General features: G+C 71.3%; 44 protein-coding genes, 3 pseudogenes and 1 CRISPR repeat array (1 of these 48 running past the window's edge). Of the genes and pseudogenes, 22 read left to right on the top strand and 25 right to left on the bottom strand.

The features are described from left to right. Positions 1-122, top strand: the 3' portion of a protein-coding gene (locus ACIBK8_RS00235; RefSeq protein WP_399039252.1) for a hypothetical protein. 109 nt of this gene lie to the left of the window's left edge; the window shows 122 of its 231 coding nt (coding positions 110-231); its start codon lies off the left edge, out of view; the stop codon is at positions 120-122. A 160-nt stretch (positions 123-282) separates the two neighbouring features. Here the strand turns inward: ACIBK8_RS00235 and ACIBK8_RS00230 are convergent, their stop codons facing one another. Then, on the bottom strand, positions 283-2,892 hold the full coding sequence (locus ACIBK8_RS00230) for a P-loop NTPase fold protein (RefSeq protein WP_399039251.1): 2,610 nt from the start codon (positions 2,890-2,892) through the stop codon (positions 283-285). 204 nt (positions 2,893-3,096) lie between these two features. Between ACIBK8_RS00230 and ACIBK8_RS00225 the strand changes: the two genes are divergently transcribed. Then, on the top strand, positions 3,097-4,305 hold the full coding sequence (locus ACIBK8_RS00225) for a pyridoxal phosphate-dependent aminotransferase (protein WP_399039250.1): 1,209 nt from the start codon (positions 3,097-3,099) through the stop codon (positions 4,303-4,305). A gap of 118 nt (positions 4,306-4,423) precedes the next feature. Next, a CRISPR array of direct repeats spans positions 4,424-4,756; the repeat unit is 28 nt; unit sequence GTGGGCCCCGCGGGTGCGGGGGTGGTCC. 429 nt (positions 4,757-5,185) lie between these two features. Here ACIBK8_RS00225 and cas2e read toward each other — a convergent pair. The 3 genes and pseudogenes from cas2e to cas6e form a co-directional block, all read right to left on the bottom strand. Next, on the bottom strand, positions 5,186-5,464 hold the full coding sequence (cas2e, locus tag ACIBK8_RS00220) for a type I-E CRISPR-associated endoribonuclease Cas2e (protein ID WP_399039249.1): 279 nt from the start codon (positions 5,462-5,464) through the stop codon (positions 5,186-5,188). Then, positions 5,461-6,555 (bottom strand): type I-E CRISPR-associated endonuclease Cas1e, encoded by a 1,095-nt coding sequence (gene cas1e, locus ACIBK8_RS00215; RefSeq protein WP_399039248.1) that lies wholly within the window; start codon positions 6,553-6,555, stop codon positions 5,461-5,463. Before cas1e ends, cas2e begins: the two co-directional genes overlap by 4 nt. 3 nt (positions 6,556-6,558) lie before the next feature. Further along, positions 6,559-7,230, bottom strand: a pseudogene (gene cas6e / locus ACIBK8_RS00210) (type I-E CRISPR-associated protein Cas6/Cse3/CasE); the annotation flags it as partial. A 563-nt stretch (positions 7,231-7,793) separates the two neighbouring features. Here cas6e and ACIBK8_RS00205 point away from each other — a divergent pair. Beyond that, complete coding sequence (locus ACIBK8_RS00205; RefSeq protein ID WP_399039247.1) at positions 7,794-8,240, top strand: hypothetical protein; 447 nt, start codon at positions 7,794-7,796, stop codon at positions 8,238-8,240. 117 nt (positions 8,241-8,357) lie between these two features. On the opposite strand, the gene ACIBK8_RS00200 is transcribed toward ACIBK8_RS00205, so the two are convergent. Next, positions 8,358-10,178: a phosphoenolpyruvate carboxykinase (GTP) gene (locus ACIBK8_RS00200; protein ID WP_399039246.1), complete on the bottom strand. Its 1,821-nt coding sequence runs from the start codon at positions 10,176-10,178 to the stop codon at positions 8,358-8,360. 240 nt (positions 10,179-10,418) lie between these two features. On the opposite strand from ACIBK8_RS00200, the gene ACIBK8_RS00195 reads away from it, so the two are divergent. Both ACIBK8_RS00195 and ACIBK8_RS00190 read left to right on the top strand, forming a co-directional pair. Then, positions 10,419-11,141 carry a hemolysin III family protein gene (locus ACIBK8_RS00195; RefSeq protein WP_399039245.1) on the top strand — a complete coding sequence of 241 codons (723 nt, stop codon included), beginning with the start codon at positions 10,419-10,421 and terminating at the stop codon, positions 11,139-11,141. Between the two features lie 723 nt (positions 11,142-11,864). After that, positions 11,865-12,539, top strand: a complete 675-nt coding sequence (locus tag ACIBK8_RS00190) for a TetR/AcrR family transcriptional regulator (RefSeq protein ID WP_399039243.1) — start codon at positions 11,865-11,867, stop codon at positions 12,537-12,539. Between the two features lie 188 nt (positions 12,540-12,727). On the opposite strand, the gene ACIBK8_RS00185 is transcribed toward ACIBK8_RS00190, so the two are convergent. The 4 genes from ACIBK8_RS00185 to ACIBK8_RS00170 all read right to left on the bottom strand — a co-directional run bounded on the left by ACIBK8_RS00185 (position 12,728) and on the right by ACIBK8_RS00170 (position 17,881). Continuing rightward, on the bottom strand, positions 12,728-13,126 hold the full coding sequence (locus ACIBK8_RS00185; protein WP_393682962.1) for a MerR family transcriptional regulator: 399 nt from the start codon (positions 13,124-13,126) through the stop codon (positions 12,728-12,730). Between the two features lies 1 nt (position 13,127). Then, on the bottom strand, positions 13,128-14,504 hold the full coding sequence (locus ACIBK8_RS00180) for an amidase (RefSeq protein WP_399039242.1): 1,377 nt from the start codon (positions 14,502-14,504) through the stop codon (positions 13,128-13,130). 165 nt (positions 14,505-14,669) lie between these two features. Next, entirely contained in the window at positions 14,670-15,674 is a 1,005-nt protein-coding gene (locus tag ACIBK8_RS00175) for a zinc-binding dehydrogenase (RefSeq protein ID WP_399039241.1), read from the bottom strand. A 161-nt stretch (positions 15,675-15,835) separates the two neighbouring features. Beyond that, complete coding sequence (locus tag ACIBK8_RS00170; RefSeq protein WP_399039240.1) at positions 15,836-17,881, bottom strand: thioredoxin domain-containing protein; 2,046 nt, start codon at positions 17,879-17,881, stop codon at positions 15,836-15,838. Positions 17,882-18,139: 258 nt separating this feature from the next. On the opposite strand from ACIBK8_RS00170, the pseudogene ACIBK8_RS00165 reads away from it, so the two are divergent. Further along, a pseudogene (locus ACIBK8_RS00165) lies at positions 18,140-18,458 on the top strand (Uma2 family endonuclease); the annotation flags it as partial. 744 nt (positions 18,459-19,202) lie between these two features. Here ACIBK8_RS00165 and ACIBK8_RS00160 read toward each other — a convergent pair. Then, a complete protein-coding gene (locus ACIBK8_RS00160; protein ID WP_399039239.1) occupies positions 19,203-23,285 on the bottom strand; it encodes a hypothetical protein in 4,083 nt (1,360 codons plus the stop codon). 224 nt (positions 23,286-23,509) lie between these two features. Between ACIBK8_RS00160 and ACIBK8_RS00155 the strand changes: the two genes are divergently transcribed. The 6 genes from ACIBK8_RS00155 (at position 23,510) to ACIBK8_RS00130 (ending at position 29,704) form a co-directional block, all read left to right on the top strand. Continuing rightward, the gene (locus ACIBK8_RS00155) at positions 23,510-23,686 is read left to right on the top strand and encodes a hypothetical protein (protein ID WP_399039238.1); all 177 of its coding nucleotides are present in this window, start codon (positions 23,510-23,512) and stop codon (positions 23,684-23,686) included. Between the two features lie 807 nt (positions 23,687-24,493). Further along, positions 24,494-26,101, top strand: coding sequence for a type I-E CRISPR-associated protein Cse1/CasA (locus ACIBK8_RS00150; RefSeq protein WP_399039237.1), 1,608 nt, complete (start codon positions 24,494-24,496; stop codon positions 26,099-26,101). After that, positions 26,094-26,654 carry a type I-E CRISPR-associated protein Cse2/CasB gene (gene casB / locus ACIBK8_RS00145; RefSeq protein WP_399039236.1) on the top strand — a complete coding sequence of 187 codons (561 nt, stop codon included), beginning with the start codon at positions 26,094-26,096 and terminating at the stop codon, positions 26,652-26,654. Before ACIBK8_RS00150 ends, casB begins: the two co-directional genes overlap by 8 nt. A 55-nt stretch (positions 26,655-26,709) precedes the next feature. After that, complete coding sequence (locus ACIBK8_RS00140; RefSeq protein WP_399039235.1) at positions 26,710-28,065, top strand: type I-E CRISPR-associated protein Cas7/Cse4/CasC; 1,356 nt, start codon at positions 26,710-26,712, stop codon at positions 28,063-28,065. Further along, entirely contained in the window at positions 28,062-28,958 is an 897-nt protein-coding gene (gene cas5e, locus ACIBK8_RS00135; RefSeq protein WP_399039234.1) for a type I-E CRISPR-associated protein Cas5/CasD, read from the top strand. The genes ACIBK8_RS00140 and cas5e overlap by 4 nt, the downstream gene beginning before the upstream one ends. Next, positions 28,955-29,704 carry a type I-E CRISPR-associated protein Cas6/Cse3/CasE gene (locus tag ACIBK8_RS00130; RefSeq protein ID WP_399039233.1) on the top strand — a complete coding sequence of 250 codons (750 nt, stop codon included), beginning with the start codon at positions 28,955-28,957 and terminating at the stop codon, positions 29,702-29,704. Before cas5e ends, ACIBK8_RS00130 begins: the two co-directional genes overlap by 4 nt. 619 nt (positions 29,705-30,323) lie before the next feature. On the opposite strand, the pseudogene ACIBK8_RS00125 reads toward ACIBK8_RS00130, so the two are convergent. Continuing rightward, positions 30,324-30,482 (bottom strand): annotated as a pseudogene (locus ACIBK8_RS00125) (DUF255 domain-containing protein); the annotation flags it as partial. Between the two features lie 233 nt (positions 30,483-30,715). Here ACIBK8_RS00125 and ACIBK8_RS00120 point away from each other — a divergent pair. Continuing rightward, on the top strand, positions 30,716-33,985 hold the full coding sequence (locus ACIBK8_RS00120) for a tetratricopeptide repeat protein (RefSeq protein ID WP_399039232.1): 3,270 nt from the start codon (positions 30,716-30,718) through the stop codon (positions 33,983-33,985). A gap of 48 nt (positions 33,986-34,033) precedes the next feature. On the opposite strand, the gene ACIBK8_RS00115 is transcribed toward ACIBK8_RS00120, so the two are convergent. Further along, positions 34,034-34,294 (bottom strand): hypothetical protein, encoded by a 261-nt coding sequence (locus tag ACIBK8_RS00115; RefSeq protein ID WP_393682968.1) that lies wholly within the window; start codon positions 34,292-34,294, stop codon positions 34,034-34,036. A 4-nt stretch (positions 34,295-34,298) separates the two neighbouring features. After that, positions 34,299-35,171 (bottom strand): mycothiol conjugate amidase Mca, encoded by an 873-nt coding sequence (mca, locus tag ACIBK8_RS00110; RefSeq protein WP_399039231.1) that lies wholly within the window; start codon positions 35,169-35,171, stop codon positions 34,299-34,301. A 130-nt stretch (positions 35,172-35,301) separates the two neighbouring features. Here mca and ACIBK8_RS00105 point away from each other — a divergent pair, with 130 nt between their 5' ends. Then, positions 35,302-35,712 carry a DUF4307 domain-containing protein gene (locus tag ACIBK8_RS00105; RefSeq protein ID WP_399039229.1) on the top strand — a complete coding sequence of 137 codons (411 nt, stop codon included), beginning with the start codon at positions 35,302-35,304 and terminating at the stop codon, positions 35,710-35,712. Between the two features lie 235 nt (positions 35,713-35,947). Further along, the gene (gene greA / locus ACIBK8_RS00100; protein ID WP_393682974.1) at positions 35,948-36,445 is read left to right on the top strand and encodes a transcription elongation factor GreA; all 498 of its coding nucleotides are present in this window, start codon (positions 35,948-35,950) and stop codon (positions 36,443-36,445) included. Between the two features lie 94 nt (positions 36,446-36,539). On the opposite strand, the gene ACIBK8_RS00095 is transcribed toward greA, so the two are convergent. The 3 genes from ACIBK8_RS00095 to ilvA all read right to left on the bottom strand — a co-directional run bounded on the left by ACIBK8_RS00095 (position 36,540) and on the right by ilvA (position 39,964). Next, on the bottom strand, positions 36,540-37,409 hold the full coding sequence (locus ACIBK8_RS00095) for an ABC transporter permease (RefSeq protein ID WP_399039228.1): 870 nt from the start codon (positions 37,407-37,409) through the stop codon (positions 36,540-36,542). Further along, a complete protein-coding gene (locus tag ACIBK8_RS00090; protein WP_399039227.1) occupies positions 37,406-38,488 on the bottom strand; it encodes an ATP-binding cassette domain-containing protein in 1,083 nt (360 codons plus the stop codon). The genes ACIBK8_RS00095 and ACIBK8_RS00090 overlap by 4 nt, the downstream gene beginning before the upstream one ends. 207 nt (positions 38,489-38,695) lie before the next feature. Continuing rightward, entirely contained in the window at positions 38,696-39,964 is a 1,269-nt protein-coding gene (gene ilvA, locus ACIBK8_RS00085) for a threonine ammonia-lyase (RefSeq protein ID WP_399039226.1), read from the bottom strand. A gap of 317 nt (positions 39,965-40,281) precedes the next feature. Here ilvA and ACIBK8_RS00080 point away from each other — a divergent pair, with 317 nt between their 5' ends. Beyond that, entirely contained in the window at positions 40,282-40,782 is a 501-nt protein-coding gene (locus ACIBK8_RS00080; protein WP_393682980.1) for a MarR family winged helix-turn-helix transcriptional regulator, read from the top strand. A gap of 111 nt (positions 40,783-40,893) precedes the next feature. On the opposite strand, the gene ACIBK8_RS00075 is transcribed toward ACIBK8_RS00080, so the two are convergent. After that, a complete protein-coding gene (locus tag ACIBK8_RS00075; protein ID WP_393682982.1) occupies positions 40,894-42,054 on the bottom strand; it encodes a cystathionine gamma-synthase in 1,161 nt (386 codons plus the stop codon). Between the two features lie 124 nt (positions 42,055-42,178). On the opposite strand from ACIBK8_RS00075, the gene ACIBK8_RS00070 reads away from it, so the two are divergent. The 5 genes from ACIBK8_RS00070 to ACIBK8_RS00050 all read left to right on the top strand — a co-directional run bounded on the left by ACIBK8_RS00070 (position 42,179) and on the right by ACIBK8_RS00050 (position 47,384). Next, on the top strand, positions 42,179-43,348 hold the full coding sequence (locus ACIBK8_RS00070; RefSeq protein WP_399039225.1) for a hypothetical protein: 1,170 nt from the start codon (positions 42,179-42,181) through the stop codon (positions 43,346-43,348). Positions 43,349-43,486: 138 nt separating this feature from the next. Next, entirely contained in the window at positions 43,487-44,152 is a 666-nt protein-coding gene (msrA, locus tag ACIBK8_RS00065; RefSeq protein WP_399039224.1) for a peptide-methionine (S)-S-oxide reductase MsrA, read from the top strand. A 149-nt stretch (positions 44,153-44,301) separates the two neighbouring features. Beyond that, a complete protein-coding gene (locus ACIBK8_RS00060; protein ID WP_399039223.1) occupies positions 44,302-45,735 on the top strand; it encodes an amino acid permease in 1,434 nt (477 codons plus the stop codon). Between the two features lie 235 nt (positions 45,736-45,970). Then, the gene (locus tag ACIBK8_RS00055) at positions 45,971-46,678 is read left to right on the top strand and encodes a DUF4232 domain-containing protein (RefSeq protein WP_399039222.1); all 708 of its coding nucleotides are present in this window, start codon (positions 45,971-45,973) and stop codon (positions 46,676-46,678) included. Positions 46,679-46,847: 169 nt separating this feature from the next. After that, complete coding sequence (locus tag ACIBK8_RS00050; RefSeq protein ID WP_399039219.1) at positions 46,848-47,384, top strand: GNAT family N-acetyltransferase; 537 nt, start codon at positions 46,848-46,850, stop codon at positions 47,382-47,384. Positions 47,385-47,448: 64 nt separating this feature from the next. On the opposite strand, the gene ACIBK8_RS00045 is transcribed toward ACIBK8_RS00050, so the two are convergent. The 4 genes from ACIBK8_RS00045 to ACIBK8_RS00030 all read right to left on the bottom strand — a co-directional run bounded on the left by ACIBK8_RS00045 (position 47,449) and on the right by ACIBK8_RS00030 (position 51,742). After that, positions 47,449-48,657: a DUF2786 domain-containing protein gene (locus tag ACIBK8_RS00045; protein ID WP_399039773.1), complete on the bottom strand. Its 1,209-nt coding sequence runs from the start codon at positions 48,655-48,657 to the stop codon at positions 47,449-47,451. Between the two features lie 112 nt (positions 48,658-48,769). Next, positions 48,770-49,783: a GNAT family N-acetyltransferase gene (locus ACIBK8_RS00040; protein ID WP_399039218.1), complete on the bottom strand. Its 1,014-nt coding sequence runs from the start codon at positions 49,781-49,783 to the stop codon at positions 48,770-48,772. A 109-nt stretch (positions 49,784-49,892) separates the two neighbouring features. Further along, positions 49,893-51,155 carry an Ig-like domain-containing protein gene (locus ACIBK8_RS00035; RefSeq protein WP_399039217.1) on the bottom strand — a complete coding sequence of 421 codons (1,263 nt, stop codon included), beginning with the start codon at positions 51,153-51,155 and terminating at the stop codon, positions 49,893-49,895. A 242-nt stretch (positions 51,156-51,397) separates the two neighbouring features. Beyond that, a complete protein-coding gene (locus tag ACIBK8_RS00030) occupies positions 51,398-51,742 on the bottom strand; it encodes a hypothetical protein (RefSeq protein ID WP_393682995.1) in 345 nt (114 codons plus the stop codon). Positions 51,743-51,851: 109 nt separating this feature from the next. Between ACIBK8_RS00030 and ACIBK8_RS00025 the strand changes: the two genes are divergently transcribed. Continuing rightward, positions 51,852-52,217, top strand: coding sequence for a hypothetical protein (locus ACIBK8_RS00025; protein WP_399039216.1), 366 nt, complete (start codon positions 51,852-51,854; stop codon positions 52,215-52,217). A gap of 108 nt (positions 52,218-52,325) precedes the next feature. On the opposite strand, the gene hutH is transcribed toward ACIBK8_RS00025, so the two are convergent. The 4 genes from hutH to ACIBK8_RS00005 all read right to left on the bottom strand — a co-directional run bounded on the left by hutH (position 52,326) and on the right by ACIBK8_RS00005 (position 57,418). Further along, entirely contained in the window at positions 52,326-53,870 is a 1,545-nt protein-coding gene (hutH, locus tag ACIBK8_RS00020; RefSeq protein WP_399039215.1) for a histidine ammonia-lyase, read from the bottom strand. Between the two features lie 138 nt (positions 53,871-54,008). Further along, a complete protein-coding gene (locus ACIBK8_RS00015; RefSeq protein WP_399039771.1) occupies positions 54,009-55,106 on the bottom strand; it encodes a diguanylate cyclase domain-containing protein in 1,098 nt (365 codons plus the stop codon). Positions 55,107-55,308: 202 nt separating this feature from the next. After that, positions 55,309-56,097, bottom strand: a complete 789-nt coding sequence (locus ACIBK8_RS00010) for an enoyl-CoA hydratase/isomerase family protein (protein ID WP_399039213.1) — start codon at positions 56,095-56,097, stop codon at positions 55,309-55,311. Between the two features lie 163 nt (positions 56,098-56,260). Further along, positions 56,261-57,418, bottom strand: a complete 1,158-nt coding sequence (locus tag ACIBK8_RS00005; RefSeq protein WP_399039212.1) for an adenylate/guanylate cyclase domain-containing protein — start codon at positions 57,416-57,418, stop codon at positions 56,261-56,263. Positions 57,419-57,671: the final 253 nt, after the last annotated feature.

Below are 57,671 nucleotides of genomic sequence, written 5' to 3'. Positions count from 1 at the left end.
TCGGCATCGACCTGCCGGCCTTCGCAGGCAGTTACACACTCCCCCTCATCGCCCTCGGCAACTGCAACACCGCCACCGCCCGCAGGCTCGCCGCCGTACTCCACAAGGCCGCCGGGCAGTGACGAAATCCCACCGGGACCGGCCCCCGAAGAAGCACGGTGACGCCCCGGAACAGGATCGGCGCGAGGAGTTGGCGGAGAGCGTCAGAAGGCTCAACAAGTGGTCGTCCGGTGGGGGTGGGCGACGCTGAGGCTCATGGAAACCTGGCACCGGTGGGCTCCTCTACGGCCGGTCCAGCACGAAACGTGCGGCCCATTCCGTGACCTCGACCAGCTGATTGGTGATGCCGAGCGCCCCCACCTCCCGTGCCTGGCGCTCTCGTTCGGGGGTGACCGACAAGGTGAGGAAGGCCAGCGGGCCGAGGTACCTGCGTTCCTCCCGCAGTCGCCTGGCCAGCGCGAACCCGGCGTCCTCGTCACCATTCCGGGTGACATCGGAGAGCAGCAGATCCACGGAGTGGGCGGCGAGCAGATCGAGTGCGGTCGCGTCGTCCTGGGCCAGATGCACCCGCGCGCCCCGGGAGCGCAGCTCGCCCACCAGCCAGTGTTCACGGGTGACTTCGTCATCCACCCAGAGGACGGTCAGGTCGAGGTCCTGTATCCGGGGCGGCGGGTCGAGGCTGACCCGCCGGTGCGGCACGGCTGCCGAAACCGGCGGCGGTAACGGGCCCTGGACCTGCTGCGGCACCGGGGACGGATCGGGGGCCGGGGAGCGGCCCTGCGCCTGGAGGATGTCCAGCACCAGTTCCCGCAGCCGGTCCTCCTGATTGGTGATCGCCGCCCCCAACCGGGCGGCCCGGTCCTCCCGTTCGGGACTCTGCCGGATCGTGTAGAAGATCACCGGGCCGTCGTACAGCCCCTCCTCCTGGAACCGCTGGATCATCGCGAACCCGGCGGCATGGTTGCGCCGCCTGCTGATGTCCGAGATCAGCAGGCCCGGTGTACGGAGACGCAGTTCGGCGGAGGCGTCGGCACTCGTGCTCACATGCCGCACCCGCACCCCCAGACTCCGCAGCACCGCCCGCACCTCCGCCTTACGGTCCGGCTGGTCGTCGACCCACAGGACGTCGAGCGTCGGCAGGGCGTAGCCACCGGGCGACCGGTACGTGGGCGGCCGGTTCTGCCGGGACCACGGCGGCGGCCCCGGGACCGGGGCCTGAGGCGTGGGCTGCGGTTGCCCGTACCCGGGTGAACTACCTTGCAGCGGCGCTCCGTTGCGGAACTCCTCGGGAAGATCCGCATACGGGGCCGCACCGGTCCCGCCCGGCTGTCCGCCGTAGGGGGCATTCGAGGTCGGGGCGGGCTGCTGCACCGACGGCTCCGGCCGGCCCTGCTCCCCGGAATCGATCACCCTGACCGACCCCGCCTCAACTCCCAGGCGATGCTCCTCCCCGGGCGCGCCGTTGATCACCTGCCACAGCGGCCCCCACTCCCGCCCCCTCCCCTCCGGCCCGTCCGGGTTGCCCTGGTCACCCGCCCCCTCACCGGAGATCCGGGGCCCCTCCCGCAGCCGCAGCAGCAGGCGGGCGGCGTCATCGCGGGCGGTGAGTTCGTCGACGAGCGAGGTGAACGCCGGGTTCGTCACCAAGTCGGGGAACTCGTTCGGCAGTTGCCGCTCCAGCGCCGCCAGCACCTCCGCGCCGGACGCCTCGGGCGTGCCCGGCACCAGCAGGTCGTAGCGCGCCACGAACTCCCGGGCCACCGTCAGTTCCGTATCGGCGACGGCACCGGGCGCCGCCAGCAGCGTCCGCCGCACCGTCCGGTACGTCCGGAACTCGGCCACCACATCGCCGTCCACCGTCCCGGAAGGGCCCGTCATCATCCGGTAGAAGTCCGGGTAGAAGTACTGGAGCAGCAGCGTCCGGATGACCGCCTCCGGGCCGAAGTCCCGCCACACCGGATTGAGCGTCGCCTCCAGGACGAAGCCGTTCACCAGGCGCTTGATACGCCGCGGATTCCGACCGGTGCGCTGCACCAGCAACTCCACCAGCGCGTCGTCCAACAGCGGTTCCACCCCTGCGGTCCGCGCGCACCAGCGGATGTACTCCTCGACGCCCTGCCCGTCGGGAGCCGGAATCCGGTAACTCGTCTGGAAGATCTTCTCCATGAACGCCGAACCGGCGGGCGACAGATCGCGCAGCAGCCCGTTCGGCCCCATGGCGGAGCGGTCGCAGCCGACGACGAAGGCCAGACCGGGCACGTCCAGATAGACCTTCACCGCCTCACAGACCGCGAGCACCGTCTCCTCCGAGCAGCGGTCGAGGTCGTCGATGAAGACCACCAGGAGGCGGCGCGGCTGATGCCCGTCCGTCTGCGCCCACTCCTGCATCAGATCGCCGATGGCGGCCCGCATCTCGTTACGCGCCTGGGAGTTGACCGACAGGTTCTTCCACAGCTCGTCGACGAGACCGGAGACGCCCAGCGGCCCGGCGGCGACCGTCGTCACGGCGCGCACCACCCGCAGCAGCGCCCGCTGGTCGGTGGCCCGCTGGAGGCCGCGCCGCAGCACCCGCCGGTCGAACCGCATCAGAACGGACTTGATCAGCCCCTCCAGTGCGTCCGCCCCGGTCGACGTCCAGGCGTTGTACCAAACGGTGTGCACCTCGGGCAGCGCCGCCAACTCCGCGTCGACCAGCCGCATCAGGCTGCTCTTGCCCATGCCCCAGCCCGCGTCGATGGCGAGGGTGAAGGGCGTCGAAGGCCGGGAGGAGACCAGCAGCCCGGCGAGCCGGCGCGCGGCACTGCCGCTGCCGAGCAGATCGGCGGCGGCCTCCGCCACCGGCTCGTCATTGAGCAGCGAAAAGGGCGTGTACCCGGCCGCTGTGCTCGCCATCCTGGCCCCCGTGTCAGGTCGTCGGCGTGATCCGGACCCGCCGCACGCCCGACCGCCCGCACGCCCGGCCGTCGGCTGCAACGAAATCCAAGGACAACCCTACCCACGACCAGTGACAGCACGTGACGAGTCGCACACCACCAGCTGATCAAGGTGGGCAAAAACACCCGGCGATCGCGCCGACCCGGTCGTAAAGTGGCGGGCATGCAGGTGATCCAGTCAACCAAGCTCGCCAATGTCTGCTACGAGATCCGTGGCCCCGTGCTGGAGGAGGCCATGCGGCTTGAGGCGGCGGGTCACCGCATCCTCAAGCTCAACACCGGAAATCCCGCGGCGTTCGGCTTCGAGTGCCCGCCCGAGATCCTGGAGGACATCCTCCGCTCGGTCGGCACGGCGCACGGCTACGGCGACGCCAAGGGCCTGCTCTCCGCCCGCCGCGCGGTGATGCAGCACTACCAGACCAAGGGCGTCGAGGTCTCCGTCGACGACATCTACCTCGGCAACGGCGTCTCCGAACTGATCCAGATGTCGATGCAGGCACTGCTCGACGACGGCGACGAGGTCCTGGTACCGGCCCCGGACTACCCGCTGTGGACGGCGTCCGTCTCCCTCTCCGGCGGCACCGCCGTCCACTACCGCTGCGACGAGCAGGCGGACTGGATGCCGGACCTCGCCGACATCGAGCGCAAGATCACCGACCGCACCAAAGCCATCGTCGTCATCAACCCCAACAACCCCACGGGCGCGGTCTACGACGACGCGCTCCTGGAGGGCATCGCCGAGATCGCCCGCCGCCACCACCTCATCGTCTGCGCCGACGAGATCTACGACAAGATCCTCTACGACGGCGCCACCCACACCCCCTTCGCCTCCCTCGCCCCCGACCTGCTGACACTGACCTTCAACGGCCTGTCCAAGTCGTACCGAGTGGCGGGCTACCGCAGCGGCTGGCTGGCGGTCTGCGGCCCCAAGGCGCACGCCTCGTCCTACATCGAGGGCCTGACGATCCTCGCCAACATGCGCCTGTGCGCCAACATGCCGGCCCAGCACGCCGTCGCCACCGCACTCGGCGGCCGGCAGTCGATCAACGACCTGGTACTCCCCGGCGGCCGTCTGCTGGAACAGCGCGACACGGCCTACGACCTGCTGACCCAGATCCCCGGCGTCACCTGCGTCAAACCGAAGGGCGCCCTCTACGCCTTCCCGCGCCTCGACCCCAAGGTCTACAAGATCAAGGACGACCGCGAGATGGTCCTCGACCTCCTCCGCGCCGAAAAAATCATGATCGTCCACGGCACCGGCTTCAACTGGCCGGAACCGGACCACTTCCGGCTGGTCACCCTGCCGAACAAGGACGATCTGACGGATGCGGTGACGCGGATCGGGTCGTTTTTGGAGGGGTACGGGCAGTAGTGAGAGGAGCGGGGGCGGGGGCGGGGCTGTGGTCGTCGGACACTAGCGATCTTGTGGTCTCGCAGTGCAACTAAATGAAAACGGGGCGGGTCGCGAGTAAGTTCGCAGGTCAGGAAGGGTGGGCCCCGCGGGTGCGGGGGTGGTCCGGACGTGACCCCCCTGCCCCTGCCCGTTCCCCAGTGGGCCCCGCGGGTGCGGGGGTGATCCGGGCAGCATGGCCTTGGGCACCCTGTTCGTCGCGTGGGCCCCGCGGGTGCGGGGGTGGTCCCCGGGCGGTACCCGTACGCCTTGCAGTTGGCGAGTGGGCCCCGCGGGTGCGGGGGTGGTCCCTCGATCAGGGCGTCGCAGAGCTGGTATTCGGCGTCGGCCCTGCAGGCGCGGGGGTGGTCCGCGACCGTGGTCATTGGTGTGCGTGATGAGCCCGTCGGCCCCGCAGATGCAGGGCCGGGCCTCAGGGCAAGACTGCTGCCGACGCTGGTCTCGGGCCACAGCCCAAAAGCCGCCGCATGTACGGCGCAAACCAGCGGGTACGAGACCCGGCCGGTGGCACAAGGACGGCGATGAAGCCCGTGGGGCGGAAATGGAGGCTGCCCTCTGGAGGACCAAGGCGTGGCGGGCTGTTCCTACTCACGGCAGTCGGGCATGGAGCGGCTGTCGCCTAAATCGCCCGATAGCCGCCCCCCTCTGCGCGCGCCGCAGATCCCGTAGCCAAATGCGGTGAACAAGGTCACGCAGCAAGGGACTTCAGCGCTCGGCGACCGGCCGTCGCCGGTCGGTACGCCCGCGTTCCGGGGGACGGGTTCCGATCACCGGGCGGCGGCAGCGGAGGCCGTGCCGCATCACCACACGTCAGGCGCGGATAGCCGAGCCCCCACACCCCTCACCGCCTCTCCCGAGCCGAAAGAATCACCCCCTCGAAATCGACCGGTCGCCAACGCTCTCTCCCCGCCGTGCGGATTGCCCAGCCCTGTTCGTTGGAGGCGGGTTCGGCCAGGACGGCCTGGCCGTCGCCGATGCGGGTGGCGAGGAGTTCCCAGAGGCGGTCGCGGATGCGGCGGTTGGGGGTGCCGACGAAGACTCCGGCGTGGACTTCGACCATCCAGCGGGTGAGGTGGCCGCGGAGGCCGTCGGGGGCGGCGATCAGGACGATGACGGTCATGTGGGCTGCTCCGGGGGCCGGGTGGGCTCATGGGGAGGCTGGGGTGGAGTGTCCGGTTCCGGGCCGATGATGGCGATGTGCTGGTCGCCCATGCCCGTGGGGGTGAGGGGTGGGTGCTCGGGCGTGGTGTCGGGGGTGGGGTGGCCCGGTGGTGCCGGTGGCCCGTCGGGGGTCGACCAGTTGACGCCCGCGGAGACCGTGCCGAGGCGTTCGTCCCAGAGTTCGCTGGTTTCCGGGGTGTCGAAGTCGGTGCCGGGCGGGTTCAGCAACCTCTTGACGTCGGTGACGATGCGGGCGAGGAGTTGCGTCTCGGTGATGCGGTCGCGCAGGCCGATGCGGGCGTCGCGTTCCTCGGGGAGGCCCTGGGCGGTGAGATCGAAGGCCAGGGGGAGGGTGTATTCGGCCTTGTAGAGGTCGGCGATGTCGAGGACGAAGGAGAGCGCGGAGCCGGTGTGCACGAAGCCGAGTCCTGGGCTTGCGCCGAGGCCGACGATGACCGCGTGGCAGATGCCGTAGAGGGCGGCGTTGGCGGCCGAGAGCAGGCGGTTGATGTCGTCGCCCGCGGCGAACGCGTCGCCTGCCTTGTAGACGCGGCCGTTCCACGGCACGCCGGTGCGGCGGGAGTGCTCCTGGTAGAGGCGGCGGAAGCGGGTGCCCTCGCGGCCACGGAGCTGCTGCATGGTGGCGCGTGAGACGTCCTCGCCGGGGAAGCGCATGCCGTACATGGCGCGGGCGACGCCGAGCCGTTCCTTGGGGCGGGTGACCAGCCACGCCTGCCGGTGGAGGAGACCGGAGCTCCGGCTGGGGCCGAGCCCCGTCGCGTACATCCGCACGCCCTGTTCGCCCACCCAGCAGACGGCGGTGCCGGAGTCGGCGAGCAGGCGGATCGCGCCGTGGGTGACGCGGGTGCCGGGGCCCAGCAGCAGGACGGCGATCATGGCGGCGGGGACGCGGACGGTCTCCCGTCTGTTGACGACCACGACGGCGTTCTCGTCGCGGTCGAGGTGGCTGCGCTCCACGTAGACGCTGGAGACGCGGTCGACGATCCGGTGCAGATCGTGCGGGTCCGCCTTCCACCAGATGTCGGCCATGGTTCAGTCCTTCCGGCCGGCGAGGGGCGCGAGGGTGAGCAGGCCGCAGCCGTACGCCTTGGAGGGGCCGATTCCGTCGAGGAGGCGGGCGGTGAAGGCCGACGGGTCGGTGATGCGCAGGCGGCCTTCGAAGGTGGCGGTGTGGAAGACGACGTGGGGTCCGCTGCCGTTCTTCTTGAAGGAGTGCCGGTTTCGGGACGTGATGCGGACCTCGCGCCCGGGGTGGGGATCCCAGGATGGACGGTCGGGTTGCCGGGCACGGTCGTTGCCGGCCGGGGGTGCTGCGAGGCCCGGGGCGGCGGGATCGGTGCGGGAGGCGGGGACGTCGAACCCCCAGCGACCGGTACGGGTGAGGAACCAGTCGAGTTGGGCGGCGGCGGTGCGGTGGCCCAGCCGGAAGCCGCGGCGCTTGCCGTCGGTGTCGGCGGCGATGTGCGCGGCCTGTGCCGGGGTGGGTTTCCGCGGCGACGGGGTGTTCTGGACAGGGCTGGCCGTGAGGCGGAACGCGAACTCGCGGCCGGTGGCGATCCGTTCGAGGAGCGGGGTGTAGTCGCGGATCGCGGCGTGCTCGCCCTCGGCGCCGGGCCAGCCGGCCTGCTCGATGATGTGGGTCCAGTCGGGGCGGGACCGGGTGAGGACGAAGAGGTGTGGGCGGTGAGGGTCGTCCGCGTCCAGAGGGAGGCGAAGTGGAATGAACGTTGCGAGTGTTAGGCAGCTTCAGCGCTCGCCCTCGGAGCAATTTCGGCGGGGTGAAATTTCTTTGGTCGTGGAGGAGTGGCCCGAGATGCAACCAAACGGAAATGGGGTGGCGCGCGAGTAGAGTCGCAGGCCAGGAAGGGTCGGCCCCGCGGGAGCGGGGGTGGTCCACGGAGCATGGCGAGGTACTGCTCGGCCTGCTCGTCGGCCCCGCGTGTGCGGGGGTGGTCCCGGCAGCCGTACTTCCGTGTCCCGCGCAACAGTGTCGGCCCCGCGTGTGCGGGGGTGGTCCGGGCGGCTGGCGGGCGACGGCGATCACTACGCGGTCGACCCCGCGGGAGCGGGGTGACCCATCGAGGACGTCCAACTCGACACGGGCCCGAGTCCGCCCTCACACCAACCACCCCACACCGCCAGCCCCAGCAAGCACCACCCACCCCACCGCCATTTCCGGACCTTACCCACAGCCCGCCATACTCCGCACAACTTTAGACTCCGTCTAAGGTAAGATGGTCTCCTAGACGTTTTCAGGAGGCCATCCCATGTACGAACCGATCCGCACCAAGTCGGTCCACACCATGGCCGCGGCCCCGGAGATCCCGCATCGCTCCCGTGAGGAGGAGCTGGACATCCGGCTCGCAGGACATCTGACCGCGCTGCTGACCGTCACCGACGAGCTGCACGCACTGGCATCACAGAGCGCGGCGCACGGGCGGGGCGCCGACGCACTGGCCGTGGCCGCCGACGAGATAGCCGAGCAGGTCGCCCGTCTCAATGGCGGCCACTACCCGCTGCGCGCCGAGCCGACCGGCGGCGATCCGTCCCGTCGGCAGGCACTGGAGCAGCGGGCGCGCACCCTCGCGGGCAACGCCCTGGTGATCGCCACGTCCCGTGAGGACACCGCGGCGATAGCCCTGGCCGTGGAGCGCCTGGAGGCTCACGGCGACGGCGCCACCGTCGCCGGCCTGCCGGATCTCGCGACGGCGTAATGGTCCGCCCGGCACCGGGCGCCCACTTTCCCTTATCCGGCCAGAAAGCCGAGCGGGGCCCCGCACCAAGTACGGGGCCCCACAAGCACGGTGGCACGGTGAGCCGCGCCGCGGGCATCAGCCCAGGCGTTGTACCAGTGCGCGGTACTCGTCCCACAGTTCCTTCGGCGCGTGGTCACCGAAGGTGTTGAGGTGCTCGGGAATCAGCGCCGCCTCCTCGCGCCAGACGTCCTTGTCGACGGTGAGCAGGAAGTCGAGGTCGGCGTCGGACAGGTCGAGGCCCTCGGTGTCCAGCGCCCCCTTGGCCGGCAGCACGCCGATGGGGGTCTCGACACCCTCGGCCGTGCCCTCAAGGCGCTCGACGATCCACTTCAGCACCCGGCTGTTCTCGCCGAAGCCCGGCCACACGAAGCGGCCCTTGTCGTCCTTGCGGAACCAGTTGACGTAGTAGATCTTCGGCAGCTTGGCCTGGTCCTTGTCGGCGCCGACCTTGACCCAATGCCCCATGTAGTCGCCCATGTTGTAGCCGCAGAACGGCAGCATGGCGAACGGGTCGCGGCGCAGCTCGCCGACCTTGCCCTCAGCCGCGGCGGTCTTCTCGGAGGCGACGTTCGCACCGAGGAAGACGCCGTGCTGCCAGGTCAGCGACTCGGTCACGAGCGGTACGGCGCTGGCGCGGCGGCCACCGAAGAGGATCGCCGAGATCGGCACGCCCTTGGGGTCCTCCCACTCCGGCGCGATGATCGGGCACTGGCCCGCGGGGACCGTGAAGCGGGCGTTGGGGTGGGCCGCCGGGGTCTCGGACGCCGGGGTCCAGTCGTTGCCCTTCCAGTCCGTGAGGTGCGCGGGCAGTTCCTCGGTCATGCCCTCCCACCACACGTCGCCGTCGTCGGTGAGCGCGACGTTGGTGAAGACGGAGTTGCCCCACATCGTCTTCATGGCGTTGGCGTTGGTGTGCTCGCCGGTGCCGGGCGCGACGCCGAAGAAGCCGGCCTCGGGGTTGATCGCGTGGAGGCGGCCGTCCTCGCCGAAGCGCATCCAGGCGATGTCGTCGCCGATGGTCTCGACCGTCCAGCCCGGGATGGTCGGCTCCAGCATCGCGAGGTTGGTCTTGCCGCAGGCGCTCGGGAAGGCGGCGGCGACGTACTTGGCCTCGCCCTGCGGCGGGGTGAGTTTGAGGATCAGCATGTGCTCGGCGAGCCAGCCCTCGTCACGTGCCATGACGGAGGCGATGCGCAGCGCGTAGCACTTCTTGCCGAGCAGGGCGTTGCCGCCGTAGCCGGAGCCGTAGGACCAGATCTCGCGGTCCTCGGGGAAGTGCGAGATGTACTTGGTGGTGTTGCACGGCCACGGCACGTCCTTCTCGCCCTCGGCGAGCGGGGCACCGAGGGTGTGCACCGCCTTGACGAAGAAGCCGTCCTCGCCCAGCTCGTCGAGCACCGCCTGCCCCATGCGGGTCATGGTGCGCATCGAGACGGCGACGTATGCCGAGTCGGTGATCTCCACGCCGATCGCGGAGAGCGGCGAGCCGAGCGGCCCCATGCAGAACGGGACGACGTACATCGTCCGGCCGCGCATCGCACCGCGGAAGATGCCGTCGGAGCCCGCGAAGATCTCCCGCATCTCGGCGGGGTCCTTCCAGTGGTTGGTCGGCCCCGCGTCCTCCTCCTTGCGGGAGCAGATGAAGGTACGGTCCTCGACCCGCGCGACGTCCCGTGGGTCGGACGCGGCGTAGTACGAGTTGGGCCGCTTGACGGGGTCGAGCTTGGTGAAGGTGCCCTTGTCGACCAGTTCCTCACACAGCCGCTCGTACTCCGCCTCCGAGCCGTCACACCAGACGACCCGGTCGGGCTGGGTGATCGCTGCGATCTCGTCGACCCAGGTGGTGAGGCCCTGGTGACGGGTCGGGGTGGTGGGAGCCGCGTTGTCGCGCGCCACGATCGCTCCTAGATGAGGGTGTGGACGGACCGACGTCCGGTTCACCCGGACAGATCCGCTTCTTTGACTGTCTGCCCCTTGGGGGCTGCGACCCGGATGCTTCGTGACCGCTCATCCGGTGCCGACCGCACTCATTTGATCATCCGACCCTGGCGGACATCTGTCCAGAGGGCGCCTTCGTGACCGTCACCACTTCGGCACTGATCGGTAACTTACGGTGGCGTAGGTAGCATGACGGCCATGACTTCCCCGCACGATGCCGTAGCGAGCCACCCTCCCCCCGTGCCCGCAACAGATGCGGTCTCGTCGATCGCCGCGGCGGCGGCACCGCTCAAGCCCAAGCTGCGCGGCTGGCTGCACGCCGGCATGTTCCCCGCCGCCCTGCTCTCCGGCGTCGTCCTCACCGCGCTCGCCGACAGCACCCGCGGCCGGATCGCCTGCGCGATCTACACCCTCAGCGCCTGCCTGCTGTTCGGCGTCAGCGCGCTCTACCACCGCGGCAACTGGGGCCCACGCGCCGACGGAGTGCTGCGCCGCCTCGATCACGCCAACATCTTCCTGATCATCGCGGGCACCTACACGCCACTGACCATGCTGCTCGTGCCGGGCAGCCGCGGACAGGCACTGCTGTGGGCGGTGTGGGCCGCCGCCCTGGCCGGCATCGCGTTCCGGGTCTTCTGGGTCGGCGCGCCCCGCTGGCTCTACACCCCCTGCTACATAGCGATGGGCTGGGCCGCCGTCTTCTTCCTCCCCGACTTCCTGCACACCGGCGGCGTCGCCGTCCTCGTCCTGGTGATCGTCGGCGGCCTCCTCTACAGCGCGGGCGGCGTGATCTACGGCATCAAGCGCCCCAACCCCTCACCCCGGTGGTTCGGCTTCCACGAGGTCTTCCACTCCTTCACCCTCGCGGCGTTCGTGGTGCATTACGTGGGCATCTCCTTGGTGGCTTATTCGCACGTCTGAGGCGTGTGCGGATGTGGAGTATGTACGCGGCAGGCGTGCGGAGTTGGTCCGCGGAGCCCGGGCACGTGACGTGAGACGTACGTGCCTGGGCGCTGCGGGGGCGCGGGCGTACACCGGCCCCGCGCTGCCTGGATGCGTCGCTCGGCATGGGACTGGAGACGCAGGGGCCCGTTCGCCCGTGGATACGGGGTGAACTGCACCTCGTAGACCCCGCGGACGCGGGAATGGTCCCTACCTCAGCGCTCCGGTCGGCACCGCGATGCCATCGCCGCGCCGGGAGGAGCAATCTGTGCGGCTCCAGACCGAGCACCCCGGCGAGACAACTATCGGCCAGCTCGGCCCAACTAAATGAAAACGGGCCAGGACGCGGATAAACTCGCAGGTCACGAAGCGTCGGCCCCGCGGGTGCGGGGGTGGTCCCATATGCGCTTCTTGCCCTGTGGCAGCACGGTGGTCGGCCCCGCGGGTGCGGGGGTGGTCCCGTGTTGGCGGCGCCCTTGGCCAGCTCGGCGGTGTCGGCCCCGCGGGTTCGGGGGTGGTTCGTCGTAGTCCACGCCGATTTCGGCGAACGCGGGGTCGGCCCCGCGACCGCGGGGATATCCCAACCAGCAACCGCGCCAAGACCGATGCGCCGCCCCGCCCCTCAAGGGCAAGCCACGCCGGCACCCTCCGTCATGACGCGCCCATGGCCCCCAGCACACCCCATGGCCGAGAATGATGTGCATGGTCTCTGCACGTACCTCCGCCGCAGCGTCGGCCGGCAGGCCGGTGATCGGGCTGCGGGAGCGGAAGAAGATTCAGACTCGGCAGGCGATCCGGCGGGCCGCCTACCGGCTCTTCGACGAGCAGGGGTACGACGCCACGCCCGTCGACCAGATCGCCGAGGCCGCCGATGTCTCGCCCAGCACCGTCTTCCGCTACTTCCCCACCAAGGAAGACATCGTGCTCAGGGACGCCTACGGCACCGTGCTGGAGGCCGCGATCCGGAGCCGCCCGGTCGGCGAACCGGTGGCCGAGACCCTGCGGCAGGTGACCCTCGCGGCGTTGCGCGCCCTGGGCGCCGGGGACCGCGGTGAGCTGGTGCGGCGTGCGCGGCTGATCCGCGACGTTCCCGCGGTGCGCGGTCGTACGGCGGAAACCCTCGCGCGGGACACGGAGTTGATCAGCACGGTCCTGGCCGAGCGGGCCGGGCGTCCGGCCGGTGACCTGGAGGTGCGGGTGATCAGCACGGCGATTCTGGCGGCCCTCCAGGAGACCCTGTTGCGCTGGGCGGAGGAATGCGGGACACCGGGGTCGGCGGGGAGCCGGGCGACGGACGGCGGGCCCGCCGAGCTGGAGGCGATGGTTCACCGCACGATGGACCTGCTGACGCGGGGGCTGACGCTTTCATCGGGCTGAGCGGCGCCCAGATGCCCGGATGCCCGGCCGCCCGGATGCCCGGATGCCCGGATGCCCGGATGCCCGCGGGCAGCACTTCCCGGAGCAGTAGCGCCGTCCCCCTCAGCGGTGGCACCGTCCCCTGGAACGCCCGGTTCCTGCGCGGACGGTTCGGGGAGACGGGGGTCTTGGACGGCCGGTTCTTGCGCTCACGCCTCGCCGAGGCGGGCCGCGAGGCGGGCCCGGAGTTGGGAGAGCCGCGCTATCCGGTCGTCGAGGTCGGCCAGCCTGCGCCGGGCCACCGTCTCCGCCGCGCCACACCGCTGTGCACCGGGATCCCGGGGTATCAGCTCCGGCAGCCCGCTCGGCGGCAGGGTGTGCAGCAGGTGCGCGAACGCCCGCACGTCACCGACCGTCAGCCCCGCCTCCCGGAGATCGCGCACCGCCCGCAGGCGGCGGACGTCCTCGGCGTCGTACTCGCGGTGCCCGGCCGGCGTCCGCCGGGCCGTCAGCAGCCCCTGCTGCTCGTAGTAGCGCAGCGCACGGGGCGTCATCCCGGCAGCCGCCGCCGCGTCCCCGATCCGCATCCGCCCCTCTTCGGTACGCATGTCAGCAGGCGGCTTCCCGGCCGAAGTCGGCGTCACCCAGGGCGCGTTCGATGCCTGCCGCGCAGTGCAGGACGTACGGATCCGCGCCGAACGGGCCGACGATCTGGAGCCCGAGCGGCAGTCCGCCCGCGGAGCGGCCCGCGGGGAGGGCGACCGATGGCAGTCCCGCGTTGCTCCACGGCAAGCACATGATCGACGAGCCGGTGGTGCCGAGGCCGAGCGGCGCCGCGCCGGTGGCGGCCGGGGCGATCCACAGGTCGATGCCGACTTCCGTGCCCGCCGCGGCGAGCCGGTCGCGGAACGCGGCGCGCCGCACCCGGGCCGCTTCGTAGTCGGAGTCCCCGATCGAGCGGCCCTCCCTGATCGCCTCGGCGGTCTGCTCCCGGTAGAGATCACCGAAGCGTTCGAACCAGTCGGCGTGCGCGCGGGCCACCTCGTAGCGGTTCATGGTGAACAACTGCGTGGCGACGTCGGCGAAGTCGTCCATCAGCGGCACCTCGCGGACGGTGTAGCCGGCCGCCCTGAGCAGCGCCCGCTGGTCGTTGAGTGCGGCCAGCGCCTCGTCGTCGGCGCGCCGCAGGTACGGGCCGACGGGCACGCCCAGCACCGGGAGCCGCGCCTCGGTACCCGTCCCGTCCTGCGGGGCCACGGGCCAGCCGTCGCAGAGCACCGACGCGGCGAGCGTGACACCCGCGACGTCCGACGCGAAGCACCCCAGGGTGTCGAAGCTGACGGCGTTGGGGATCACCCCGGCGATGGGGATCCGGCCGAGGGTCGGTTTGAAGCCGACCACCCCGCAGTACGCGGCGGGCCTGATCATCGAGCCGACCGTCTGCGTCCCGATCGCCAGCGGCACCATTCCGGCGGCGATGGCCGCGGCCGATCCGCTGCTCGAACCGCCCGGTGTGTGGGCCACGTTGTGCGGATTGCGGGTCGGCCCCGGCGCGGTGACGGCGAACTCCGCCGTCACCGTCTTCCCGGCGATCACCGCCCCGGCGGCGCACAGCCGGTCGACGACCGCAGCCTGCGTCCCGGCGAGCACTCCCGGTGGCAGCGCCGACCCCGCGCGCGTCGGCAGCCCGTCCACCCGCACGATGTCCTTGACGCCGACCGGCACGCCGTACAGCGCGGGCTTGGCGGGCCGGTTGCCCAGGTCCGGCGCGCCGACCGTCGCGCTGTCCCACGCCTCGGCCGTGCGGCGCGCCGCCTCCAGGAGCCGGGTGCGCCGCTCCGGTTCGGGGACGAAGGCCCGTACGTGCGGGTCGACGGCGTCGATCCGGTCGCAGGCGCGGCGGGCAGCGTCCACGGGATCGTCCGCACCGGACCGCAGGGCAGCGGCCTCTTGGACGAGCGATCTGTGCCGGAGGAAGCTCTTCACCCGTGCAGGCTACAACCGGCCGCCGCGGACCCGGCCGGTTATCCACAGCCCCCGGCCGACGTGCTTCCCGACGGTTCCGCCGCCGGCTTCAGCGGACACGTAACCGGCCGGTCCGACACTCGCCTTCGGGTTCCCGCACGGCCGTCCGCCTCCCCCCCTTTCCGCTCACAACTCCACGATGACCGCGCCCATATGACGTCCTTCGGTCAGCTCGCGCAGCGCGGCCGGGGCCTGCTCGATGCCGTGCAGCCTGGCGTGCGGGAAGGTGAAGGTGCCGTCGCGCAGCCCGGCTCCGAAGCGGGTGTGCCACTCGGGGATCAGGTCCAGGTGGTCGTAGAGGGCGACGCCGCGCAGGGTGATGCTGCGGGCGAGCAGCGACAGGGTGTCGATCTCGGTGGTGGCCGGCACGTCGGTGGACATCTGGCTGGCCAGCGCGCCGACGATCGCCAGGCGGGCGCCCCGGTTGGCGAGCGTGATGGCGGCCTGGAGCTGCTCGCCGCCCACGTTGTCGAAGAGCGCGTCGATGCCCTCAGGGGCGGCGCGGCGCAGCTGCTCCTCCACGGGGCCTGCGCCGCGGATGACCACCGCGTCGTAGCCCAGCTCGTCGATGAGCCGGTCGGCCTTCTGCTGCGATCCGGTGCTGCCGATGACCCTCTTCGCGCCCTGCTGCCGGGCGATCTGACCGGCCAGGGTGCCGACGCCGCCGGCCGCCCCGGTGATGAACACGGTGTCGCCGGGCTTCACTTCGGCGCCGCGGACGATGCCCATCCAGGCGGTGGGGCCCTGCGAGAGGTAACCGGCCGGGTCAGGCAGCAGCCCGGGGGTGATCTTGCGGACGGCCGAGGCGTCGACCAGGGCGTACTCGCGCCAGCCGAGGTGGTGTTCGACCTGGTCACCAGGGGTGAGGTCGGTTCCGGGTGCCGCGACGACCTCGCCGATGGCCGGCCCGTTCAGCGGCTCGCCGATGCCGAACGACGGCATCGGCACCGAGGTGGACTCGTCCATGAGGGTGCGCATCACGGCGGCGACCCCCATGAGGGTGTTGCGTACGAGGACCTGCCCCGGGGCGGGCTCGGGCACCGGCAACTCGACGATCTCGAACAGCTCGTCGGTGACCGGGCCCTCGGGGCGGGCGGCCAGGCGGACTTCGCGGTAGGTGCGGTTCGTCATGGGGAGAGGCTAGAACTTGACGCGCGCGTCAAGGTCAATCCCGTCTCTGGGCCTAGGGCTTGAGCGTCCCTGGGCCTAGGACTTGCGAGGGAGGCGCCACCGGGAGGCGCCACCGGGGAGCGCGACGGCACTCCCCCGTGACCCCTGCCCCCGGATTCCGCTCAGCTCCGGAGCCGGGCGGCCAGTTCCTCCGGGTCCGTGGTCGGCCGCTCGCAGGTGAAGTGGCGGCACACGTAGGCGGCCGGTTCGCCGTCGACCAGGGGGCGGTCCTGGAGCAGCGGCACCTCGCCGGCGTCGTCCGACCCCGGTGCGCCGAGCGCGACGACCGCGCCCGGTGCGGTGCCGAGCAGCGCGGCACGGTGCAGCGCCGCGGTGGCCGGGTCGCCCTGCGGCCCGACGACGGCGACCTCGCGCGGCCCGTCCAGCGCGGCTTCGGCGACGGCGAGTCCCCAGCCGATGAACCGGGGCGCCCGGCCGCCCAGCGCCGTCACGATGGCGAGGGCCCGCTCCGCGGCGTCCCGGTGCAGTGCGCTGCCGGTGAGCGCCCCGTAGGAGAGCAGGGCGCCGGCTGCGGCCGTCCAGCCGGAGGGTGTGGCGTTGTCGGTCGGGTCCTGCGGGCGGCGGATCAGCGCCTCGGCGTCGGACGCGGTGTCGTAGAGCGTGCCGTCGGCGGCGCTGAACTGGACCAGCACGGTGTCCAGGAAGAACCCGGCGAACTCCACCCAGACACCCTCGCCGGTGACGGATGCGAGGGTCAGGAAGCCCTCGGCGACGTTCGCGTAGTCCTCCAGGACACCGGAGTTGTTGCCCGGCACGCCGTCCCTGGAGGTGCGGTGCAGCCGGGCCTGCCAGTCCATGTGGACGCGCACCAGGAGGTCGGCGGCGTCGGTGGCGGCCTGGACGAGATCGGGGCGGTCGAAGTAGGCGCCGGTCTCGGCGAGCGCGGCGATGGCCAGGCCGTTCCAGGAAGCGACGATCTTGTCGTCCCGCCCCGGGCGCGGTCGCTCGGCGCGCGCCGCGAGCAGCCGCTCGGTGACCGAACGCAGCCGTTCGGCGTCGACCGGGCCGCCGGTGTCCGGGAGTTGGAGTACCGAGGCGCCCTCCTCGAAGGTGCCTTCCTCGGTGACGCCGAAGTGGACCGCGGCGAACTGCGCGTCCTCCTCGCCGAGCGCCTCCCGCAGCTGCCCGGGGGTCCACGCGTAATACGCGCCCTCGGCGTGCCGCCCCGTCCCGTCGTCGCTGTCCGCGTCCAGCGCGGAGGCGAAACCGCCTTGTTCGGTGCGGAGTTCACGGACCATGAAGTCGGCCGTGCCGAGCGCGATGCGGCGCGCCGACTCGGACCCCGTGGTCCGCCAGAGATGTGCGTACGTCCGGCACAGCAGGGCGTTGTCGTAGAGCATCTTCTCGAAGTGCGGCACGGTCCACGACGCGTCCACGGAGTAGCGCGCGAACCCGCCGCCGAGCTGGTCGTAGATGCCGCCGCGGGCCATCGCCTCGCAGGTCGCCTGAACCATTTCCAGGGCGCCTTGGGATCCGGTGCGCGCATGGTGGCGGAGCAGGAACTCCAGCACCATGGGCGGCGGGAACTTCGGTGCACCGGCGAATCCGCCGTGCACCGCGTCGAATTCCCGGGTCAGGCCCATCAGCGCGCCATGCAGGTCCTCCGGGCGCGGCGGACGCTGCTCGGCGGACTTCAGGGCCCCGGTGAGGGAGCGGCCCGCGAGGTCGGCGACGATCCGGCCGGCCACCTCGCCGACCTCGTCACGACGGTCGGCCCAGGCGCTCCGCACCCCTTCCAGGACCTGCCCGAAGGACGGCATGCCGTGGCGCGGCGCAGGCGGGAAGTACGTACCGAAGTAGAACGGTTCGGCGTCCGGCGTCAGGAAGACCGTCATCGGCCAGCCGCCCTGCCCGGTGGCCGCCTGTACGGCCTCCATGTAGACGGCGTCGATGTCCGGGCGCTCCTCGCGGTCGACCTTCACAGCCACGAAATGCTCGTTGAGCAGCGCGGCGGTGGCGGGGTCATCGAAGCTTTCGTGGGCCATCACGTGGCACCAGTGGCACGCTGAGTAGCCAACCGATAGCAGAACGGGTACATTGCGCCGCCGCGCTTCCTCGAAAGCCTCCGGCGTCCAGGGCCACCAATCGACGGGGTTGTCGGCATGCTGAAGCAGATAAGGCGAGGTCACACCAGCCAACCGGTTCATGCGCCCCAGCCTCTCACAACGCCCACCCCACCCGGCGAAGCCCGCACGGCTCCGCCTTGCCTGCGGAACCGCACTCGCGCGCCCCCATGAGACAGACGAGAACTTCGCCGTCGTAACAACTCACTTGGGACCAAAATACTGTTGAGGCTGCTCGCTGGTCGGCCCTGAAGCGTCATACGGGTGAGCCGCGCAGGTAGGCGGTGCGCCTCGGGCGAGAGGGATGCGGTGACCGCCTGGGGTGGCAGTGAAGGGGCGGCGATGCATACACAGATCAGCGCGGAGCAGTACGGAAGCTGGTCCGAGGGGCAGTGCGCCGGCATTGAGGTCGTGGACGGGGCGGTCGTCGCGAGCCCGAGCACCTCCAAGCGTCACAACCGGCTGGCCCGAATCCCGGCCAACGCCCTGGACGCCGCCGCAGGCCCGGACTGGCATGTCGACACGGACTTCGACGTCCGTCTGCAAGACGTTCCGCTCGCCAGCCGTCATCCGGATGTCGTCGTCTACCGGGCGGAGACCATCGGTCTCACGCCCCCGCCCCGAACATGCACTCCTCACCGTCGAGGTCGTGTCGCGCGGTGGCCGTCCCGGAGCCGGCCGTGCCCAGGACTGTGGCGTGTCGGCACCTGGGGCGAGGGGCCGGATGGGAAGTCCGATGCGGATGTGAAGGAGACAATGGTGGGGCCCCGGAAGGGGTAGGCCAGCCGGCGCGGCTCGGTGTGTGGCCAGAAGCATCTGGTCGACACCGGCGGCATCTGTGGTGGCGTCCGTGCAGGTCATCCGTAGATACCAGGGGCCCCTCTCCACCTGGGACTGCCACACCACCGAGCGGGAATCCGGCTCTGTCGAGACCGATGTGTCGGCCGTTTGCCGCATTCGCTCCAAGAGCGTCTCGTTCCACCACCGCAGCAACGTTCCGCGGACTGAGCCCCACGGGGCGGAAGGTTCGCGGGACGGCAATGCGTGTGAAGACACCGGCGCACCGTGTCCACGAACTGGAGTCACGGAGCACGTTGCGCCACGGGGCACTGGCGCCCGCGGCGCGTACAGATTCCTCATAAACACCAGTCGTACGCGGCTCACCTTGGGGACCACTCAGCAGCGGAGAGAACCTACGTGCGCAGCTCGGGGTCACCCCCGCAGGCGCGAGGGCCACAGGTGCTGACCTGGTTCCTTATCCGCGTCGAGCCATGAGCTGGGCGGCGACTGGAACGAGCGAGTCCCATTCCACTCCCGCTCACGTACGACACCAACAATGAGCAAGGGCCTCACCTTCCACATCCACGCCCCGCCCGGTACCTCACCGACCATGAGGGCCTCACCCTCAAGATGATGCGCCTCCGTCAGCGGCTCCTTCCGTGTGCCGGCTCATGTCCGCCGCAATTGCGCCCAGGCGCCCCAGCGCCCCAGGAGCAAGTGGTGGGAGCAGAGGGATCGTGTAAGTCCACGCGTCGGATCTCAATAGCCTCAGCGCGATGTGTCGAGCCGTCGCCTCGGCAGGGGGACTGCCATCGCCGGACGTCCGGGCGAGTGCCAGGCAGGTCCGGATCACCCGATCGTCGGCAAGGCTGTCCGTGGCCAAAGCCACCTGGGTGCCCGCCAGGTGTGCAGCGGCGGTGCGGAGCGTCGTCGATCGGACGTCCGGCGTCCTGGCCTCGTCAGCGTGGCGCCACACAGCGGCGGTATCGCCATCCACCGCGGCCAGCAAGGCCAGTTCCGCGGAAGGCTCCTGTCCCGGCTGGAGGGGGCGTCGCCATCTGTCGGTCGAGCTTGCGACGACGTAGGTGTCTTCGTCTGGAAGGCAGCCGAGCCGTGCCAGCAGGGTGAGGACGGGCATCGACTCTGTCGGCCACAGCATGGAGGGGGCGGCCACGCACAGCGCGGCACGGTGGAGTGCGTCGCTCAGTCGCGGGGCGGGGTGCCGGACGTCCGGGAAGGCGAGAAGTAGCGCCGCCAGTTCGGGGAGAGGGGTCCGTGGGCTGCCTTGCCTCCCGGCCTCGATCCGCTGTGCCAGGCTCTCCACCAGAGGTCCTGCGACGCGTGCCGCTCCCTCGGGACAGTGTCGTACGAGCCCGGCGGCGACAGCCGTCAGCGCCTGCCGCCTCTGCGCAGCGTTACCTCCCGTTGCCATCGCTGAAGCTGCGGGCTCGTCCCCGGTGTGGGCGAGTGCCTGGGCCACGACGTTCGCCAGCTCGGGGGCGGCGCCGTCGGGCACCAGGCGTGCCGCCGCTTGGGCGTAGCAGGTGCCCAAGTCGTCGTTGCCAGCGAGGGAGCAGCCGAGGGAGAGGGCCGCCAGGTGCCGCGCGCGGTCACATGTGTCGGGCATGTTCTGCGCGAGCGCTTCGGCCTCGTCCGACTCGCCTGCCGCGCCCATGGCCTGGCAGAGGTCTGCCGTCCAGTCTCTCGGGAGGGGTGGGTTGTTCGCGGGCATCGAGGACTGTGCGGCAGGACAGTCCCGCAGGGCCGTCTCCAGCAGTTCTCGGCTGCGCAGGAGGTTACCTGCACCCAACTGGTCATCCGCCTCCAGGAGTAGGGGGAAGTGAGAGTGATCGGGGTGCGGGCCGTCGCCGGGGGGAGGCAGGCCGACCGACCTCCGGTGCGTGTCCGAGCGCCGGGGCATGGGTTTGTTCCTGGCCGGGGGCGGCCTCCGCGCACCTTCGGGCTCCGCCTGTGTCGTCTGCACCGCTTGTACTGCCTGTGCCTTTATGCGCCCTGTGCGCGTCGACCTAGGAGAGTCGCGCTCCTCTTCCCAAGCCACGCGCTCCTCTTTCCTGACCTTGCGCTCGGCGTCCTTAGCCCTGCGCTCCGCCCTCCTCTTCTCGTCGGCAGCAGCCGCCGCTTCGCTGTCCCGTCGTGCCCTGTCGTCCTTGGCTGCTTCGAGGACCCGCTGCGCCCGTTCCAACAGGGGATCCCCGAGCACCCCGATGCGCAGTTCTTCCGGCAGGGGCTCCATAAGGCGTCTGATGCCGTCGAGGCCGTCCCTCATGACGCCCGCGTCGGCCACCGCCTTGGTAAGGCGCTCCAGCGTCCCGGCCAGTTCGCGGCGGAGGTGGGCCCTATCGTCTTCGGACAAGGAATCGGAAAGGGAAACGGGATCCCTCAGCGCCTCAATCGCCTTGCGCATCCGGACCAGGGCCTTCCGCATCAGTTCGGCGGCCGGGCGAGGCCGCTTGGCGGGGAGATCGATGAGCGCCGATGCTGCGGTGGCCAGGACGTCGACCGCTCCCAGCCCATCCGCGTCGCCGAGTTCCTCGCAGAAGGCCTCGATACGATCACCGGCGTACGGGCCGAGGAAAGGCGCGGCCCGCGCCAACGCACCCCAGAGATCTACCGCCGCGGTCCGGGCACGCATGCCACCCGCACTGAGCGTCTCCGCCCGGTCGTGCAACACCGCTACAGCATCCAGATCTTGCGCCAAATCCAGCATCCCTGCCGCCTCGATGAGCACTTCCGTCCCGGCCGTCGGGTCCTGGAGCACCGCGCGGAGCAGCAGTCGGGCTCCGTGAGGAGCGTTCAGCGCCGCGAGCGTGCGGGCGGCGCCGAGGAGCCGTGCGTGCGACTCGGGGTCTCGGAAGGTGCCGGGAAAGCCCTGGTGGGCGCGGTCACGGGCCAGCCACTCGACTGCCTCCCGTACGACGGCGACGGCGTCCAGGTCGGCCCGTCCCGTGTAGGACTGCCCCGCGTACACCATTTCCACTGCCACGTCCGCCAGGTGTACGGCCCTGGCGACGGCCGTGGGTGCGGAGCGGGCAAGACCGCGTGCGCGCTCCGCGTCCCCCAGCCTGACGAAGAGGGAGGCAGCCCCGTCAGGTACTTCGCATGTGTCCTGGCGCAGCAGAAACCGCGCGGCGCAGAGCGGTACGAGAGTCGCCAGACCGCCACCGACGGACGTGGCGTCCGCCGCTCCGCTGATCTCCGCCTCGAAGGCTTCCAGTTGAGCGAACGCGGCGTCCGGCCCGGCCGTGCGGGCGAGTCGACGCAGCCGGAGCATATCGAGGACGTACGCGGTGCGTTCGGCGGTGTCGGTCAGCAGACGGAGCTGATGCGCCAAGGGGTATGGGGGCGTACCGTCCGGCCAGCCGGCCGCGCGCCATCTCCGTGACCAGGCCAGCAGTTCATGGGTGTGCCGCAGGACCCCTGCCTCCCCCAAGTCCTCGCGAACCGCGCGGACGAGACGGAGGTCGGCCAGGGCATACGTCCGGGACACCGGATCGTCGGTCACGAGGGCGCGCCCCGCCGGTACCTGCGCCAAGCGGTCGAGGTGCTCTGCGGGGATCCCGGTCAGCTCCGCCAAGTCCGTCGTACGCAGGCCGCCGCCCGCCACGGCCAGCAATCCCGCGACCGATTCGCCCAGCGCGGTGGTGTCCGGCGGTGGCTGTCGGATCAGCGGTACCCCTGCGACAGGTACGAGGGTCCGCAGGTATCGGCTCTGACGCAGTGGGTGCCGTACTGGGGGAACGTCGGCGGGGAGGCGGACGCAGCGCCGGAGGGAGACAATGACGCGCATGCCGGGTGGCGGACGGGAGGGCAGGAGAGCGGCGATGCTTCCGCGCACGGGCCTCTGTCCGGTTCCGGCCGATCCCTTGGACTTGGTGGCATCGGCTCCGGACTTGGCCTCTGACCCGGTCCCGGGGAAGGCCTCAGCCCCAGACTCCGGCGTCCCGCTCTCGACTGCGAGGCCCGACCAGGCCACGTCGTCATCAAGTCCATCGACCACGAGCAGGAGCTTCCGTCCGTGGCGTGCGCTCTTCGCGGCGGCTTCGGCGAAGAGAGCCTTCCACTCCCGGGCGGTGCTCGGGGCGGGGCTCCCGGACCTGCCGAGGAATTCGTCGATCTGGTCGACGATTTCCTCCTCGAACCCGGCGCGCGTGTCCGTGCTGTGGGCCGCGGAGACGAAGAAGGTCAAGATGTCGGTGTCGGCCGGGGGTTGCCGACAGACGTAGTCGGCGAGCAGCGCGGTCTTGCCCACGGGAGCGTCGGCGTGCCAGCACAGATACGACGGCGCCTCAGCGCGGGAATCCCGGACGAACGAGTTCATCTCCGTACGCTCGTCCGTTCGCCCCCGGACCTCGACCGCAGAGGTGTCGGGGGCCGAACGATGCAGCCGGACGAAGCGGAGGCCCGGGTTCGCACGCCGCCGGTTCGCGAGGATCTGCCGTTCCTGCGCGTTCCTTGCTTCGCCCTGAGCCGCACGCAGGGCGGCTTCCCACTCGACGTCCGAGTACGTCGAGGAACCGGAAGCGTGCTGCAACTTCCCTACTACGGACCAGAAGTCACGCGCTCGCGTCGGCGAGGGGACCGTCCTTCCCCCAACCCAGTCCCTCAGCGTCGAGGAAGCGATCTCCAACTCCTCAACCACTTCTTCGGGGCGCATCCGCCCTGCGGCTTCCCACGCCCCCTTCAGCATGTCGCGCAGCCTGTCACGCGCGCGCCTCGACGAAGCCGCCATCGCCCCACTCCCGTTGCTTGCTCACTACCCGAAAACTCGGCCGTCCTCGTATGAGTTCAGTAGGTCCTACCTGCGGAAATCGTGGCGCGGTAGTCAGCACAACTGTCCGTCGCCCAACACCGTCGCGAGTCTGAAGCCATCACCACAGCAGCCGAACCCGGATCCCGACAAAAGGATGTCCCGTGTCCCAGCTCCCCCAACTGCTCTATTACACCGCGGCTTTGAGCGGATGCGTCGGCCTTCTCTACAGGGGCGTCCTGTTCGTCGTGGCTCTCGTCTCCGTCCTCGCCTCCACACCGGAGCGACGCAAGGACGCGCGGACGACGCTCAGCATCCTCGTACGCCGGCGGTCGCGTTGAGGGGTATGCATCCAATACCGTGCGAGCCGGCCGCACCCTCGCTTCCAGCGAGCCCTGCTCAAGCGAATCGACTGCATAATCTTTTGCCGGAACTCGGGTGCTTGAAGTGCTCTTATCGCGCAGAAAATTCATCATGGGCCTCGGCGTGGCTTGAAGTTGCCTGCTCAGCAAGGGACTTGGTGTACAACTTCGCCTGTGCTGCTACCTGCCCAAGCCGTGCCGGCGCCTGCCGCTCTGCACCCACGGAGTGGGAGGTCTCGACACGGAAGGAGCGACATGGGCAAAGCAGCACGTGGATGGCTGGGGCGCCACGGAGAGGATCTGATCCTCATGGTGGTAGCTGCAGTGGTGGCCAAGGCGGTCGATTACCTCTGGTAGACGGCCGTTCTCGACGCAAGGACGGCGTCGAGAACGGCCTGCCCCAGCAGTGGGTGGTTCCCGTTCCGAGCGCACGGGACGGGAACCACTCACACCTCGCCGGTCTACCGGTGGGGTGCTGCCGGGGTTGCCGAGACATCGGCAACCCCTCAGTTTAAACCCTGGCCCGCTGTTATCCGGTCGGCTAGTTCAGATGCCTGCGCGAACGGGGAGCGTCGAGGCCAAGAAAGCGCATTCCCGCTGGCAGCGGGAATGGCCCGTCGGGAGCCTGAAGGGCTCTGGTTGGGCTTTTCCCCGCGTGGGCGGGGGCGTCCCGCACTCCTACTTCCGCGGAGCGCTCGGAGCACGGCGAGAAACGGAGAACACGTCCTTGCTGCCACCCCCGCCTGCTAGTTTCCTGGCTGTTGATCCAGAAGGTGGTGACACGAATTGCACGAGGCTCGACCGCTGAATCCTGCCGGGCAGCGACCCAGCTGGGATCCTCGCTTCAAACCCTGTATCCCCACCGTCACCACCGTCGGTGCGACCGCACACCACTCCCTGTGTGGACTCTTCGCCCAAGCCGATGACCTGGCCGCCCTCGACTGCGCCTCACCGGGCGAGACCGTCGCCGTCATCGAGTACCTACTGGCCATCTGCTTCGCCTCCAGCACCTGTCCGTCCTCTGACGAGGAATGGCGCGCCTGGATCCTCGACCGAAGGAACCTCGCGCCAGCCGCCAAATGGCTGGCGGATCAACCGGCAGACTCCTGGGACCTGTTCCACCCCACAGAGCCCTTGGCACAGAACTCCGAACTGGCGGCGGACCTTCGCGAGAGCGGCACCGGAACAGCCCAGCTGGTCCTCGAACACGCCGGTGACTACAACCAGCACTTCGACCACCATCATCTCGAACTCGATAATCCGCTCCCGGCGGCGGACGCGTTCCGCGCCACTCTCACGCAGCACGTCTACGGCCCTTACGGGCGGGCCCGTATGTCCGGACGACGGCTCGGTGCCAAGGTCACCAATCTCACAGCGGGTCGGCTGACGGGACGGATCCGGGTCGTCGCCCTGGGGGAGACGCTCGGCGAGACTCTGCGCCTGAACCTCTATCCGCCCGACGGGCCGGGGGAGCCGCTCAACACCTCCTGGACCACGGCCGGCTTCGAGCGGCGCACGTTCGAGGAGAAGGCGAAGCCCCGGGCGCCGCGAAGCTCCGCGGACCTGCACAGCTCCCTGGGGCGTTCCGTGCTGCTGCGTCCGGCGCGCGGGCCGCACGGGCAGGTCATGGTCGACCGGGTCCTGATCGGAGCCGGCGAGGTACTGGATCTGGACCCGACGCGTCATCTTCAGGATGCCGTATACAGCAAGACGACGAACGGCATATCGAAGCCGCTGTGGCCCTCCCCCAGCAGGGCCCTCTGGCAACAGGCCCACGCCCTCTACAGCGCCGTCAAGGACGACCGGACCGGGACGTACGCGCGACTGCGGTCCCTGCTCCCGTACAAGCGAACGAGGCCGGGCGCCCCGTACCAGCTCTGGGCTGTCGGGCTACTGACCAACAAGACGCTTCCCGTCATCTGGACACACGGCGCCTACCCCTACGCCCCGGGCATGGCCGCGCACCTCTACCGGGCGTCCAGCCGGGGCTCGGACATCGCCGAACACATAGCGCGGACCCTGAAGTACGCGGCGATCGTCGCCGCAGAGACCGCGTTCCCGGCCATGCGAGCCGCGGACGAGGCCGGTCAGGTGGCGCGGCTCGACGCCCGGTATGCCTTCTGGCCCTCGGCCGAGCACCCCTTCCACGAATTGCTGGACGAGGTGATCGACCGGGGGTTTGAGGATGACGACGACCCGGTGTCCGCACCATTGGTCGCCTACGCACTGGAGTTGATGAACACGGCTCGCACCCAGTTGCTCCAGCGCCTGGACGCCCTGCCGCCCAGCGACCTCAATCACCGTGCGCGGGCCCGGGGCGTGCAGCTCTTCGAGGCGGCCATGTCCGGTGAGCAGGCCCCGGCCGAACTCCGAGGGGAGACCGCACTTGACTGAGCAGAGTCCGCCGGCCGGGATGGGGATGGAGCAGCCCCGGTTCCCGCACGACAGCACGGCGCTCACCGCCTGGCTCACCGCTCTCGTCCGCAACCGCGAGTACGGGACTCTCGCCGAGCTCCGCCGGGCCCGGGTCCGTACCAACGCGCACATCCGCGCGGGCTGGTACGGGGGCGACGACCACCGCGACCTTTTCGAGCAGATGGCATTCCTGTTCGCGATCTACCATCAGGGGCGCCCCACACCCTTGTATGGCCATGGCAGCCTCGGCGCCGCGGCCCGCAGGATCGGGGACGGGACCGGGCGCGGGCCGGACAATCCCGGTGCCCAGCGGCTCCTGGACCGTGTCGTCGCCAGTCGGCGCATCCCCTGGCGCCACCTCCAGCACGCGGTCACTCGGCTCCGGTCCTGCGAACAGCCGCCACCGTCCTGGATCGGCCTGACCGAGGACCTCATCAAGTGGAACGACCGCCAGGCGCGCGTCGCTTACCAGTGGTCGGTCGAGTTCCACACCCCGCCGGGGGCGGCAGGGAAGCACCGAACGAACCGATGACGCGATTGACGCCTCCACCAACGATTCGACCGACGACGCGGAAGGACACCACCTCGTGACCGAATCACCTCGGAGCCAGTTCCTCTCCTTACATCTCATCGAGACCCTGGCTGCGGTCCTTCCGGTACGCGACGAGAACGCGCAGCCGAAAACCCTGGTATTCGGCGGCGTGGAGCGCCACATGATCACGAGCCAGGCCCGCAGGCGTGCCGAGCGGGTCCACGTCCGTAACCGGGCCAACGCCGGCCGTGGGGCGCTCAGGGGACGGAGCATGGGCGTCCGCACCCGGGAGTGGGCGCTCCTGGCCGGACGTGAACTTGAGTCCGCTCATGGCTGGGGCAGGGACAGGGCTCTGGTCACGGCCCGGGCGGTGATGGAGGGAAGTGGTCTCAAATTCGGCGACCCGAAGAAGAAGACCGTGGCCAATCTGACCAAGGTGCTCATCTTCGCGCCGTCCGACGCCGGGGCAAGGATCGCGCGCCACATCGCCGGTCGGGCGGCGGAGGTCGAGGAGTGGCGCGACACGTATCTCAAAGCTCAGGCTCAGGCCGAGGCGACGAAGAAGGCGCGTCGCGGAGCCAAGAAGAAGGCCGCGACACCACCGGAGGCGGAGGAAGAGGCCACGACGGAAGCCGCCGCGGCCGTCGCCCTTCCCCCGCTGCCCAAGGCCACACGCGATGCCGTTCTGCTGGCCCTCGCTCCTCGCGACGCCGTGGACATCGCTCTTTACGGTCGTTTCCTCGCCGAGATTCCCGACTCGCCGAACGTCGACGGCGCCGTCCAGACGGGGCACGCCTTCACCGTGCACGAGTCGGAGCAAATCGAGGACTTCTACGCAGCAGCCGATGACGCGAAGCTCGATCGCAAACGCAACGCTCTCGACTTTCTCGACGCCGCGGACGACGCGGGCGCAGGCATGACCGGATACCAGTCACTGATCTCCGGCACCTTCTACCGGCACGCGGTTCTCGACCGCACACAGCTACGCACCAATCTACGGGTGGCTGGAATGGACGAAGCCGAGGCCGAACAGGCCGCGTCCGAGGCCGAGAAGGAGTTCGTGAACTCCTTCGTGGAGGCATTTCCGGAAGCGAAGAAGAACTCCACCGCGTCCACCGGATCACTCCCGGCGCTCGTCCTCGCCTTCGAAGGGGAACGCCCCTACAACTACGCGTCCGCCTTCCAGAAGCCGGTAGATGAGGGGCCCTTGTCGACCGGCAGGGAAGGACCGGCGGGCCCCGCCGCCGTACGCAGGCTGCTGCGCCACCACGCCTTCGTCAGCCGCCGTCGCGACGATCTACGTACCGCACGGGTGCTCACGTACGACCCCGAGATCGACCTGCTCCTGGGCGAGCTGGGACTGCCGGAGTCGCTGTCCGTGGTGGAGCGAGCCGAGGACCTCACCCCGTGAGCGGCGCGAACAACTCGCGCGTCCTGCTCGTCCGGCTGGCCGGACCTCTGCAGTCCTGGGGTATCACCGGCAGGTTCGCCCGTCGCGACACTCACAGCCGTCCCACGAAGTCGGGCGTGATCGGCCTGTGCGCCGCCGCTCTTGGGCTGCCGCGGGAAGAACCCCTCGGGGAACTCGCCGAGGTGCTCTTCGGGGTGCGGGCCGACCGGCCCGGCACCCCGCTTCGCGACTACCACACGGTCGGCGGTGGAACGTATCCGCTGCGCCCGCGTGACCTCATCACCGACCACCAGCGAGCTGCCAAAGTGACGACGGACCCGTTGTCGGTCCCATCGTTGGACGCCTCGGAGCCCGGTCCGTTCGGCCGCGGGGAGCTGGAAGCCTGGTACGGCTCGCCAAAGTACGTCACCGCCGACCCGACGTCAGGAACCCTCGTCTCCGGAGAGGTTCGCCGCCATAGCCTGATCACAGAGCGCTGGTACCTCGCCGACGCCGCCTTTCTCGTCGGTCTGGAACACCCGGACACAGCCCTCCTGGAACGTATCGCCCACGCTCTGGAACACCCGAAGCGTCTGCTCTGGCTCGGCCGCAAGGCCTGTCCGCCATCGGGGGACCTCGCCGTCGGCATCGTTCCGGGCTCCCTCCGGGAAGCGTTCGAGACACACGCCCTGCTTCCCGACGCCGTCGGCTACGAAGGTGAGCCGCCGGCTGCCGTGACGCGCGTACGCCCATGGGCCTGGATCGAGAGCCCGCGACCGCTCCCCGGTGTCGGCCCCCTGTCCGACCAGCCTGTGCACTTCGGGGCGGACGGGGGCACCCACGGCCTCCGCTGGGAGACCCGCCGTCGCATCACCATCGCCGCACACGCCCGTGGATGGGACATCATCCTGTGAACACGACCGCCGCCGAGTCGAATGCGCCGTCAGGTGCGGGTGGGACCGCCAGGTTCGTCGCCGCGCAGACCCTGCTGACCCTGGATGCCCGGCATCCGTTCGCCGGTAAATCACTCATCGACGCACAGGACATGCACCGGACCGTCATGAGCGGCTTCCCTGGCTGGCTGGACGACGGCAGCCCGGACCCGCGTGCCCAGATGGGCATCCTGTCAACCTGGACCATCGACCTCCGTCAGGCACGGCTCAACCTGGTGGTCCAGTCGTCACTCCCCGCTGACTGGAGCGGCATCCCCCGTGCGGCCCTGGCCGAAAAGCCGGAGCCCCTCACCGTCGACCGCACCTTCCGCGTCGGCGACCAGGTCGCCTTCCGCACAGTCATCAATCCGGTCCACAGCATTCCGCCTCCACCAGGCTCTCCGCCGAAGACCCGAGGTACCCGCGTCCCCCACACACGCCCTGAACACGTGAAGGGGTGGTTCGCGCGCCGCCTCCAACCGCCCGGTGAACCCGCGATCGCCCCGGACGGTGTCACTCGCATCGGAGCGGACGCCGACACCGACCGGATCGCCGTGCGCATGCTCCCGCGCGTCTCCAGCCCAGCACCGCACAAGAGCCTGCGCATCGCCCGCGCAGAAATCAAGGGCACCCTCACGGTCACCGACCCCAAAGCATTCGTCGCGGCCCTCACCCAGGGCATCGGCCACGCGCGTGCGTACAGCTGCGGGCTGATCCTCGTACGCTGAACCACTCAACCGCTGACCGGGGGCAGACTTCTGGACGTGGCAGCCGAGCACCAACGGATGCGGGGCATCGTGCGGACCTCGGGACCGCCCCCTCGCATATGCGCGGGAACCACACAGGTCGTCGCGGCCATCGACCTCACCACCGTGGGCGGCGGCTGCGCTGGACGGAGCTGGCCCGGCGGGTCGGCGGTCCGGTACCCGCAGCTCGCACCGACGCCCGTCCGCTGGGAACGCTCCTCAACAGCCGCAGGGACGCACTGGCCGGAGTGACAGTCGCTCCACTGGTCAACTACCTCGCGGATGGCGAAAGCCGCCCCCGCCCCAGCCAGATTGGTACCGCCCGCATGAAGTCCATCGACCACACCCACGCGGTACCACTCCTCCCGCGAAATATCTGCCCGTCTCGCGGACGCCTCCTCTAGCGCTCGGCGCCGGCGGGAGAGCTCTCCAGGTACGAGCAGATCTGGACGTAGTGTTCGGGAGCCCGTTCGGGAGAGGCCGCTAGCTGGTCGGCGACCCAAGCGTTTATCTCTCCGCCTATCCGGTCTCCTTTTATAGTCAGAACAGCACTCCTTGTTAACGCTCCAGGTCAGGACTACCTGGTTGCGTTCACCTACTGACAGCAGTCACACGAGCTGTATCCGACGCTGAGCAGCACCGGCACATCGCGCCGCCGTGCCTCGTCGAACGCTTCGGCGGACCACGGCCACCAATCGACCGGGTTGTCGGCGTGCTGGAGCAGGTACGGGGACGTCTCATGGGCCAGGCGGTTCGGCATGTGCCCATCCTCTCCCAACCGGGTGCCCGGAACGCGGAGCGGGCGGTTGCGGGGAGTTATCCACAGCCCTGCCGGAATTCTTGCGGAAGCGGAAGACTGTGCGGACGACGCGATCACCGGCCGGCCCGCCCGCAGCGGCAGGACCGGCCGGGGCCGCAACGCAACGACCGATCGACGCGAGGACCGAACGAACCGAGAACCGCACGTGCGGGAACTGCTGGAGGGGGATGGGCATGCCGGGCTCACTGGCTGAGTGGCGCGAAGGCCACCGGGCGCAGGCGGACGAACTGCTGGCGCGGACCGTCGAGGAAGAGGTGCGCCGCTCCGGCGGCCAACTCGACGGGGGCGCGCTGCTGGGGAGGGCGAGAGCCGCTTGGGACGAGATGGCGGGCGCCGCGTCCGAGGAGTACGCCGCCTACGTCGGCGCCCTGGACGACGCGGCTGCCGGGCGGCGTCCCCTGGCGGCGCGGCTGTCCCGCAAGGAGCTGGGCACCCCCGCGGTGGTGACGGCGGTGGCGGCGCTGGCCGCCTTCGGCGCGGACGTCGCGTACGGCACGGGCGTGGGCGCCGCCTTCGGGGCCGGGGCCGCGGTGGTGGTGGCCGGCGCGGTGAGCACGGTGGTGAAGCTGACGGCCGGGCACTGGCCGGCCGCGTACCGCCGGGCGGGGGTGCGGGGCCGGCCGGGTGGCCCGGAGCAGTTGCGGCTCCAGTGGCTGACGGCGCTGGAGGTCCGCGGCATCCGGCCGTTCCTGGACCGGCAGCGGATGCCGACGGCCGCCACGGCCGGGGCCGGGCCCGCCGCGGCGAAGACGTCCCTGGTGCCGCAGCTGCGTCGCACCAACCGGAGCGCGGCGGCGCGGCAGCGGTCCGTCCTGGAACAGTCCTTCTCCCAACTGCCTCGGGAGGACGGCATCTTCGCCGGCCGCCGGGCCGAACTGACGCAGATCACGCAGTGGGTGCAGGCGGCCCGCGCGAGCACGGAGACCAAGCCGACGGTGGTGGTGCTGCACGGCGAGGCGGGTTCGGGCCGGACGGCGCTCGCCGTGCGGGCCGCGCATCAGCTGCGCGACCAGTTCCGCGGCGCCTGTGTGGTGGACGTGCACGGCGACACCCCTGGCGAGACACCGCTGCCCACCCGGGACGCGCTGCTGCATCTGCTCAACCGCCTGGGCGCGCCGCGCGAGCAACTGCTGTTCCGGGAAAGGGCCTCGCCGGACCAGCAGCTCAAGCGGCTGACCGAGCTGTACCACCAGCATCTGACGGGACTGCCGGTGGCGGTGCTGCTGGACGACGTGTCGGACCCTGAGCAGGTGCGGCCCCTGGTGCCCGACCGTTCCGACAGCCTGGTGCTGATCACCTCACGCGAGCCGCTCCCGCTGCCGTCCGACCTGCGGGCGTGGGTGCACCACCTGCCCGTCGGGGCGCTGGAGGCCGCGGGCACCGAGGAGTTGCTGCGTGCGTCGGCAGGGCGGACCGGTGGCGCGGCGGCGGGCGGGCCCTACGACGCGCGGGCGATCGACGAGATCTCCGTGCTGTGCGGCGGGCTGCCCCTGGCGCTGCGGGCCGCCGGTTCGTCTCTTGGCAGGCGCACTCCCGCGGGGCTGGCCACCGATCTCGCCGAATACGGCGCGCTGCCCCCGGTGGAGCGGGCCCTGTGGCTGCGCTACTCCGACCAGCAGGCCCCGGCCAGGCGGCTGTTGCGGCGGCTGGCCCTGGTGGGCCGGGCGAGCCTGGGGGCGGCGGCTGCGGCGGCGCTGCTGGGGGTCGAGAACCCGGAGGCGGAACGGCAGTTGGCGACGCTGGCAGCTGCGGGCCTCGTCGAGCACGTGCGCGGAGCGCGCTACCGGCTGCACGGTCTGGTGCACCGCTTCGCGCACGCCAGGCTGATGGACGAGGAGGAGTCCGGCGAGCGCAGCGCGGCCCAGGAGCGGCTGATCCGCGCCTATGCCGAGCTGGCCGACTCGGTGATCCGGCTCGTCGACGGCCGTACGTCGACCCGCGCCGACCGCTTCGGTTCGCACGGCTTCACGTCGCTGGACGCGGCCCTCCAGTGGCTCGACGACGAGACCAGCTTCATCACCGCGGCGCTGCGGCACGCCGATCAAGGCGTCGATCAGGCGACCGTCTCCCACCTCCTGGGCGCGCTGGCCGACTACTGCCTGCTGCGCGGCGACCTCTACCGGCTCGGCGAGCTGAGCGAGCTGACCCGGGCGGTCGGCCAGGGCCTGCTGGTGCGGTCGGTCCAGTGGCGTACCGGCGTCGCCGCCCGGCAGCTCGGCGAGCTGGACAAGGCGCGTACGACCCTGTCGTCGGTGGTCGATCTGTACTTCCAGGCGCAGCATCCGGCGGGCGCCGCCCGTGCGCTGCGCGATCTGGGCATCACCCTCCAGCAGCAGGGCAACCTCACCGATGCGGCGGCGAAGCTGCGGGAGGCCCTGGACCTGCAGGCGACCCCGGACCTGCACGGCGACCGGGCGTGGACGTTGCACGCGCTGGCCGCGGTGGAGCGGGACCGCGCGCGGCCGGCGGCGGCCCTTGACCTGCTGCGGGAGTCCCTGGAGCTGCACGAGGAGAGCGAGAGCGTGCACGGCCAGGCGTGGGCGCACTTCCAGCTGGGCCAGGTCCATCTGCGGCTGGGTGATGTGGCGCACGCCGAGGTGTCACTGCAGTCCGCGCTGGACCTGTACGGCCGCACGCACGACGAGCGTGGTGAGGCATGGGCGATAACGCAGTTGGCGCGGGCCAGGCTGGCGGACGGCGACACCGGCCCCGGCATCGACCAGCTGCGTCAGGCGCTGCCACTGCACCGCGGCAACGAGGACGTACGCGGTGAGGCGTGGACGATGTACTACCTCGGCCAGGGCCTGGAGGAGTCCGGCGAGCACGACGCGGCACTGCGGCAGCTGGAGCGTTCACGGAACATGTTCAGCCGCATGCAGGACGGCTACGGCCTGGCGTGTGCGCGGCATCACGCGGGCCGGGTGACGCGTGAGCTGCGGGCGCAGCAGACCGGCTCGCTGCGCAACAGCGGCTTCGCCCGGCAGTTGTTGCAGGACGCCAGGAAGGACTTCCAGCGGATCGGGGTGCCGCACGGCGAGGCGTGGTCCTGCCTGGAGTTGGTGATCATCGACGCGGGCAACGGCCGGAGCGTGCAGGCGCTGGAGCTGGCCGACGAGGCGGCGCGGATATTCGACGGCTACGGCGACCTGCGCGGCGCGGACTGGGCGCGTTTTCTGCGGTGCACGCTGCTGCCGTTCGCGTCGCCCGGTGGTTCGGTGATCGGTACGGCGGTGGCGCGGGAGGAGTTGGCGCAGCTCGTACGGGACGGGCACGGCGCCCGCGATCCGAAGCTGGCGGACTGCGCGGAGGCGTTCGGGCTGCTGCTGGAGCGCGGGGTGGAGCCGGAAACGGGGTGGCGGGCATGGCGGCTCGGGCTCGTGCCGAACCGCCATGCGCGCGAGGTCATGGGAGTGACCGTCGCGCCGCCTGTCGCCGAGCAGTGATGCCGCGTCCGGGCCGTCGGCGCTCCGCCGCCGGTCCGGACCGCCGGATCAGCTGGTCTTCGGCTTCGCCGTCTGCGCCGCCTTCGGAGCGGCGGGTGCGGTGCTGCCCGCCTCGCCGTCCTTGGACGACTCCTCGAAGTCCACCTTCTTCATGTGCCGGTTCATGGACTTCATCAGCAGCCACACGGCGCCGCCGATGACCGCGAAGACGATGAAGCCGAGGACGCCGGGGGTCACTTTGTCCTTGTCGAAACTGTCGGCAAGGGTGACGAAGTGCGTCAGGGCGAGGGTGCTTGTCGCGCTCATCATGGGGTCAATTGTTGCGGATGCCTGCGAAGAGGTCGTCCTCGGGGAGGGATGTGTCGACGAGCGACTTGGCGAGCTCGTATTCCTCCGTCGGCCAGACCTCCTGCTGGATGTCCATCGGCACCCGGAACCACCCGCCGTCGGGGTCGATCTGGGTGGCGTGCGCGATCAGCGCCTTGTCGCGGATCTCGAAGAAGTCGGCGCACGGAACGTAGGTGGTCAGGGTGCGCTCGCGCTGCTCGAACTGCTTCCAGCGCTCCAGCCACTCGCCGTACGGCGACTCCATGCCGCGCGCGAGCAGCGATTCGTGCAGCGCCACGGTGCGCGGGCGGTTGAAGCCCTGGTTGTAGTAGAGCTTCTGGGGCTGCCAGGGCTCGCCGGCCTCCGGGTACCTGTCCGGGTCGCCCGCCGCTTCGAAGGCCACCATCGTGATCTTGTGGGTCATGATGTGGTCGGGGTGCGGGTAGCCGCCGTTCTCGTCGTAGGTCGTGATGACCTGCGGCTTGAACTCCCGGATCAGCTTCACCAGCGGCTCGGCCGCCGCTTCGACGTCCTGGAGGGCGAAGCAGCCGTCGGGCAGCGGCGGCAGCGGGTCGCCCTCGGGCAGACCGGAGTCGACGAAGCCGAGCCACTCCTGCTTGACGCCCAGGATCTCCCGGGCCTCGTCCATCTCCTTCTTGCGCACCTCGTGGATGTGCTCCTCGATGTACGGATCGCCCTGGAGTTTGGGGTTGAGGATGGAACCTCGCTCACCGCCTGTGCAGGTGGCGACCAGCACGTCCACCCCCTCGGACACGTACTTGGCCATGGTGGCCGCACCCTTGCTCGACTCGTCGTCGGGGTGGGCGTGGACCGCCATCAATCGCAGCTGCTCAGTCAAGACTCGATCCTCAGTGAAAGGCTGGAGAAGATGCCTCCTATAGTGACCGAAGCGAGGGGGCCATGTATTCCCTGGGCGAGGAAGCCCACGAGGCCGGTGTTCCCGGCCCCCCGTAGCAGGAGGACAGAAGATGACCGCGGTGCGCGACGGGCTCCCTGACGGACGCTACGGCCGGACCGCGGACCAGCGCTCCGACCGCAAGCTCAAGATCATCGGTGCGGTCTTCGGTGCCGTACTGCTCGGCGTGATCGTCTGGTGCGGTGCCTCGTACATCGCGGGGCAGGACCTCAGCGGCCGGGTGATCACCTGGGACGCGGTGTCCGACAGCGCGGTCAAGGTGCATCTGGAAGTCGTCAAGGACGCGGACGCGAAGGGCGTGTGCACACTGCGGTCGCAGTCCGAGGACGGCGCCGAGGTGGGCCGCAAGGACGTCACCGTCGACCAGCGCGGCAGCCAGGTGGACACCGAGGTCACGGTGCGGACGACGGCCCGTGCCACCAATGCCGTCCTGGTCGGCTGTACGGCCTCCGGCGGCAACTGACTCCGGCCCCGCGGCGCCCCGTTTTCCCGGCCGCAGGAGGGCACCGCTCACTGCGGATCACTGGCTGACCGGCCCTGACCAGCGGTGACGCTTTCCCGCGCGTTCCTTGCCGATTTCCCCTTCCCCGTTTTGTGCCGGAATTGTTAGGCTCGTGGTTTCGCCCACCCGTGAAGGCGCAATCCTTCCTGGTAGGGCGTTTGATGTATTCCCCAGTACGTACCGACGAGGAGCACCCGTGACCCAGACCAGCGAAAGCGTCACCTGGCTGACCCAGGAGGCGTACGACCAGCTCAAGGCCGAGCTGGAGTACCTGTCTGGTCCCGCACGCACCGAGATCACCGAAAAGATCGCGGCGGCCCGCGAGGAAGGTGACCTGAAGGAGAACGCCGGGTACCACGCGGCCAAGGAGGAGCAGGGCAAGCAGGAGCTTCGCGTGCGCCAGCTCACCCAGCTGCTGCAGACCGCGAAGGTCGGCGAGGCCCCCGCCGCCACCGGCGTCGTCGCTCCCGGCATGGTCGTCACCATCGCGTTCGACGGAGACCCGGACGACACCCTCCAGTTCCTGCTGGCCTCGCGGGAGTACGCGAGCTCGGACATCGAGACCTACTCCCCGCAGTCGCCGCTGGGTGAGGGCGTGAACGGCAAGAAGGTCGGCGCCGACGCGGAGTACGAGCTTCCCAACGGCAAGAAGGCGAGCGTACGGATCCTCGACGCCACCCCCTACTCGGGCTGAGCCTCGCCCCTCGCAGCGCCTGACAGCGGCCCGGAGCAGCACGCTCCGGGCCGCTGTCGTGCGTCCGTACCCGCCCGTCCGGGGCCGGGGCGTATCAGGCCGTCGCCGACCGGTACTTGCGGACCGCCAGGGTCCGGAAGAGGGCGATGATCACCACGGACCAGAGGAGCGACGCCCATACCGGGTGCTCCATCGGCCAGGCCCCGGTCACCGATACCGGGCGCCCGGCGATGCTGTTGCCGAAGAGGTCCCTGGCCGCCTGGACCGTGGCGCTGAAGGGGTTCCATTCGGCGATGTACTGGAGGAACGTCGGCATGCCGTTGACCGGCACGAAGGCGTTGGAGATGAACGTCAGCGGGAAGAGCCAGATCAGCCCGCCCGAGGTGGCCGCCTCCGGCGTCCGCACGGTGAGGCCGATCAGCGCGCCTATCCAGGAGAAGGCGTAGCCGAGCAGGAGCAGCAGGGCGAATCCGACGAGCACCTTGCCGAGGTTCTCGTGGACGCGCCAGCCGATGATCAGCGCGACGACGGCCAGCACGACCAGCGTCAGCGCGGTCTGCACCAGGTCGGCGAGGGTGCGGCCGGTGAGCACCGCGCCACGGGACATCGGCAGCGAGCGGAACCGGTCGATCAGGCCCTTGTGCATGTCGTCGGCGATGCCGGTGCCGGCGCCCGCCGTGGCGAAGGTGACGGTCTGCGCGAAGATGCCGGCCATCAGGAACTCGCGGTACGCCTGGGCGTTGCCCGGTGCGGCGCCCGGGATGTTGATCGAGCCGCCGAAGACGTACGTGAAGAGCACCACGAACATGATCGGCTGGATCAAGCCGAAAATAACCACCTCGGGTATCCGCAACATGCGAATCAAGTTGCGTTTGGCCACCACGAGGGAGTCGCGTACGGAGCGGCCGATGCCGCCGCGGGGCTGCGGGGTCCGGACCGGAGCCGCTTCGGTCACCGCGCTCATTTCACGGCCTCCTTCGTGGGCTCAGGGGTGGCGTCCGCCCCGTCCTTCGGCGTTCTCTTCCGCCGCTTGGCGTCCTTCCGCCCGCCGCCGGGGCCGCCGTCCGTGGCGTCCCCACCCCCGGCGCTCCCCTCCGCGTCGGTCTCCGCGGCATGCCCGGTGAGCGAGATGAACACGTCGTCCAGGGTCGGCCTGCGCAGCCCGATGTCGTCGATCTCGACGTCGCGGGTGTCCAGTTCGCGGATGACCTCGGCGAGGAGTTTGGCGCCGCCGGTCACCGGGACCGTCAGTTTGCGGGTGTGCGTCTCGATCGTGCCCTCGCCCGTGCCGAAGCGCCGCAGCACCTCGTCGGCGATCCGGATCTGGCCGGGGGTGTGCACCACCACTTCGACGCGTTCGCCGCCGGTGCGGGCCTTGAGCTGGTCGGACGTGCCGCGGGCGATGACCCTGCCGTGGTCGATCACGCAGATGTCGTGCGCCAGCCGGTCGGCCTCCTCCAGGTACTGGGTGGTGAGCAGCAGCGTCGTGCCGCCCGCGACCAACTCCTGGATGACGTCCCACAGTTGCTGGCGGTTGCGGGGGTCGAGGCCGGTGGTCGGCTCGTCCATGAACATCACGGGCGGGCTGACGACCAGCGCGGCTGCGAGGTCTAGGCGGCGGCGCATGCCACCGGAGTAGGTCTTGGCGGTGCGGTCCGCGGCGTCGGCGAGGTGGAAGCGCTCCAGCAGTTCGACGGCCCGCCGCTTCGCGTCCCGCGAGCTCATCTGGTAGAGCTGGCCGACCATCACGAGGTTCTCGCGGCCCGTCAAGTACTCGTCAACGGCGGCGAATTGGCCGGACAGGCCGATGGACCTGCGCACCCGGTCGGGGTGGCGCAGCACATCGATCCCGGCGACCGTCGCGCTGCCGCTGTCGGGGCTGAGCAGGGTGGTCAGTACGCGTACGGCAGTGGTCTTGCCCGCGCCGTTCGGCCCGAGCAGGCCGAGGACGCTCCCTTCGGGGACGTCGAGATCGACGCCGTCCAGTGCCCTCACGTCGCCGAAGGTCTTGACCAGCCCTTCGGCATATATGGCGCCTGGCATGCGGGTACCCCCATGGCTTGGGTGAGTTCCAGGTCGAATCCTACGGTTGGCGGCTCGCGCCCGCTCTGCGGACGCAGCTCCGCAACGGGCCGCCGCAACACCTCAACACTCACGACATCACCGCGCAACAACGTTTCGCGGCCCGGGACTTGACTGTACCCCGGACGCGACACAAACGCGATACATCGCGAAGAGATTCACCTGTTCCTACGCCATGACCCGGTACCCGGCGGCCCGCAGCGCCGTGCTCAGCTCCGCGCAGTGCTCCGGCCCGGTGGTCTCCAGATGCAGCTCCACCTCGGCCTCCGTCAGACCGAGCCGCGGGTCGGTACGGACGTGGATCACGTCCAGGACGTTGGCGTCGACATCCGACAGCACGCCGAGCAGCGTCGCCAGCGCCCCCGGCCGGTCCGTCAGCCGCAGCCGCAGCGACAGGTAGCGCCCGGCCGCCGCCATGCCGTGCCGCAGGATCCGCTGCATCAACAGCGGGTCGACGTTCCCGCCGGACAGCACGGCGACCACCGGCCCCTCGAACGTCTCGGGCTCCGAGAGCAGCGCCGCCACCGGGCTCGCCCCGGCCGGCTCCACCACCATCTTCGCCCGCTCCAGGCACAGCAGCAGCGCGCTGGACAGTGCGTCCTCGGAGACCGTGCGGACCTCGTCCACCAGGGCTTCGACGATCCGGAACGGCACCTCGCCCGGCCGCCCGACCTTGATGCCGTCCGCCATCGTCGACAGCCCGCCGACCGCGACGGGGTGCCCGGCCGCCAGCGACGGCGGGTAGCAGGCAGCGCCCGCCGCCTGCACGCCGATGACCTTCACGTCCGGCCGCAGCGCCTTGACCGCGACCGCCACCCCGGCCGCCAGACCGCCGCCGACCCCCACGACGATGGTCCGCACCTCGGGGCACTGCTCCAGGATCTCCAGGCCGACAGTGCCCTGACCTGCGATGATGTCCCGGTGGTCGAAGGGGTGGATGAAGACGGCGCCGGTCTCGCGCGCGTGCTCCTGGGCGGCGGCCAGCGTCTCGTCCACCACTTGGCCGTGCAGCCGCACCTCGGCGCCGTAGTCACGGGTCGCGGCGACCTTCGGCAGCGGGGCGTCGACCGGCATGAAGACCGTCGAACGCACCCCGAGCAGGGACGCGGCCAGCGCCACCCCCTGCGCGTGATTGCCCGCGCTCGCCGCCACGACACCGGCCGCGCGTTCCTCCTCCGACAGACCGGCGATGCGCACATACGCGCCACGGATCTTGAAGGACCCGGTGCGCTGGAGGTTCTCGCACTTCAGGTGCACCGGGGCGCCGACCAGCCCGGACAGATGGCGGCTGCCCTCCATCGCCGTGGCCCGCGCGACGCCGGAGAGCATCTTGTGCGCCTCGTGCACGTCGTCGACCGTGAGCGCGGCGGCCCCGCAGGCCGCCCCGTCGGCAGCGGGCACGGGTGCGGCGGACGGGCGCGGCGGGTGATCTGCCATGCGGCCAGTCTCGCAGTTCCCCCCGCGGCGGGCGTTCCCGGCCGGGGCGGGCGGCGGAACGGCGGTCGGCGTCCGCCCGCGGCCACCGGAGCGCCGCGGAGGGCGCGGCAGGGGCAGCGATCCGGACGTGCGCCCGCGCCGGAGCGGGCGCGGAGACCGGCCCGGGACGCGCACCGTACGCAGGTGGGGCCGGTCGGGCGGGGTCGCGGGCCCACCTCCGGCCCGCGGCCGGAACGCGCAGCCCCGGTACGGGCCGGGCCCGAGCCGCGTACTCTGTCCCCCAATCCGTAAGCCCCCCATGAAGCGAGCTCCCGGCCATGCCCACCACTTCGGACATGACGACACACACCGACCCCGCCGTTCTCGACGCGCTGCAACACCAAGTGGCCGTCTTCGCCCGTCGTGCCGAACAGAGCCGGCTCGGCGGCGTGGGGCAGGCGCGCAACTCCATGGACCGCGCCGCCTACCTGCTGCTCAACCGCCTGGACCAGGAAGGTCCGATGGGTGTCAAGGCCCTGGCCGCGGGGATGGGCATCGACTCGTCGACGGTGACCCGCCAGGTCGCACCGCTGGTGGACTCCGGTCTCGTCAGCCGCGCCACCCACCCCGAGGACGGCCGGGCGGTGGTGCTCCAGCTGTCCGACCGCGGGCGCTCCCGCCTCGACGAGGTACGCAATTCGCGCCGTGCGCTGATGGAGCTGGTGACGGACGAGTGGACCGAGGAGGAGCGCGAGGCGTTCTGCACCCTGCTGACGCGCTTCAACGCCTCGCTCGCCACCGTCACCGCGTCACTGCCGGGGTCCGGCCCGGCGTCCTGACCCGGCCGAAGGCCCGGACCTGTGCCCCGCACCAGGGGGCGGGACGGGACGGCCGGTACCACCCCTCCCGTGGAGGGGTGGTCGGCTCAGCGGCTCAGCCGTCCCTGCCGGTCAGCCCAGTGCCTGGGTGAGGTCGGCGAGCAGGTCGTCGACGGACTCGATGCCGACGGAGAGCCGTACGAGGTCGGCGGGGACCTCCAGCGGAGAACCGGCCGTCGAGGCGTGCGTCATCCGTCCCGGGTGCTCGATCAGCGACTCGACGCCGCCGAGCGACTCACCGAGGGTGAACAGCTCCGCCCGGTTGCAGACGTCGACCGCCGCCTGCTCGCCGCCCGCGACGCGGAACGACACCATGCCGCCGAAGGCCCGCATCTGCTTGGCCGCGACCTCGTGTCCGGGGTGCTCGGCCAGACCCGGGTAGTAGACGTGGGTGACCTTCGGGTGCGCGGTCAGCAGCTCGGCGACCCGGGCGGCGTTGGCGCTGTGCCGGTCCATGCGGACGGCGAGGGTCTTGATGCCGCGCATCACGAGCCAGGCGTCGAACGGTCCGGCAATCGCGCCCATGGCGTTCTGGTGGTAGGCCAGTTCCTCGCCGAGCGCGTCGTCGTTGACGACGAGCGCACCGCCCACGACGTCGGAGTGACCGCCCATGTACTTGGTCGTGGAGTAGACGACGACGTCGGCACCGTGCGCCAGCGGCTGCTGGAGGTACGGGCTGGCGAAGGTGTTGTCGACGACGAGGCGGGCCCCGGCGTCCCTGGCGACACCGGCCAGCGCCGCGATGTCGCTGATGCCGAGCAGCGGGTTGCTGGGCGTCTCCACCCAGATCGCCTTCGTACGGGGCCGCAGCGCGGCGCGTACCGCCTGCGGGTCGGACGTGTCGGCCACCGACCACTCGACACCCCAGCGCTCGACGACCTTGGCGAACAGCCGGAAGGTGCCGCCGTAGGCGTCGTTGGGGATGACGACGTGGTCGCCGGGGGTCAGCAGGGTCCGCAGCAGGCAGTCCTCGGCGGCGAGTCCCGAGGCGAAGGCGAGGCCCCGCCGGCCGCCGTCGAGGGCGGCGAGGTTCTCCTCAAGGGCGGTACGGGTCGGGTTGGCACTGCGGCTGTATTCGTAGCCGCCGCGCAGCCCGCCGACACCGTCCTGCTTGTACGTGGACACCTGGTAGATGGGCGTCACCACCGCGCCGGTGCCCTCGTCGGGCTCCTGACCTGCGTGGATGGCGAGTGTCTCGAAGTGCTGGTGGCGCTGGTCGCGCTGATCGCTCATGCCTGCCGAGCCTAGTCGTCCGCCGGGGCGGAGATTCCCGGAACTTTCTGGTTCGCTGGAGAGTGGATACATACGAAGGCCGCTCCCCGGCCCCGCCCCTCCACCTCCGACCGGGACTCTCCACATGGACGCTCTGCTCGTGCTCATCGCCGCGACCGCGATCGGCGGTGTCGTCTTCCTGCCCTGGATGCGGCGCCGGCGGGCCGCGCAGCAGGCCCGGCAGGGCCTGGTGGTGGCATCCGACCCGATGGCGGGCTACGGCTTCGTACCGCTCGACGCGCTCGACGTCCGCCTGCCAGGACCCGACGAGGAACTCGACGACGCGCTCGCGGAGATCCGGCGCACCGGCGACTGGCGCCCGGCCGCCGCGCTGCTGAAGTCCACCGGGGACGACTGGGAGCGGCGCTGGCAGCGGGTCCAGACGCTGGCCGGATCGGCGGCCTTCGAGCCGGCCGCCGAGACGGCGGAGCAGGGGCGGTACGGCCCCGCGCTCACGAAGGGCGGGCAGCCGGCCGGTGTGCCGCGGGCCGGCGGCGTCTGGCTGCGGACCTGGCGTCTGGAGGCGCCCAAGGATCCCGGCGGCGCCCAGACCCACGCCCAGTTCCTCGTCCTCCAGGCGCTGCGCGACCCCGGCTCGCAGGACTTCCGGATGATCCTGGAGGAGGCCCGTACGGTCTGCGGCGAGGCGGCCCTGCTGGCCCCCGGCAGCCCGATCCCGTACATCGTCGAACTCGCCGTCGCCCGCGGTCTGCACAACCGGCCGGCCGACTACGAAGAGCTGTGGTCCAAGGTCGTCCAGCGCGCCCCGCAGCACATGGGCGCGCATCTCGCGGCGCTGCCGTACTGGTCGGAGAAGTGGCACGGCTCCCGCAAGGAGGCCGAGGCGTTCGCCGAGCGCGCGGCGTCCGGGGCCCCGGAGAAGAGCCTGCTCCCCGCCCTCCCCCTGTTCGCGGTCTACGAGCACATCCCCGAGGCCAACATGGTCCGCGGCCTCTACCAGAGCGCGGTGATCGAGCGGGCCATCGAGGGCGCGCACTTCGCGCTGCGCGAGGCGCCGGCCGACCACCCCATGGCACCGCACGTCCGCCACCTCCTCATCTGGTTCCTGGTACGCGCCGAGCGGTACGCCGAGGCCATGGAGCAGCTGCGCGAGGTGGACGGCCATGTCGGGGCCGTCCCGTGGTCCTACGGCCGCAACCCCGCGGGCGAGTACGCCGCCTACCGGGCGCTGGCCATCGCCGGCTGGGAGCGGATGGGCGGCACCTCGGCGGGCTTCACGCCCCCGGGGCACTGACCGGGCGGCCGTGGCCCTCGCCGGAATGCCGGCCGGGCCCCCGGCGTTGCACGGAGGGCCGCCCCCACGTGGCGGGCGGCCCGCTGTCGCGTCCGCCGCCACGTCCGCCGTCGCCGTCTCTCCCGGAGCCTGATCACGATGCTGTTCTCCCGCTTCAAGAACCACCTCCCCACCCCTGATGAGGCGCTCAAGGGCCGCCCCGAACGGGGCTTCAGCGTCCCCGAGCGGCACACCGTCCTCGGCAATCCGCTGCTCGGCCCGTACCCGGACGGCCTGGAGACCGCCGACTTCGGCCTGGGCTGCTTCTGGGGCGCCGAGCGGAAGTTCTGGCAGACCGAGGGGGTCTGGACGACGCTGACCGGCTATCAGGGCGGCCACACCCCCCACCCCACCTACGAAGAGGTGTGCAGCGGCCACACCGGACACACCGAGGCCGTGCGCGTCGTCTTCGACCCCGCCGTCGTGCCGTACACCGCTCTCCTGAAGCTGTTCTGGGAGTCCCACGACCCGACCCAGGGCTTCCGCCAGGGCAACGACGTCGGCACCCAGTACCGCTCCGCGATCTACACCCACTCCCCCGCCCAGCAGCAGGCCGCCGAAGCCTCCCGCGACGCCTACGCCGCCGTACTCCGGGCGGGCGGCTACGCCGACATCACCACCGAGATCCTCCCGGCCGAGCCCCGCCCCTTCTACCCGGCCGAGGGGTACCACCAGCAGTACCTCGACAAGAACCCGGCCGGGTACTGCGGGATCGGCGGGACGGGCATGAGCTGCCCGGTGGGTGTGGCTCCGGCCGGGGACTGACTTCGGCGGGAAGCAGCATTCACCTGCGTATCAGCGCCTTCACCACGTGTAAGTGAATGGTCCGAATAGCGGGCGTTCACGCCATACGCGCAGGGTGGCCCGCACACTCGTCAGGCTCACCAGACGTCTCAAGCAATGAACAGGCGACCATGAGTCCGACAAGCACCCGGTCACCCCAGGGCGCCCCGCAGGCCGTGCAGGAACACGAGGCAGTGCAGGACCGCGCGCCCGTGCTGTCGCACGGCCTCAAGCAGCGCCATCTGTCGATGATCGCGCTCGGCGGGGTCATCGGCGCGGGGCTCTTCGTGGGCTCCGGGGTCGGCATCGCCGCGGCCGGGCCGGCGATCATCCTGCTCTTCATGGGGACCGGCGCGCTGGTCATGCTGATCATGCGGATGCTCGGCGAGATGTCCGCGGCGCGGCCCTCCACCGGCTCGTTCTCGGTGCATGCCGAGGAGGAACTCGGCTCCTGGGCGAGCACCACATCGGGCTGGATGTACTGGCTGATGCTCTGCGCCGGTGTGGCCGCCGAGGCCACCGCGGCGGGCACGATCATGCACAACTGGGTGTCGTTCATCCCCGCCTACGGCTGGGTGGCGATCTTCATGGTGTTCTTCTGCGCCAGCAATCTGACCGCGGTCAAGAACTTCGGTGAGTTCGAGTTCTGGTTCTCCGCCATCAAGGTCACCATGATCGTCGCTTTTCTGGTGCTGGGCGTGCTCGGCATTCTCGGGGTGTTCGGCAACGCACCCGGCACCAGCCATCTCACCGGCCACGGCGGCTTCTTCCCGACCGGCGCCGCCGGACTCGCGGCCGGGCTGCTGACCACCATTTCCGGGTTCGCCGGTCTGGAGACCGTCACCATCGCGGCGGCGGAGTCGGACAACCCGAGCCGGAACGTCGCCCGTGCCGTCCGCACCGCGGTCTGGCGCATCGCCGTCTTCTACATCGGCTCCATGGCCGTGGTCGTCACCCTGGTGCCGTGGAACAACCCGAAGGTCGCCACGGACGGCCCGTACGTCACCGTGCTCGACCGGCTCGGCATCCCGGCAGCCGGCACGATCATGCAGATCGTGGTGCTGGTGGCGCTGCTCTCCGCGATGAACGCCAACATCTACGGCTCGTCGCGCATGGCGTACTCCCTGGTCAACCGGGGCCAGGGCCCGCGTTTCCTGGGCAAGGTCACCAGGGGCGTGCCGGCGGCGGCCGTGGTGGCGTCCTGCCTGTTCGGCTTCGCCGCCGTGATCGCCGGGATCATCTGGCCGACCACCGTGTTCGCCTGGCTGCTGAACATCGCCGGCTGCTCGGTGCTGGTCGTCTGGTCCATCGTCTGCCTCACCCAGCTGAAGATGCGCCGCCGTCTGGAGCGCGAGGCGCCCGAGCTGCTCTCGGTGCGGATGTGGGGCTTCCCCTACCTGACCTGGCTCGCGTTCGCCGCCATCCTCGGCGTCTTCGCCGTCATGGCCGCCGGCGCGGACGGCCGTCATCAGCTCGCCGGTACGGCCGTCGTGGTGGCGGCGCTGGCAGGCGCGGGCCATCTCAAGCAGCGCCGCGATCGGCGGGCGGGCGTCAGCGCCTCGTAGGCGGTACGGGGCCCTCGCTGCCGATTGCCGTTCCGCCACGCGCAGTTGTGACGGGCCGCGCCTGCGGCGGAAGGCCCCGCTCCGGGCGGGGCGGAAGGGCCCCGCTCCGGCGCCGCCAGCGCGCCGCCAGCGCGGCGTCAGCGGCACGTCAGAGGAACGTCAGGGCCGGACCCCAAGCTGTGAGCAGACCAGTCGTCCGCACCTGGCGTCGACAACCTCACCGGGGGAGCCCCTCATGCGTACCGCCATCCGCCGCCCTGCCGTTCTCGCCGCGACCGCCGTCGCCGCCCTCAGCCTGACGCTCACCGCCTGCGGTGGCGACGGTGACGGCGCGAAGGACGCGAAGGACAAGGCGAGCGCCGCGTCCGCCCCGGCGTCGAAGGACACCGGCGCCGACACCGAGCAGGGCTCGGACGCCGGGAAGAAGGACACCGCCGGTTCCGGAACCTCCGGCTCCGACTCGGCCGCTCCCGCCGAGCAGACCGCCGCCAAGAAGAAGGCCGCCGGCGCCACTCCGGCCTGCGCCGCCAAGGACGTGAAGATCACCGCGGCCAAGCAGGACGGCGTGCCCACCACACACATCACGCTGACCGCCAAGAACACCTCGGGCCACTCCTGCACGCTGCTCCAGTACCCGCTGATCGCGTTCGGCGACATCCACACCGCCAAGGACGTACCGGCCGTCGCCAAGAGCAAGCCGGGCACCCCCGTCGTGCTGAAGGCCGGCGCCCCCGCCTACGCGGCCGTGCGGATCAACAACGGCGGCGCCCACGAGGACAACCACGCCGTCACCTCCTTCAACGTGAACCTCTTCGCCGCCGACGGGCCCGCCGAGGGCAGCAAGGTCGTCACCGCGCCCAAGGGCGGCATCGCCGTCGACGACGCGGTCGCGAAGACCGGCTACTGGACGCCCGAACTGCGCAACGGCGCCGACGACTTCTGAGCCGCCGGGTCCGGACGGCACGGACCCCGGCACGCACACACTGAGGCCCCGACTCCGGTCGGGGCCTCTCGCGCATGGCCCGCGTCCCACCGCGCACCACCCGAAGGCCGCCCCGCCGCCCGTGTTATGGCTGGGTGCGGCGAAGGACACCGTGGAAGGGACGGACGGCATGGGTGAACGGGCGGCGGCGGACACGGGCGTACGGATCAGGCAGGCGCGCGAGGACGACTATCCGGCGCTGGTGGGCGCCGTGCAGGAGTGGTGGGGCGATTCGCGTACGCCCGCCGAGGCGCGGGAGTTGTCGCTGCTGCTGCCCCGGCTGTTCCTCCAGCACTTCGCGGGGACGAGCTGGGTGGCGGAGCCGGCGCGCGGCGGCGTCGCCGGGTTCCTGGTGGGCTTCCACTCCGCGGACCACGCCGACGAGGCGTACATCCATTTCGTGGGCGTACGGCCGGAGTTGAGAGGCACGGGCCTGGCCCGCAGGCTGTACGAGGGGTTCTTCGCGCAGGCGTCGGCGGCGGGGCGCGAGGTCGTACGGGCCATCACCTCACCCGCCAACACGGGGTCGATCGCCTTCCACCGCGCGATGGGCTTCGAGGTGGAGGGAGCGGCGTCCGGGAACGGGGCGGCCGTACGGGCCGACTACGACGGGCCGGGGCAGGACCGGGTGTGCTTCCGGAAGCGGTCGGCGGCAGCGGCGGGATAGCGGGCGGCCACCGCCGCGGCACACGGCCGCCCCGGGGCCGACCACCCTGCTCTCCGGCCTCCGTTCACCCCTCCTCGCGACCCGCCAACCGGGCGCGGTCCGCCGCCGCGGTGCCCTGGTGCCAGCCGTCGGCGTCGCGCACGCCGCGCAGGCGGACGGGGGCGGTGTCGGGGAACAGCGCGCCCGCGGCCTCGTCGACGGCCACTTCGCGGGCCGCGAGCACCGGGAGGAGGCCGGGGGCCGCGGTCTCGGCGGTGGCTTCGGCGGTGGCCGCCGCGGTGGCGGCCGACAGGCGGCTGCGGATGCGGTCGGCGTAGGCGACCAGGAAGGTCTGGCGGAAGTCGCGGGTGCGGCGGGACCGGCCGCTCGTGTGCTGCGCGTCGCCCGCCCGGTGCATCGCGCCGGTGGCCTGGAGCAGCAGCGAGGTGTAGAGCAACTCGGCGGCCTCCAGGTCGGTTTCGAAGCCGATGAGGGTGGAGAAGGCCACGTCGGACGACCAGACGGCCTGGCAGCGGTTGGCCGCGGCGACGGCGTCCAGGAGGAGCGCCTTGGCCTGTTCGTACGGGCCCTCGATGCCGATGCGGACCGCCGAGGGGCCGCCCGGCGCCCCGGCGGCCGTGCCGTCGGCCCCGGCCAGGAGTGCCGCGTCGATGCTGTGCCTGGCCATCAGCTCCTGCGCCTTCGCCGACAGCGCCTCGGCCTCCTCGGCGTAGTCGGTGGCCTCCGCCTTGGCCAGCAGCCCGCGGATCCGGCCGAGCGCACGGGACGCCCCGGGCCCTGCGGTCCGCTCCGCAGGGGCCGCGGCCATGGCGGGCAGCGGGGTGATCCGCGGCAGCCGCGCGAGGGCGCGCAGCGCGGCCAGGACGGCGCAGGCGGCCTCGAAGCGGGAGGTGCGGCGGCGGGCGGCCAGCGCGTCGAGGTAGCCGCCGTCGGACGGCCACCAGACCTCGGCGCCCAGCCGCCCCGCCTGCTCGGCCCAGCGCGGGTCGGCGGCGGAGCTGCGGGGCCGCCCCGCGCCGGTCCGTGCCTCGGCGGCGACGGCGTCCACGACCAGCGCGACGAGGCCGGGCTCCGCCGCGTCCCGCCGTACGATCCGCTCCAGGTCGGCGGGGAGCCAGCCGCCCGCCCTGCACTGCCGTACGGCGTCGGCCGCGGCGGCCACCAGCGCGGCGCCGACGGCCTCCCGGTCGGCCGCCGCCAGCATCGACGCGCCGGCCTCCACGGCGTCATCGGCCGCCGCGCCGTCCGGTGCGTACCTGACCCGGCCGAGCACGCTCCCGACCAGCTCCGCCGCATCCGACGGCGGCCGTCCGCCCCGCCCGTTCCTCGTACGCTCGCTCACCTTGCCACTCTACGAGTGCCGGGACGAGCCCGGCCGCCCGCGCTCACAGCCGCAGCTGGTGGACGCCGAGGCCGCCCTCCGGGCGGTAGCCGAGCGCCGCGTTCACCGCGCGCATCGGGGTGTTGTCGTCGGCGACGGTCGTCATGATCTCCCGTACGCCGGGGTGCGCCGCGCGCAGCACCTCCCGCATGCGGAGCTTGACGGCCCGGCCGATGCCACGGCCGCGGTGGGCGGGCAGGACGACGGTGTCGTACTGGAGGGCCCGTACGGATCGCGGTGTGGGCAGCACGAGTTCGGTGTAGGCGGCCACGCTGTCGTCGGCCGTGGCGAGCGCCGCCACGGTCAGCAGCACCCCGCCGCGGTCGATGACGACCTGGGCGGCGGCGCGGACCCGTGCGGCGTCCCAGGAGTCGGGCTGTGCGTCGAGGTCGCCGGTGGGCGCGTCGTCCATGGCCTGGTGCGCGCGGGCGTGCGTGTCGGCGTACGCGTCGGGGACCTGGCCGCTCCAGGCGAGGAAGCGGTAGCCGTCCGGGAGCGCCGGGCGGCCGTCCGCGGGCGCCCGCGTCACGTCCTGCACGTACGCGACCAACGGCAGGGCGCAGACGGCCCCTTGGGACCGCGCGAAGACCTCGCCCGGACCGCCCGCGTCGAGCTGCGCGCTCACCGACGTACGGGACTCGGCCGCGAGCAGGGCGTGTACCTCGGCCCACAGGGCGCCGCCGACCCCGGCCCCGCGGTGGCGGGGGTGGACGGTCAGGGCGTCGAGGAAGGCGGTGTGGGTGTTGTCCGCCGAGTCGAAGAGGCGGACCAGGGCGACCCCCGCGTATCCGCCGCCCGGCGCGGGCACGGCGAAGGCGGCGGCGCGGCTGTGCAGCGCGGGGACGCGCAACCGGCCCGCCTCGGCGGCCCGTTCGGGGGCGGGGAGGTCGGGCCGGTCGTGGGCGTGGGCGGCGGCGAGCACGGCGCACCAGGCGTCGACGCAGGCGTCGGACGCGGCGTCGATCCGGTGGGCGGGGCCGGCCGGTGCCCTGCGGGACGTGTCGTGGGACTGCACCATGCGGGGCACCGTACGCAGCGCGGACGCCCGGCGCGCCGTATTTTCGGCGGCACCGGGCGTCCGGGCTCAGGCTTTGCGGGGCGGCCGGGGCGCGGCCGGGCGGCAGACCCTAGTTGCCTGCGCCGCCCTTCAGGGCGCTGCCCGCGACCCACTGCTGCCAGCTCATGTTCCAGCCGTTGAGGCCGTTGTCCGGCTGGATGGTCTTGTCCGGGGAGTTGACCATGTGGACGATGTCGCCGGTGAGGGAGTGGTCGAAGAACCACGCGCCGTCCGTGGACGCGTCGCCCGCGCCCTTGGCGTCGGCCAGGCCGATGCAGCCGTGGCTGGTGTTGGAGCTGCCGAAGATGCCCTTGCCCCAGTAGTTGCCGTGGATGAACGTGCCGGACGTGGACAGGCGCATCGCGTGCGGGACGTCGGGGATGTCGTACTCGCCCTTGCCGTCGTTGTTCGTGAAGCCGACGGTGGAGCCGTCCATCCGGGTCTGCTTGTACTTCTCGGAGATGACCATCTTGCCGTTGTAGGTCGGGTGCTCCGCGCTGCCCGCCGAGATCGGGATGGTCTTGATCGTCTTGCCGTCGCGCACCACCGTCATCCGGTGGGTGTCCGCGTCGACGGTGCTGACCTGCGAGCGGCCGACGGTGAAGCTGACGGTCTTGTCCTGGATGCCCCGGACGCCGGATGACGCCTCGACGCCGTCGAGGTCCAGCTTCATCGTGACCTTGGAGTTCGCCTTCCAGTACTCCTGGGGGCGGAAGTCCAGGCGGGTGTCGTCGAACCAGTGGCCGACGACCTTCTGGTTGCTGCTGGAGGCGACCTCGATCGCCGACTCGACGTCCTTCTTGTTCTTCACGGGCTTGTCGAAGCGGAGCGAGACCGGCATGCCGACGCCGACGGTGGAGCCGTCCTCTGGTGTGAAGTTGCCGATGAAGCTGTTCGCCGGGGAGACGGTGGTGAAGGTGGAGTTCTCCACCGCCTTGCGTCCTTCGTCGTCCACCGCGTGCGCGGTGATCTTGTACTTCGTCGAGCGGTCGAGGTCCTTCGCGGGCTTCCAGGAGCTGCCGTCGGCGGCGAGCTTGCCCTCGACGGTCTTCTTGGACTCGACGTCGGTCATCGTGACGTCGGTGAGCTTGCCGCCGCTGACCGTGACCTTGGCGTCGTTGCTGATGCCCGCGGTGGCCGAGCCGTCCTTGGGCGTGATCTTGATCTTGGCCTGCGAGGCGTCCTTCGCGGCGGCCTCGTCCACCTGGTGGGAGGTGTCGTGCTTGGCGCTGCTGCCGCCGCCTGCGCCTCCGCCGCACGCCGAGAGCGTGACTACGCCCCCGAGCAACGCGGCAGCGGCTATGAAGCCCTTGCGGCGCTTGCTGTCCGTCATCACACGCTTCTCCATTGCTACCGATATACGTATTTCCCCGAGCCGCTGACCGGACGCAGGCTTCCCGGCCGACGTCCTATGAACGCATGTTCCGTTTCGCCCGTTCCACACCTGCACAAAGTGTGGGGAAGGCCACGCAATCGACCCCTGTGCGACGAAGCGGTCGCACAGGGGTCAACGAGGGCGGTCGCCGGGCCGCACAGAGCGGCTCCGGACGGTGTTCCGGACGGGTCGGGGACGGGTCAGACCTCCTCTTCGACGGCGACTTCGCCCGCGAGATCCCACTCCGCGGCGTCCCACTCGGCGTCCGGGTCGTAGTCGGTCATTTCCTCGCTGCTCCAGGAAGCCTGCGCGAGTGCGGTGCCGGGGACGGCGGTGACCAGGTCGAACGGATCGACCAGGTGCGCCAGCGCCTCGGCCGGATCGTCCCTGACCGTCTCCTCGGCCTGCTTGCGGCCCTCGTCGGGCAGCGAGGGATCGCCGGCGACCTGCTCGACCGCCGCCGCGGTCAGCAGGCCGGAGTCCGTGACCTCCATGACCAGTTCGACGTGAAGACGTACAAACCGTGATGTCTCACCATTGCTCATGGGACGGAGGGTAAACACGTCCAGGGCCCGACTTCCCCGCGACCCGCGGCGGTCACTAACATCTGCGGTCAGCGGCCAATTCGCCGGACCCACAAGGGGGATTGTTTCTGTGACCGCACGACGACCACTGCTGACCGCTGCCGCCGCGGGGTCGGTGTTGATCGCCTTGTGGTTCGTACCGTCCGCCAACGCGATCGTGGAGGCTCCCGGAGGGGCCGCGGCCGACGCGCGGGCCTCATCGGTCGCCGGTACGGCGCCGGAGGACGAGGGCGGGCAGAACAACCCCACCACCATGTCGGGCGGCGTGCCGCAGAGCGGTACCGGCGCGCGGCCGGACGGCGCGACCTCGCACTCCCTCGCCGCAACCGGCAGCCCGGACACCACGCCCTACGTCATCGGCGGCGCCGCCTGCCTCGCCCTCGGGGCGGGCCTGGTCAGCTACTCCGTGCGCCGCACCCGGGACGACACGGTCTGACGCGGCGAACCGGGCCCCGCGTACGCGAAGCGGCGGCCCGCCACCGGGACGGACCGCCGCTCTCCTCACTCACCAGGCAGGCCGCCTCCCTCCGGGGCGGCCGTCCCGTCAGGCCAGTTCGCCGGTCACCGACTCCACGGCCGCGATCAGCTTCCCCGAGCGCACGAACCCGTACGCGGCCTCCAGGTCGGGCGCCAGGAAACGGTCACCGCCCGGCCCCTGTATGCCGGCCTCGCGCGCCGCGTCCACCACCGCGCGGGTGGCGGGCGCCGGTGTCAGCCCCTCGCGCATCTCCACCGCGCGGGTCGCCGCGTACAGCTCGACGGCGATGATCCGGGCCAGGTTGTCGACGGCGGTGCGCAGCTTGCGGGCGGCGGACCAGCCCATGGAGACGTGGTCCTCCTGCATCGCCGACGACGGGATGGAGTCGACCGACGCGGGCGCCGCCAGCCGCTTCATCTCGCTGACCAGGGCGGCCTGCGTGTACTGGGCGATCATCAGGCCCGAGTCGACACCCGGGTCGCCGGCCAGGAAGGCGGGCAGGCCGTGCGAGCGGTTCTTGTCCAGCAGGCGGTCGGTGCGGCGCTCGGCGATGGAGCCGAGGTCGGCGGCGGCGACGGCGAGGAAGTCCAGGACGTAGGCGACCGGCGCGCCGTGGAAGTTGCCGTTCGACTCGACCCGGCCGTCCGGCAGCACCACGGGGTTGTCGACGGCGGCGGCCAGCTCGCGGTCGGCGACCCGGCAGGCGTGGTCGAGGGTGTCCCGGCCGGCGCCCGCGACCTGCGGGGCGCAGCGGACCGAGTACGCGTCCTGGACGCGCGGCGCGTCGTCCTGGTGGTGCCCCGTGAAGCCCGAACCGGCAAGCACCTTGAGCATGTTGGCGGCCGACGCGGCCTGCCCGGGGTGCGGGCGGATGGCGTGCAGCTCGGGCGCGAGGACCTTGTCCGTGCCGAGCAGCGCCTCCAGGGAGAGGGCCGCGGTGATGTCGGCAGAGGTGAACAGGCGGGCGAGGTCGGCGCAGGCCATCACGAGCATGCCGAGCATGCCGTCGGTGCCGTTGAGGAGCGCCAGACCCTCCTTCTCGCGCAGTTCGACGGGGGCGATGCCGTGCGCGGCGAGGAGTTCGGCGGCGGGCCGCACGGCGCCGTCGGGGCCCTCGGCGTCCCCCTCGCCCATCAGCGTCAGCGCGCAGTGCGAGAGCGGCGCGAGGTCGCCGGAGCAGCCGAGCGAGCCGTATTCGTGGACGACGGGGGTGATGCCGGCGTTGAGCAGCGCGGCCATGGTCTCGACGACCAGGGGGCGTACGCCGGTGTGTCCGGAGGCGAGTGTCTTCAGGCGCAGGAACATCAGGGCGCGGACGACCTCGCGCTCCACCCGCGGGCCCATCCCCGCGGCGTGGGAGCGGACGATGTTGCGCTGGAGCTGGGCGCGGAGTTCGGGGCTGATGTGGCGGACGGCGAGGGCACCGAAGCCGGTGGAGACGCCGTAGACCGGGTCGGGCTTGGCGGCGAGGTCGTCGATGAAGGCGCGGCTGGCGGCGACGGCCGCGAGGGTGTCGTCGGACAGCTCGATCCGGGCGGCGCCGCGGGCCACCGCGATGACGTCCTGCGCGGTCGTGCCGGACGTCCCGAGCACCACAGTGTGCATATCCATATTCAGGCACCCTAGAGTTTGAATCGCCGGATGTCACCACCGGATCGGCCAATCACTCCTTACCCGGCCGGTGACCTGCGAGGCCGCCCGCCGCAGCGGGCCGCCATCGACGTCAGCGCACGCCGCGTCGCATCCACCTCACCTCCGGAACCGCCGCCGCTCCGGGCCCGGACGCCGCTCCGGGGCGTCCGCGAGCCGCACGACCGGATCGTCCGCGCCGCCGTCCCGCCCGGCGACCACCGGTTTGTGGGCACGGGCCGCCTTCGCGCGGTACTGCGCGGCGTCCGCGAGCCGGAAGAGCCGGCGGGCACTGCACACCTGGCCGATCGGGTCGCCGGTCGACGCGACACCCACCGCGACCCCCTCACCCAGGTCCAACTCCCCCGCCCGCTCGCACAGTTCACCGGCCACCTCGACCACGTCGTCGGCGGCGGGGCCGACCGCGAGCAGACAGAACTCGTCGCCACCGAGGCGGGCGGCGAGGGTGCCGGGCAGCATCGCGCCGCACAGCGAGAGGACCGAGCCGAATCGTTCCAGCAGCCGGTCGCCGACCGCGTGGCCGCGGGAGTCGTTCACCTGCTTCAGCCCGTTCAGGTCGCACACGACCAGGCTGACCACGGCCGCATCCGCGCGGTGCAGCTCCAGCGCCTCGTCCAGCCGCATGTCGACGGCACGGCGGTTGGCGAGCCCGGTCAGCGCATCGGTGAAGGCGAGCCTGCGGGCCTCCGCCAGCCGTTCGGTCTGCGCGATCCCGGCAGCCGCCACGGCGGCGAGCACGGTCGCGAACTCCGCGTCCCCGCCGCCGAACACCGGCTCCCCGGCCCGGCGCGCGACGTACAGCTCGCCCCAGGCCCGCCCGTCCAGCACAATCGGCGCGACCACGCAGCAGCCACGGCCGCGGCGGTGCAGCGCAGCCGCCCGCCGGTGGTTGCACGGACCGGACGCCGCGGGCGCGGGCGACTCGCCCGCGGTCTCCACCCAGGCGTCGGGCGGGCCGCCGTCCGCCCACCGCTCGTGCAGGAAGCCGGCGATCTCCGGGAACTCGTGCACCGGATACGTCTCGTCGTCGGGGAACTCCTGCTCACCTTCGGCGAGTTCACCGACGTTGACCAGCACCCGCAGCTGCCCCAGGTCGCGCTCCCAGGCCGAGATCGCGGCGAAGGAGCCACCCAGGGCCAGCCGCACGCCCTGCGCCGCCGCATGGGCGGACTCCCGTGGTGTGTGCGCCGTCGCCATCGCCTGCGCCAGCTCCACCACGGCCCGCAGCCTCACATCGCCCTCAGCCGTCACCGGACCCTCGCATTCCGTCACCGTGAGCACGCCTTGCGCCCCAGCGTAGGAATGTTTCATCCTATTCGCCCCTTCCGTGCGCCTTCCATACCGGGGCGCACTCCTCAGCCAGGGGCACCTTCGGCGGCGGCGCGGGGGCGGGCCCGGCTCACTCGCCGGGCCAGTCCGGATCCCGCTTCTCGTTGAACGCCGCGACACCCTCGGCGCGGTCACCGGAGAACGCCACGCTGCGCCACGCCGCGTCCTCCACTTCGAGCCCGGCCCGCAGGTCGAGGCCGTGACCGAGCCGCAGCGCACGCTTCGCCGCCCGCAGCCCGACCGGCGAGTTACGGGCGATCCCGGCCGCCAGCGCCAGCGCCTCCGTACGGTCCCGGCCGTCCGCCACCAGCTGGTCGACGAGGCCGAGCCGCGCGGCCTCGTCGGCCGGCACCCGGCGGGCGGTGAACACCAGCTCGGCGGCGCGGGCCGCACCCACCCGGCGCGGCAGCAGCTGCGTACCGCCGCCGCCCGGGATCACCCCCACCGACACCTCGGGCAGGCCGACCACCGCACTGCCGTCGGCCACGATCAGGTCGCAGGCCAGCGCCAGCTCGAAGCCGCCGCCCAGCGCGAAGCCGTGCACCGCGGCGATGGTGGGCTGCGGCAGCTCCAGGACGCCCGTGTACGCGGCGCGGGTGTGCGGGCGCTGCCGCATCAGGTCCGCGTCCGTGAAGGAGTTCCGCTCCTTGAGGTCGGCGCCGACGCAGAACGCCCGCTCGTGGGTGGAGCTGAGCACGACCGCCCGCACGGAAGCGTCGGCGGCCAGTTCGGCGCAGGCCCGCGCCAGGCTGTCGGCCATCGCCGTGGACACCGCGTTCATCGCCTTGGGGCGGTCCATGACCAGTTCCGCCACGAAGCCGTGCCGGTCCACGCCGACCCATTCACCGAAGCGCTGCATACGTCCCTCCCTGTTAACGACCGTTGATTCGGTCCCGCGGCGATCATTCCAGGTGCGGCGGCGGGGCGACAGGGAGGTCGGGGCGATCGGGGCGATCGTGGTGTTCGGAGCGTTCGTGGTGTTCGTGGTGTTCGGAGCGTTCGTGGTGTTCGGGGGCGCTTCCTCAGTCGCGGCGGCTCAGCAGCCAGGGTTCGACGACGCCGAGGCCGCGCACGGGGCGCTGCCACATCGGCTGCAACGCGAAGCGGTACGTCGGCAGGGCCGGGACCATGCCGTCCGCCTCCGCCTGCGCCGCGGCCTTCTCCGCGGCAGCCGCTGCCGCCTCCGACACCGGTGCGTCGCCGGTGCGGCCCAGCTCCTTCGCGAACGCCTCGTCCACCAGCACCGTGTCCTTCGGCGCTATCGACGTCAGCCGGCTGGCGAGATTGACGGTCGTACCGAAGACGTCGCCCATGCGGGTCGTGACCGTGCCGAACGCGATGCCGACCCGCAGCTCGGGCATCGTCTCGTCGTTCGTCATCGTCTCGATCAGCCGCAGGCCGATCTCCGCGGCGGTGCCCGCGTCGTCGGCGGCGAAGAGCACTTCGTCGCCGAGGGTCTTGATGAGCCGGCCGCCGTGCGCGACCACCAGGTCGGAGCAGGTGGTCTCGAACGCCTCGACCAGTTCGCCCAGTTCCTCCTCCTCCAGGCGGCGGGTCAGGCGGGTGAAGCCCACCAGGTCGGCGAAGCCGACGGCCAGCCTGCGGTCGACCATCTCGTCGTCGTCCTGGGCCCGTACGACCCGGCCGGTCGCCGCGGCGAGCTGGCGCCGCCAGACGTAGACCAAGAACTCCTCCAGCTCGGGGAGGAGCAGCTCGACGAGCGGGTAGGTGATCTCCGTACGGGTCATCCCGGAGTCCTGTGGCTCGGTGAGGCCCTCCAGGAACGAGTCGATCTGCCAGTCGGCGAGCCGGGCGGTGGTCTGCCCGGTGGAACGCGCGACCTGCACGGCCATCGCCTCGCTCAGCAGCCCGGCCTCGACGAGTCCCGCGAGCCGCCGCAGGGCCAGGACGTCGGCCTCGGTCAGCGCCTTGACCTGACCGATGTCGGCGAATCCCATGGCGCGCCAGAACCGGGCCGCCAGGTCCATCGAGACGCCGGCGCTGCGGGCCGCCTGGAACGGTGTGTAGCGGCGGTCGGCGCCGAGGATCAGCGCCTCCAGCCGGATGGCGATGGTGTCGTCCGGGTCGGCGGACGCGTTCTCTGCGGGCGCGGTGCCGTCGGTGGCCGCGCCGTCGGCCGATCCGCCGGCGTCGTCGGCGCCCGAGTCGTCGGTGGTCACCGCCCGCTCCCTGTCCGATGCCTGCGCACTGCCCTTCCGATCACTGCTCGCCCGTGGTCCGCTCCCCGGCGGAACGCCTCAACGATACGGCAGGTGTGCTCTGGCTCACTCTCACCTGGGGCATTGTCGTGTGGGGTTGGTGGGTGGGGGTGGGTCGGAGGGGCCGCACCGGGTCGTCTCCTCGACGCATGTGCCCTCAGCTACCAGTCAAGAAGCTGCCGGTGTTGGCACCTGTCGCTGCGGGGCGACCCCG

The organism is Streptomyces sp. NPDC050161 (genome assembly GCF_044460025.1).
GTDB lineage: Bacteria > Actinomycetota > Actinomycetes > Streptomycetales > Streptomycetaceae > Streptomyces.
Note: the sequence above shows the minus strand (reverse complement) of the source record. Positions and strands in the feature narration are given on the sequence as shown.

Coding starts and splice junctions, on each gene's coding strand:
- ACIBK8_RS00230 (WP_399039251.1), bottom strand. CDS start 2,892: ATGGCGAGCACAGCGGCCGGGTACACGCCCTTTTCGCTGCTCAATGAC.
- ACIBK8_RS00225 (WP_399039250.1), top strand. CDS start 3,097: ATGCAGGTGATCCAGTCAACCAAGCTCGCCAATGTCTGCTACGAGATC.
- cas2e (WP_399039249.1), bottom strand. CDS start 5,464: ATGACCGTCATCGTCCTGATCGCCGCCCCCGACGGCCTCCGCGGCCAC.
- cas1e (WP_399039248.1), bottom strand. CDS start 6,555: ATGGCCGACATCTGGTGGAAGGCGGACCCGCACGATCTGCACCGGATC.
- ACIBK8_RS00205 (WP_399039247.1), top strand. CDS start 7,794: ATGTACGAACCGATCCGCACCAAGTCGGTCCACACCATGGCCGCGGCC.
- ACIBK8_RS00195 (WP_399039245.1), top strand. CDS start 10,419: ATGACTTCCCCGCACGATGCCGTAGCGAGCCACCCTCCCCCCGTGCCC.
- ACIBK8_RS00190 (WP_399039243.1), top strand. CDS start 11,865: ATGGTCTCTGCACGTACCTCCGCCGCAGCGTCGGCCGGCAGGCCGGTG.
- ACIBK8_RS00185 (WP_393682962.1), bottom strand. CDS start 13,126: ATGCGTACCGAAGAGGGGCGGATGCGGATCGGGGACGCGGCGGCGGCT.
- ACIBK8_RS00175 (WP_399039241.1), bottom strand. CDS start 15,674: ATGACGAACCGCACCTACCGCGAAGTCCGCCTGGCCGCCCGCCCCGAG.
- ACIBK8_RS00170 (WP_399039240.1), bottom strand. CDS start 17,881: ATGAACCGGTTGGCTGGTGTGACCTCGCCTTATCTGCTTCAGCATGCC.
- ACIBK8_RS00160 (WP_399039239.1), bottom strand. CDS start 23,285: ATGCTGAAGGGGGCGTGGGAAGCCGCAGGGCGGATGCGCCCCGAAGAA.
- ACIBK8_RS00120 (WP_399039232.1), top strand. CDS start 30,716: ATGCCGGGCTCACTGGCTGAGTGGCGCGAAGGCCACCGGGCGCAGGCG.
- ACIBK8_RS00115 (WP_393682968.1), bottom strand. CDS start 34,294: ATGATGAGCGCGACAAGCACCCTCGCCCTGACGCACTTCGTCACCCTT.
- ACIBK8_RS00105 (WP_399039229.1), top strand. CDS start 35,302: ATGACCGCGGTGCGCGACGGGCTCCCTGACGGACGCTACGGCCGGACC.
- ACIBK8_RS00095 (WP_399039228.1), bottom strand. CDS start 37,409: ATGAGCGCGGTGACCGAAGCGGCTCCGGTCCGGACCCCGCAGCCCCGC.
- ACIBK8_RS00090 (WP_399039227.1), bottom strand. CDS start 38,488: ATGCCAGGCGCCATATATGCCGAAGGGCTGGTCAAGACCTTCGGCGAC.
- ilvA (WP_399039226.1), bottom strand. CDS start 39,964: ATGGCAGATCACCCGCCGCGCCCGTCCGCCGCACCCGTGCCCGCTGCC.
- ACIBK8_RS00080 (WP_393682980.1), top strand. CDS start 40,282: ATGCCCACCACTTCGGACATGACGACACACACCGACCCCGCCGTTCTC.
- ACIBK8_RS00075 (WP_393682982.1), bottom strand. CDS start 42,054: ATGAGCGATCAGCGCGACCAGCGCCACCAGCACTTCGAGACACTCGCC.
- ACIBK8_RS00070 (WP_399039225.1), top strand. CDS start 42,179: ATGGACGCTCTGCTCGTGCTCATCGCCGCGACCGCGATCGGCGGTGTC.
- msrA (WP_399039224.1), top strand. CDS start 43,487: ATGCTGTTCTCCCGCTTCAAGAACCACCTCCCCACCCCTGATGAGGCG.
- ACIBK8_RS00060 (WP_399039223.1), top strand. CDS start 44,302: ATGAGTCCGACAAGCACCCGGTCACCCCAGGGCGCCCCGCAGGCCGTG.
- ACIBK8_RS00055 (WP_399039222.1), top strand. CDS start 45,971: ATGCGTACCGCCATCCGCCGCCCTGCCGTTCTCGCCGCGACCGCCGTC.
- ACIBK8_RS00050 (WP_399039219.1), top strand. CDS start 46,848: ATGGGTGAACGGGCGGCGGCGGACACGGGCGTACGGATCAGGCAGGCG.
- ACIBK8_RS00040 (WP_399039218.1), bottom strand. CDS start 49,783: ATGGTGCAGTCCCACGACACGTCCCGCAGGGCACCGGCCGGCCCCGCC.
- ACIBK8_RS00035 (WP_399039217.1), bottom strand. CDS start 51,155: ATGACGGACAGCAAGCGCCGCAAGGGCTTCATAGCCGCTGCCGCGTTG.
- ACIBK8_RS00030 (WP_393682995.1), bottom strand. CDS start 51,742: ATGAGCAATGGTGAGACATCACGGTTTGTACGTCTTCACGTCGAACTG.
- hutH (WP_399039215.1), bottom strand. CDS start 53,870: ATGGATATGCACACTGTGGTGCTCGGGACGTCCGGCACGACCGCGCAG.
- ACIBK8_RS00015 (WP_399039771.1), bottom strand. CDS start 55,106: ATGGCGACGGCGCACACACCACGGGAGTCCGCCCATGCGGCGGCGCAG.
- ACIBK8_RS00010 (WP_399039213.1), bottom strand. CDS start 56,097: ATGCAGCGCTTCGGTGAATGGGTCGGCGTGGACCGGCACGGCTTCGTG.